At 41.6% G+C, this 57,671-nt stretch carries 58 protein-coding genes, 1 rRNA gene and 1 pseudogene (1 of these 60 running past the window's edge); 24 read left to right on the forward strand and 36 right to left on the reverse strand.

Annotation, left to right across the window (positions count from 1 at the left end):
• Window positions 1–170: ribosomal RNA gene (locus ACIQYG_RS22125) — 16S ribosomal RNA — on the reverse strand; the annotation flags it as partial.
• A gap of 271 nt (window positions 171–441) precedes the next feature.
• Window positions 442–1,317 (reverse strand): nucleotidyltransferase-like protein, encoded by an 876-nt coding sequence (locus ACIQYG_RS22130; RefSeq protein ID WP_402842714.1) that lies wholly within the window; start codon window positions 1,315–1,317, stop codon window positions 442–444.
• A gap of 174 nt (window positions 1,318–1,491) precedes the next feature.
• Here ACIQYG_RS22130 and ACIQYG_RS22135 point away from each other — a divergent pair, with 174 nt between their 5' ends.
• On the forward strand, window positions 1,492–1,845 hold the full coding sequence (locus tag ACIQYG_RS22135) for a YgzB family protein (RefSeq protein ID WP_034305326.1): 354 nt from the start codon (window positions 1,492–1,494) through the stop codon (window positions 1,843–1,845).
• Window positions 1,846–1,940: 95 nt separating this feature from the next.
• Here ACIQYG_RS22135 and perR read toward each other — a convergent pair whose 3' ends face one another.
• From perR to ACIQYG_RS22160, 5 genes are all read right to left on the reverse strand, one after another.
• Window positions 1,941–2,384 (reverse strand): peroxide-responsive transcriptional repressor PerR, encoded by a 444-nt coding sequence (perR, locus tag ACIQYG_RS22140; RefSeq protein ID WP_076371177.1) that lies wholly within the window; start codon window positions 2,382–2,384, stop codon window positions 1,941–1,943.
• Between the two features lie 156 nt (window positions 2,385–2,540).
• Complete coding sequence (locus ACIQYG_RS22145) at window positions 2,541–3,485, reverse strand: D-2-hydroxyacid dehydrogenase (RefSeq protein WP_402842556.1); 945 nt, start codon at window positions 3,483–3,485, stop codon at window positions 2,541–2,543.
• Window positions 3,486–3,633: 148 nt separating this feature from the next.
• On the reverse strand, window positions 3,634–4,743 hold the full coding sequence (locus tag ACIQYG_RS22150; RefSeq protein WP_402842559.1) for an aminopeptidase: 1,110 nt from the start codon (window positions 4,741–4,743) through the stop codon (window positions 3,634–3,636).
• Between the two features lie 11 nt (window positions 4,744–4,754).
• Entirely contained in the window at window positions 4,755–5,225 is a 471-nt protein-coding gene (gene bcp / locus ACIQYG_RS22155; RefSeq protein ID WP_402842562.1) for a thioredoxin-dependent thiol peroxidase, read from the reverse strand.
• Between the two features lie 62 nt (window positions 5,226–5,287).
• Complete coding sequence (locus ACIQYG_RS22160) at window positions 5,288–5,707, reverse strand: potassium channel family protein (RefSeq protein WP_098370627.1); 420 nt, start codon at window positions 5,705–5,707, stop codon at window positions 5,288–5,290.
• A 103-nt stretch (window positions 5,708–5,810) separates the two neighbouring features.
• On the opposite strand from ACIQYG_RS22160, the pseudogene ACIQYG_RS22165 reads away from it, so the two are divergent.
• A pseudogene (locus tag ACIQYG_RS22165) lies at window positions 5,811–6,203 on the forward strand (acyl-CoA thioesterase); the annotation flags it as partial.
• A 41-nt stretch (window positions 6,204–6,244) separates the two neighbouring features.
• On the opposite strand, the gene ACIQYG_RS22170 reads toward ACIQYG_RS22165, so the two are convergent.
• From ACIQYG_RS22170 to ACIQYG_RS22180, 3 genes are read right to left on the reverse strand one after another with little or no spacing between them, the layout of a single operon-like run.
• On the reverse strand, window positions 6,245–7,030 hold the full coding sequence (locus tag ACIQYG_RS22170; protein ID WP_402842566.1) for an ABC transporter permease: 786 nt from the start codon (window positions 7,028–7,030) through the stop codon (window positions 6,245–6,247).
• 4 nt (window positions 7,031–7,034) lie between these two features.
• Window positions 7,035–7,826 (reverse strand): ABC transporter permease, encoded by a 792-nt coding sequence (locus ACIQYG_RS22175; protein ID WP_127777302.1) that lies wholly within the window; start codon window positions 7,824–7,826, stop codon window positions 7,035–7,037.
• 48 nt (window positions 7,827–7,874) lie between these two features.
• On the reverse strand, window positions 7,875–8,882 hold the full coding sequence (locus tag ACIQYG_RS22180; protein WP_063234835.1) for an ABC transporter ATP-binding protein: 1,008 nt from the start codon (window positions 8,880–8,882) through the stop codon (window positions 7,875–7,877).
• Between the two features lie 150 nt (window positions 8,883–9,032).
• On the opposite strand from ACIQYG_RS22180, the gene ACIQYG_RS22185 reads away from it, so the two are divergent.
• From ACIQYG_RS22185 to ACIQYG_RS22200, 4 genes are all read left to right on the forward strand, one after another.
• Window positions 9,033–9,353, forward strand: a complete 321-nt coding sequence (locus ACIQYG_RS22185; protein WP_402842569.1) for a hypothetical protein — start codon at window positions 9,033–9,035, stop codon at window positions 9,351–9,353.
• Between the two features lie 143 nt (window positions 9,354–9,496).
• Window positions 9,497–10,786: a glutamate-1-semialdehyde 2,1-aminomutase gene (locus tag ACIQYG_RS22190; protein WP_402842572.1), complete on the forward strand. Its 1,290-nt coding sequence runs from the start codon at window positions 9,497–9,499 to the stop codon at window positions 10,784–10,786.
• A gap of 339 nt (window positions 10,787–11,125) precedes the next feature.
• Window positions 11,126–15,598, forward strand: coding sequence for a glutamate synthase-related protein (locus tag ACIQYG_RS22195; protein WP_402842575.1), 4,473 nt, complete (start codon window positions 11,126–11,128; stop codon window positions 15,596–15,598).
• Between the two features lie 329 nt (window positions 15,599–15,927).
• Window positions 15,928–17,019, forward strand: a complete 1,092-nt coding sequence (locus tag ACIQYG_RS22200) for an FUSC family protein (RefSeq protein WP_402842577.1) — start codon at window positions 15,928–15,930, stop codon at window positions 17,017–17,019.
• Between the two features lie 57 nt (window positions 17,020–17,076).
• On the opposite strand, the gene ACIQYG_RS22205 is transcribed toward ACIQYG_RS22200, so the two are convergent.
• Window positions 17,077–17,535 (reverse strand): MarR family winged helix-turn-helix transcriptional regulator, encoded by a 459-nt coding sequence (locus ACIQYG_RS22205; RefSeq protein ID WP_402842580.1) that lies wholly within the window; start codon window positions 17,533–17,535, stop codon window positions 17,077–17,079.
• Window positions 17,536–17,863: 328 nt separating this feature from the next.
• Between ACIQYG_RS22205 and ACIQYG_RS22210 the strand changes: the two genes are divergently transcribed.
• The 5 genes from ACIQYG_RS22210 (at window position 17,864) to ACIQYG_RS22230 (ending at window position 22,284) form a co-directional block, all read left to right on the forward strand.
• Window positions 17,864–18,502 carry a biotin/lipoyl-containing protein gene (locus ACIQYG_RS22210; RefSeq protein WP_402842582.1) on the forward strand — a complete coding sequence of 213 codons (639 nt, stop codon included), beginning with the start codon at window positions 17,864–17,866 and terminating at the stop codon, window positions 18,500–18,502.
• Window positions 18,503–18,557: 55 nt separating this feature from the next.
• Complete coding sequence (locus ACIQYG_RS22215; protein WP_402842717.1) at window positions 18,558–20,162, forward strand: DHA2 family efflux MFS transporter permease subunit; 1,605 nt, start codon at window positions 18,558–18,560, stop codon at window positions 20,160–20,162.
• Window positions 20,163–20,180: 18 nt separating this feature from the next.
• Entirely contained in the window at window positions 20,181–20,711 is a 531-nt protein-coding gene (locus tag ACIQYG_RS22220) for an NAD(P)H-dependent oxidoreductase (protein WP_402842585.1), read from the forward strand.
• Between the two features lie 13 nt (window positions 20,712–20,724).
• Window positions 20,725–21,072, forward strand: a complete 348-nt coding sequence (locus ACIQYG_RS22225; RefSeq protein ID WP_402842588.1) for a hypothetical protein — start codon at window positions 20,725–20,727, stop codon at window positions 21,070–21,072.
• A 291-nt stretch (window positions 21,073–21,363) separates the two neighbouring features.
• Window positions 21,364–22,284, forward strand: coding sequence for an EamA family transporter (locus ACIQYG_RS22230; RefSeq protein WP_402842591.1), 921 nt, complete (start codon window positions 21,364–21,366; stop codon window positions 22,282–22,284).
• 87 nt (window positions 22,285–22,371) lie between these two features.
• On the opposite strand, the gene ACIQYG_RS22235 is transcribed toward ACIQYG_RS22230, so the two are convergent.
• From ACIQYG_RS22235 to fabL, 5 genes are all read right to left on the reverse strand, one after another.
• Window positions 22,372–24,120: an ABC transporter ATP-binding protein gene (locus tag ACIQYG_RS22235; RefSeq protein WP_402842594.1), complete on the reverse strand. Its 1,749-nt coding sequence runs from the start codon at window positions 24,118–24,120 to the stop codon at window positions 22,372–22,374.
• A gap of 243 nt (window positions 24,121–24,363) precedes the next feature.
• Window positions 24,364–24,894 carry a nucleoside tri-diphosphate phosphatase gene (gene ntdP, locus ACIQYG_RS22240; protein ID WP_048685440.1) on the reverse strand — a complete coding sequence of 177 codons (531 nt, stop codon included), beginning with the start codon at window positions 24,892–24,894 and terminating at the stop codon, window positions 24,364–24,366.
• Between the two features lie 233 nt (window positions 24,895–25,127).
• Window positions 25,128–25,382 carry a YgaB family protein gene (locus ACIQYG_RS22245; protein WP_063577340.1) on the reverse strand — a complete coding sequence of 85 codons (255 nt, stop codon included), beginning with the start codon at window positions 25,380–25,382 and terminating at the stop codon, window positions 25,128–25,130.
• A gap of 160 nt (window positions 25,383–25,542) precedes the next feature.
• Window positions 25,543–25,818: a gamma-type small acid-soluble spore protein gene (locus ACIQYG_RS22250; protein WP_402842599.1), complete on the reverse strand. Its 276-nt coding sequence runs from the start codon at window positions 25,816–25,818 to the stop codon at window positions 25,543–25,545.
• Window positions 25,819–25,899: 81 nt separating this feature from the next.
• Window positions 25,900–26,649, reverse strand: coding sequence for an enoyl-[acyl-carrier-protein] reductase FabL (fabL, locus tag ACIQYG_RS22255; protein WP_402842602.1), 750 nt, complete (start codon window positions 26,647–26,649; stop codon window positions 25,900–25,902).
• Window positions 26,650–26,717: 68 nt separating this feature from the next.
• On the opposite strand from fabL, the gene ACIQYG_RS22260 reads away from it, so the two are divergent.
• Window positions 26,718–26,942: a hypothetical protein gene (locus tag ACIQYG_RS22260; RefSeq protein WP_402842605.1), complete on the forward strand. Its 225-nt coding sequence runs from the start codon at window positions 26,718–26,720 to the stop codon at window positions 26,940–26,942.
• 247 nt (window positions 26,943–27,189) lie between these two features.
• Here the strand turns inward: ACIQYG_RS22260 and mutY are convergent, their stop codons facing one another.
• A complete protein-coding gene (mutY, locus tag ACIQYG_RS22265) occupies window positions 27,190–28,308 on the reverse strand; it encodes an A/G-specific adenine glycosylase (RefSeq protein ID WP_402842607.1) in 1,119 nt (372 codons plus the stop codon).
• Window positions 28,309–28,516: 208 nt separating this feature from the next.
• Between mutY and ACIQYG_RS22270 the strand changes: the two genes are divergently transcribed.
• On the forward strand, window positions 28,517–29,494 hold the full coding sequence (locus tag ACIQYG_RS22270) for a metal-dependent hydrolase (protein WP_402842610.1): 978 nt from the start codon (window positions 28,517–28,519) through the stop codon (window positions 29,492–29,494).
• Between the two features lie 50 nt (window positions 29,495–29,544).
• Here the strand turns inward: ACIQYG_RS22270 and ACIQYG_RS22275 are convergent, their stop codons facing one another.
• Entirely contained in the window at window positions 29,545–29,811 is a 267-nt protein-coding gene (locus ACIQYG_RS22275) for a YfhJ family protein (RefSeq protein WP_096339008.1), read from the reverse strand.
• 113 nt (window positions 29,812–29,924) lie between these two features.
• Here ACIQYG_RS22275 and ACIQYG_RS22280 point away from each other — a divergent pair, with 113 nt between their 5' ends.
• Entirely contained in the window at window positions 29,925–30,080 is a 156-nt protein-coding gene (locus ACIQYG_RS22280; RefSeq protein ID WP_034305387.1) for a small, acid-soluble spore protein K, read from the forward strand.
• 41 nt (window positions 30,081–30,121) lie between these two features.
• Here the strand turns inward: ACIQYG_RS22280 and ACIQYG_RS22285 are convergent, their stop codons facing one another.
• Window positions 30,122–30,433 carry a YfhH family protein gene (locus ACIQYG_RS22285; RefSeq protein WP_402842615.1) on the reverse strand — a complete coding sequence of 104 codons (312 nt, stop codon included), beginning with the start codon at window positions 30,431–30,433 and terminating at the stop codon, window positions 30,122–30,124.
• A 74-nt stretch (window positions 30,434–30,507) separates the two neighbouring features.
• Entirely contained in the window at window positions 30,508–31,305 is a 798-nt protein-coding gene (gene recX, locus ACIQYG_RS22290) for a recombination regulator RecX (RefSeq protein ID WP_402842617.1), read from the reverse strand.
• A gap of 125 nt (window positions 31,306–31,430) precedes the next feature.
• Here recX and ACIQYG_RS22295 point away from each other — a divergent pair, with 125 nt between their 5' ends.
• The 3 genes from ACIQYG_RS22295 to ACIQYG_RS22305 all read left to right on the forward strand — a co-directional run bounded on the left by ACIQYG_RS22295 (window position 31,431) and on the right by ACIQYG_RS22305 (window position 32,817).
• Entirely contained in the window at window positions 31,431–32,351 is a 921-nt protein-coding gene (locus ACIQYG_RS22295; RefSeq protein WP_402842720.1) for a TIGR01777 family oxidoreductase, read from the forward strand.
• A gap of 52 nt (window positions 32,352–32,403) precedes the next feature.
• Window positions 32,404–32,526, forward strand: coding sequence for a YfhE family protein (locus ACIQYG_RS22300; RefSeq protein WP_252279825.1), 123 nt, complete (start codon window positions 32,404–32,406; stop codon window positions 32,524–32,526).
• A gap of 108 nt (window positions 32,527–32,634) precedes the next feature.
• Window positions 32,635–32,817: a YfhD family protein gene (locus ACIQYG_RS22305; RefSeq protein WP_034306455.1), complete on the forward strand. Its 183-nt coding sequence runs from the start codon at window positions 32,635–32,637 to the stop codon at window positions 32,815–32,817.
• Between the two features lie 369 nt (window positions 32,818–33,186).
• Here ACIQYG_RS22305 and ACIQYG_RS22310 read toward each other — a convergent pair whose 3' ends face one another.
• The 5 genes from ACIQYG_RS22310 to ACIQYG_RS22330 form a co-directional block, all read right to left on the reverse strand.
• A complete protein-coding gene (locus ACIQYG_RS22310; protein ID WP_402842621.1) occupies window positions 33,187–34,767 on the reverse strand; it encodes a fatty acid--CoA ligase in 1,581 nt (526 codons plus the stop codon).
• 130 nt (window positions 34,768–34,897) lie between these two features.
• Window positions 34,898–36,049: a thiolase family protein gene (locus ACIQYG_RS22315; RefSeq protein WP_402842624.1), complete on the reverse strand. Its 1,152-nt coding sequence runs from the start codon at window positions 36,047–36,049 to the stop codon at window positions 34,898–34,900.
• Window positions 36,050–36,076: 27 nt separating this feature from the next.
• Complete coding sequence (locus ACIQYG_RS22320) at window positions 36,077–37,222, reverse strand: acyl-CoA dehydrogenase family protein (RefSeq protein WP_402842627.1); 1,146 nt, start codon at window positions 37,220–37,222, stop codon at window positions 36,077–36,079.
• A 79-nt stretch (window positions 37,223–37,301) separates the two neighbouring features.
• Window positions 37,302–38,069 (reverse strand): 3-hydroxyacyl-CoA dehydrogenase, encoded by a 768-nt coding sequence (locus ACIQYG_RS22325; RefSeq protein ID WP_402842629.1) that lies wholly within the window; start codon window positions 38,067–38,069, stop codon window positions 37,302–37,304.
• A 73-nt stretch (window positions 38,070–38,142) separates the two neighbouring features.
• Window positions 38,143–38,538, reverse strand: a complete 396-nt coding sequence (locus tag ACIQYG_RS22330; protein WP_402842632.1) for a MerR family transcriptional regulator — start codon at window positions 38,536–38,538, stop codon at window positions 38,143–38,145.
• A gap of 165 nt (window positions 38,539–38,703) precedes the next feature.
• Between ACIQYG_RS22330 and ACIQYG_RS22335 the strand changes: the two genes are divergently transcribed.
• From ACIQYG_RS22335 to ACIQYG_RS22345, 3 genes are all read left to right on the forward strand, one after another.
• Window positions 38,704–39,129: a universal stress protein gene (locus ACIQYG_RS22335; protein ID WP_402842722.1), complete on the forward strand. Its 426-nt coding sequence runs from the start codon at window positions 38,704–38,706 to the stop codon at window positions 39,127–39,129.
• 166 nt (window positions 39,130–39,295) lie between these two features.
• Window positions 39,296–40,180: a cidABC operon transcriptional activator CidR gene (gene cidR, locus ACIQYG_RS22340; protein WP_402842635.1), complete on the forward strand. Its 885-nt coding sequence runs from the start codon at window positions 39,296–39,298 to the stop codon at window positions 40,178–40,180.
• A gap of 159 nt (window positions 40,181–40,339) precedes the next feature.
• Complete coding sequence (locus ACIQYG_RS22345) at window positions 40,340–40,711, forward strand: hypothetical protein (protein ID WP_214747490.1); 372 nt, start codon at window positions 40,340–40,342, stop codon at window positions 40,709–40,711.
• A gap of 63 nt (window positions 40,712–40,774) precedes the next feature.
• Here the strand turns inward: ACIQYG_RS22345 and ACIQYG_RS22350 are convergent, their stop codons facing one another.
• From ACIQYG_RS22350 to ACIQYG_RS22370, 5 genes are all read right to left on the reverse strand, one after another.
• Window positions 40,775–41,497, reverse strand: a complete 723-nt coding sequence (locus tag ACIQYG_RS22350; RefSeq protein ID WP_048685484.1) for an amino acid ABC transporter ATP-binding protein — start codon at window positions 41,495–41,497, stop codon at window positions 40,775–40,777.
• A complete protein-coding gene (locus tag ACIQYG_RS22355; protein ID WP_402842639.1) occupies window positions 41,494–42,150 on the reverse strand; it encodes an amino acid ABC transporter permease in 657 nt (218 codons plus the stop codon). The genes ACIQYG_RS22350 and ACIQYG_RS22355 overlap by 4 nt, the downstream gene beginning before the upstream one ends.
• Window positions 42,151–42,228: 78 nt before the next feature.
• Window positions 42,229–43,050 carry a basic amino acid ABC transporter substrate-binding protein gene (locus ACIQYG_RS22360; protein WP_402842642.1) on the reverse strand — a complete coding sequence of 274 codons (822 nt, stop codon included), beginning with the start codon at window positions 43,048–43,050 and terminating at the stop codon, window positions 42,229–42,231.
• A gap of 350 nt (window positions 43,051–43,400) precedes the next feature.
• The gene (locus ACIQYG_RS22365; protein WP_402842644.1) at window positions 43,401–44,420 is read right to left on the reverse strand and encodes an AI-2E family transporter; all 1,020 of its coding nucleotides are present in this window, start codon (window positions 44,418–44,420) and stop codon (window positions 43,401–43,403) included.
• A 446-nt stretch (window positions 44,421–44,866) separates the two neighbouring features.
• Window positions 44,867–45,097 (reverse strand): excisionase family DNA-binding protein, encoded by a 231-nt coding sequence (locus tag ACIQYG_RS22370; protein ID WP_402842647.1) that lies wholly within the window; start codon window positions 45,095–45,097, stop codon window positions 44,867–44,869.
• Between the two features lie 261 nt (window positions 45,098–45,358).
• Here ACIQYG_RS22370 and ACIQYG_RS22375 point away from each other — a divergent pair, with 261 nt between their 5' ends.
• Window positions 45,359–46,285, forward strand: coding sequence for a glycine-rich domain-containing protein (locus ACIQYG_RS22375; protein ID WP_402842649.1), 927 nt, complete (start codon window positions 45,359–45,361; stop codon window positions 46,283–46,285).
• Between the two features lie 202 nt (window positions 46,286–46,487).
• On the forward strand, window positions 46,488–46,640 hold the full coding sequence (locus ACIQYG_RS22380) for a hypothetical protein (RefSeq protein ID WP_402842652.1): 153 nt from the start codon (window positions 46,488–46,490) through the stop codon (window positions 46,638–46,640).
• 214 nt (window positions 46,641–46,854) lie between these two features.
• On the opposite strand, the gene ACIQYG_RS22385 is transcribed toward ACIQYG_RS22380, so the two are convergent.
• The 6 genes from ACIQYG_RS22385 to ACIQYG_RS22410 all read right to left on the reverse strand — a co-directional run bounded on the left by ACIQYG_RS22385 (window position 46,855) and on the right by ACIQYG_RS22410 (window position 56,143).
• Window positions 46,855–51,525: a hypothetical protein gene (locus ACIQYG_RS22385; protein ID WP_402842654.1), complete on the reverse strand. Its 4,671-nt coding sequence runs from the start codon at window positions 51,523–51,525 to the stop codon at window positions 46,855–46,857.
• A 182-nt stretch (window positions 51,526–51,707) separates the two neighbouring features.
• On the reverse strand, window positions 51,708–52,904 hold the full coding sequence (locus ACIQYG_RS22390) for an MFS transporter (protein WP_402842657.1): 1,197 nt from the start codon (window positions 52,902–52,904) through the stop codon (window positions 51,708–51,710).
• A gap of 379 nt (window positions 52,905–53,283) precedes the next feature.
• The gene (locus ACIQYG_RS22395) at window positions 53,284–54,246 is read right to left on the reverse strand and encodes a sensor domain-containing diguanylate cyclase (RefSeq protein WP_402842659.1); all 963 of its coding nucleotides are present in this window, start codon (window positions 54,244–54,246) and stop codon (window positions 53,284–53,286) included.
• 238 nt (window positions 54,247–54,484) lie between these two features.
• Window positions 54,485–55,279: a DUF4097 family beta strand repeat-containing protein gene (locus ACIQYG_RS22400; protein WP_402842662.1), complete on the reverse strand. Its 795-nt coding sequence runs from the start codon at window positions 55,277–55,279 to the stop codon at window positions 54,485–54,487.
• Window positions 55,272–55,826 carry a DUF1700 domain-containing protein gene (locus ACIQYG_RS22405; RefSeq protein WP_402842664.1) on the reverse strand — a complete coding sequence of 185 codons (555 nt, stop codon included), beginning with the start codon at window positions 55,824–55,826 and terminating at the stop codon, window positions 55,272–55,274. Before ACIQYG_RS22405 ends, ACIQYG_RS22400 begins: the two co-directional genes overlap by 8 nt.
• Window positions 55,823–56,143 carry a PadR family transcriptional regulator gene (locus ACIQYG_RS22410; RefSeq protein WP_402842667.1) on the reverse strand — a complete coding sequence of 107 codons (321 nt, stop codon included), beginning with the start codon at window positions 56,141–56,143 and terminating at the stop codon, window positions 55,823–55,825. Before ACIQYG_RS22410 ends, ACIQYG_RS22405 begins: the two co-directional genes overlap by 4 nt.
• Before the next feature lie 232 nt (window positions 56,144–56,375).
• Between ACIQYG_RS22410 and ACIQYG_RS22415 the strand changes: the two genes are divergently transcribed.
• On the forward strand, window positions 56,376–57,434 hold the full coding sequence (locus ACIQYG_RS22415; protein ID WP_402842670.1) for a DUF2157 domain-containing protein: 1,059 nt from the start codon (window positions 56,376–56,378) through the stop codon (window positions 57,432–57,434).
• A protein-coding gene (locus ACIQYG_RS22420) for a GDYXXLXY domain-containing protein (protein ID WP_402842673.1) crosses the window boundary here: on the forward strand, window positions 57,427–57,671 show its beginning. Its footprint extends 292 nt past the window's final position; only the first 245 of its 537 coding nucleotides appear in the window; it begins with the start codon at window positions 57,427–57,429; its stop codon lies off the right edge, out of view. The genes ACIQYG_RS22415 and ACIQYG_RS22420 overlap by 8 nt, the downstream gene beginning before the upstream one ends.

The raw sequence follows: 57,671 nt of genomic DNA on the forward strand, positions 1-57,671 counted from the left end.
ATTAGCTCCGGTTTCCCGAAGTTATCCCAGTCTTATAGGCAGGTTGCCCACGTGTTACTCACCCGTCCGCCGCTAATCTCAGGGAGCAAGCTCCCATCGATTCGCTCGACTTGCATGTATTAGGCACGCCGCCAGCGTTCGTCCTGAGCCAGGATCAAACTCTCCGAAGAAATGTCTGACTTGCTCATTTGCTTTTTTTGATAGTGTGTGCTCACTTAAAATTTAACGTTGGCGCTTTGTTTTGTTCAGTTTTCAAAGAGCAATTTCGATGCCGTCTACTTCGTAAGCGACTTTTACATCTTATCATGTTTTCAACTAAGTTGTCAACATGTTTTTTTATTTTTCTTTGTTTTGATGAAGCTGCGAAAGCTGATGTCCCGCAGCGACATGTATTAATATAACACCTATATTATCATTGGTCAACAATAAAAATGCATTTTTTTAAAAGTTTTTTGATACCCGATAAAACCGATGATATACCTCGTGCCCTTTTGTCTCCGCTTTGATGACGTCGATTACCTTCTTCTCTATCAAATATTCCAATAAAACGCCTAGGTCGACTGAATAAAACTTAACTTCCGGATGCTCCATTAGCTCCGCAATCGTCCACGGATCTTCTTTCATCCCCATTATTTCGAGCAAATGCTGTGAACCTGCATTCGTCCTCGAATAAATAAGAAATTCGCTTGCAAGGAATAAAAGCTCCAATCTTTTTTCGAGCGTTTCCTCACTGCTGATCAATTCTTTATACAACTTGTAAATTTCAGGTTCCATATGCTTCACTTGGTTCCAGACAGTAACCTCCGGATAAAAGCCTTGTTCTATTATCTCCAAACGGGCCAAGTGATGCAGGGAATGAACAATATGGTTGTATGCCTCAAGATGATGGCCCTTTTCAAAGAAGCTTTTCCCATCCATGTACCTGCGAATTAGCTTCGCGAACTCCATCCCCATCTTTAACTTCCTTCCATAGAAGGGGAACTCCCGGATTTCGGTTTTCAAACGGTCCAAATATTCATTCCGGTCAAAAAGGACCTTCCCGTTATATATCCAGTCAACGACTTTGCGGTTCGTGCCTAATAGGAGCCATTCTTTTAACTGGTCTTCCTTTACGATATGCAGGGCTGCCTTTTTATCCTGGTAAGTGTAATGTTTTAAAAACACGGCCTCTTCGGCTTCATCTGCAATTACAAAAAGGATGTAGTCAAATGTATCAGTAATCGGGCTATTATCATCTCTTTTTTCTACTAACAAGATTCCAAGTGTAGATTTTAAACTTGCTCGCTCTTGATAAATCGGGCGAAGGATATCTTCCATCATAAATTCCTCCAAAACCTTTTTTTTAGATTTTCGACAAAACTCTTCAAATTCCTGCTTAGTTCCCTTACCCCAAACCATTTCAATTCAAAAGTAATATGTATCCTTTATTTCTTTTTTGTTCCATCCATTGTTTATGTTATAGTTAAAGTTATATTTTAGGAGGGACAATCCATGGCTAAATATTCTAGCAAAATCAATAAAATACGCACTTTTGCTTTGAGTTTGATTTTCATTGGCTTTATCGTAATGTACCTTGGGCTTTTCTTCAAAACACACCCTGTTGTCATGACGATTTTCATGGGGCTGGGCCTTTTATTCATAATCGCAAGCACAGGGGTTTATTTTTGGATTGGAATGCTTTCCACAAAATCGATCCAGGTTGTCTGCCCTAACTGCAGCAAACCTACAAAAATACTAGGGCGTGTAGATATTTGCATGCATTGCGAAGAACCATTGACACTTGACAAAAAGTTGGAAGGCGAAGAATTCAACGAGAAATATAACCGGAAAAGCCTGCATGACTAGGTCGGCTAGCTGAATTCCCTTTCCAGAAGTCTTTAACAATTGTATCATTTCTTCATAACATGAAAAAAAGTTCCAACCAAGTGGAGGAACTTTTTTTAATGCGATTCTTTTTTCGCACAATCCGTACAGTCGCCGTAGATTTCCATCCGATGGTGACTAACATTGAAACCAGTGACTTGTGCTGCGAAATGCTCGACTTCATCCAATGCAGGATAATCGAAATCCACAATTTTCCCGCAAGTTTGGCAAATTACATGATAATGATTCGTCGTCACAAAATCAAACCTTGCTGAAGAATCACCATACGTAAGTTCTTTTACCAATCCTACCTCACGGAACACACGCAGGTTGTTATAAACCGTTGCCACACTCATATTCGGAAACTTGCCTTCCAGCGCTTTATATATATCATCAGCGGTAGGGTGGGACATGGAGCTTATCAAATACTCAAGTATCGCATGGCGTTGAGGAGTTATTCTTACACCGGTATCTTTTAAGGAATCCAACGCTTCTTTTAACTGAACTTCAGACACCGTCATCCACCTCTTTTTCTCATTAAGTATGCATTCTTAAATTATAATGTTTATAAATAGTGTACCTTTTATGCGTTGAATTTGTCAATAATTCAATGGCTTAACCATTCTTTTTTAGTTTATTCATGAACACTTTGAATCTTTCCCATTTTTGCATTGAGTTTAGTATCCCCTTGATAAGTCGATTACGTTGGTGAAGTCTTTTCCAGCTTTCAGGTATTCACGCATGTTTTTTTCGAATATGGCAAAGGTTCTTGGTAAATATTCTCCGCTTTTACTTGAAAGATGCGGTGTGACTGTAACATTCTCCATCCTCCAAAACGGATGCCCTTTTCCTAAAGGTTCCGGATCAAATACATCCAAGATGGCATGAGACAATTCCCCGGCATCCAGGGCTTCGATCAACACTTCATCGTTAATCAGGTCGCCGCGGCCAATATTCACGAATACTGCAGATTCTTTCATTGCTTTAAAGTGTTCTTTTTCCAGAAGGCCCTTCGTTTCATCCGTACTTGGCAGGACGGATACAATATAATCGGCTCCCGGTATGGCTCCCAATAAATTATCCAAGGTAAAGAGGTGATCGATGGATTCCACTGGTTTCCCGCTCCGGTTCACTCCTATTGTCGTCATCCCAAAGGCTTTCCCAAGACGAGCCACTTCCCCTCCAATTGCACCCACACCAATAACGAGCATGGTCTTGCCATTCAATTCTCCTACTTCAATCTTTCTATCCCACAATTCTTCCTTTTCATTCTTCATAAGCAGTTTCAATTTCTTTTCATTTTGCAAAAGCATCCCTATCGTATACTCGGCCATCGGGATTTTATGAATGCCTCTTGCGTTGGTTACCAGAATGCCCCGTTCCTCGATGGCTTTAAATGGCATTAGTTCCATCCCTGCACTCATGACCATGATCCATTTCAAGTTCACAGCTTTCCCAATGATCTCTTCAGTTAAGTCTTCACCATATGTAATTAAGATTTCCGCTTCACGAAGCGGCCCATCCGTCCATCCTTTATGATAAATGAAGTTCAGATCAGGAAATGCTTCCATCATCTTCGTTTGGATGCCTTCATTCGGGATGACAGTCGAAAGTATTAACATGTTTATCTCTCCCTTTTAATTAACATAAAAAAACACGGGCTCTATGTGTCCCGCGCAACTTTCTCTGAGGAGGTATTCCCTTAATAAAGCATATTCATGTGTCCCCTTTTTGAGTTGGACAAAAGCCTTACCCTTATTAAAAAAGGCTTTATTTTAAAGAATTTGGGTTTAATGCATCTAATTCCGGCAAAATGAAAACGCCATCCCTTCTGATCAGGACGTCGTCAAAATAGATGTCACCACCTCCATATTCCGGACGCTGGATCAAGACCATATCCCAATGTATCGATGAACGGTTTCCATTATCCGCTTCTTCATAGGCAAGTCCAAGAGCCAAGTGCAGACTCCCGCTTATTTTCTCATCGAACAAAATATCGTCCATAGGTTCCAATATGTATGGATTGATTCCAATAGCGAACTCCCCGATAAACCGGGAACCTTCATCAATATTCAGGATTTGGTTCATTTCAGAGTCACGATTGGAAGTCGCTTTAATGATTTTCCCCTTTTTCAAGTTTAATTCTATGTCACTAAAGGTGATTCCTTCATAGGTTGTAGGTGTGTTGAATGATATCCTTCCATTGAGACTTTCTTTTATGGGTGCCGTAAACACTTCCCCATCCGGTAAATTCTTTTTTCCGGCACATATGACGGCCGGCATGCCTTTGATGGAAAAGGTCAAATCTGTCCTTGGTGAAACGATCCTGACTTTGTCAGTACGTTCCATCAATTGTTTTAACGGTTTCAAGGCCGCCTCCATTTTCCCGTAATCCATTGTGCATACGCTCAAAAGAAAGTCTTCGTACCTGTTGAAGGTCATGCCGGCTTTTTGCGCTGATGCCTTTGTGGGATAATTAAGCAAGACCCAACGTCGGTTGTTTACATAAAAAAGTGTAGGGGAATTCATAGCCTCCCCTTGAAGACGGTGCCTCTCGATGGGAACATCAGTCATTTCAGCATCGTTTTCTTCACCTGCGATGATGATGACCGCATCGATATCCGTATATTTCTTCAAGGCCCATTGCGAAGCTGTGTCAAGTTGTTCCTTCACATTCCCTTGTAACAAGTGGCGGCTTATCTCATCGTCTTCGAGTTCTACATATGGATAAGCGCCCACTCTGTATATTTCATCAATCAGCTCTTTCAATAATGGTTTTGTGTTGATATGCCCCCGCATGAGGATTCTCTCTTTTGGCTGTAATTGTATCGAATGATGAATCAGCCTGGCCGCAAGCTTCGTTATTCGCTCATCCTTCATTTGCCTGTCCCTTATTTTTCGAGGTCGCGAAGAGTTTCAAGCGCTTCTTCGACGTGGCCTTTGACTTTTACTTTACGCCATTCTTTGACTACGTTTCCAGCCTTATCAATCAAGAAAGTTGAACGTTCAATGCCCATATACTCCTTGCCGAAGTTCTTTTTCAATTGCCAAACATCAAATGATTCAGCCGCTTCATGATTTTCGTCAGCCAACAGCAAAAAAGGCAATCCATGTTTTTCGATGAATTTTTCATGACGTGCAACTGGATCTGGGCTGATACCAATGATGACCGCGTTCAATTCCTCGAATTGCTCATTATGGTCCCGGAAATCACAGGCCTCCGTCGTGCAACCTGGCGTCATGTCTTTTGGATAAAAATATAAAACAATGTTTTTCCCCTTAAAATCCGATAGGGAAACCGTTTCTCCATTGTTTGCAGGGAGTTTGAAATCAGGTGCTTTTTCTCCAATTTTAACAGTCATATTGAACCCTCCATTTCTTTCATTATGGTAAGAGTACCCAATAATCGAAAGAAACACAACTTTCATTTACCCTTCCTATCTTTCTGCTCCAAATCGATCACCGTCCGAATCACGAACGCTGCCGGCAGTGTATACCCAATGAAAGCCTGAATGGTAGCTATCATCCTGCCCATGCCAATCGGGGCTATATCTCCATACCCTACAGAAAACATCGTCATCGCACTAAAATAAAAAGAAGTCTTCAATTGTTCATAGAAAGTCCCATCCAATCGATTGCCCATATCAAGAATCACCGAATGATTCTGAAGCTCGTATAATAAATAAATCAGTGCAAATCCAACTAATATCGTCGCATATAAATTGCCAAGCCACAGCATATCCTCCAGAGAAAACTTCTTTCCTCCCGACTCAACAAGAAATAACGTCCGAATGCTCATCACCATGCAAAAAATGATTCCTGCAATCAAGATGTAGAAAGTCATCCCCCACGCCCCATTTCAAAACGCCACTTCCTCTATACATACTCCCTGTCCAAACAATATATTCTTTTTTAGGAATCATCCTTATCACCTACACACCTAATAACCGGATACAAATCATCACAATACCATCTTTAGCGAGAAAGTAGTGGCCTATGTTGATAAAACAGCCTGCATTTGAGGTGTACGCCATTGTCGAAAACCCGTTGTGACTGCTTCAAGCGACTCTTTTGATTGTTTGGTTCCCATCTAGACGGGGGTTGCGATCAACCTTGAAGCTTATGCACCTGTGCCCATCATCAATGGAAGTATTCGTGAAAGTGGAGCGCGATAACCTATTGACAGGTGAGAAACAGCTTACGGCCGTGCTTTTTTAACGATGCTGGCCATTGGTAAGCGGACAAACGTACCTCAAGTCATACCGGAAACGGAAGAGGAAAAACAGCAATATGTTCAAGCGCAAGCAAGATATATTGAAAGAAAGAAAATACGGAACTAAACAAAAACCCCTTCAACATGAATGCTGTTGAAGGGGTTCTTTTAGTTCCCTGCCCCGCGGTACCTCTTCACTCCCTGATTCCATATGAAAACGGATATCACGAAAAAGGCAACCCCAATTACAGGTGTGGCAAATGCATATGCATACCACTCTTCTTTTCTTAGGAAATAAGATGCCGGATAGACACCGACAAACGCGAATGGCAGCACCCATGTAAGGACAAAACGGATGACCTTATTATAAATATCAACAGGATAGCGCCCATAGTTCCCGATATTGTACATCATTGGCATGATGGATGTTTTCGCATCCGACCAAAACCCAATGCTTGCTATCGCAACGAATATGGCTGCATAAGCAAGTGCCCCGCCTATTGCAAAAATGAAGAAAAGAATCGGGTCATACCACGCAAGCTGCAGATCCAATGAAATCGCCGAATAGAATATAATGATCAAACCGGTCACAACACCAAATAACGCTTCAAGTTCGATTCTTTCTAAAATGACTTGAAACAGGCTATGTATCGGTCTTGTTAATATCCGGTCCATTTCACCTTTGACGATATAGCGGTCATTAAAATCCCAGATGTTGAAAAAGGCAGAAAAAAGGGCAAATGGGATAAGGAAGAATCCATAAATGAATATGATTTCTTCACGGCTCCAGCCGCTTAAAAATTGGGTATGCCCGAAAACGACTAAGATAAATACCAGATTCACGACCTGATTCAGCAGATCTGATAGGATTTCCATAAAGAAATCGGCTCTATATTGCAATCTTGTTTTCATATACTGACTCACATATTGAAAAAACATCGATACATAAAACATCCCGTCAACCTCCTTGAATAATCAGCTGTTTTTTTGCGACTATCCATAAAAGCTGAATCGGTATTAAGAGAATGATGCACCAAATTAACTGCTGTAAAAGCGCCATGCCAATTTCGCCTGAACTGTACCCATTCGTAAAAATCATGCTTGGTACATAGCTGATTCCTTGAAACGGTAAATATTTCATCACTTCCTGCGCCCATATCGGGTAGAAACTGATGGGCAGCAGCAGACCGGAAAATAGATCAATGATAACCCTTTTAGCCCGGATCAATCCGGCATTATTGTATAAGAAAAAGGTAGTGATTCCCGTCAATAAGTTAATTTGTGTATTGATGATGAAACTGAACAGCAAGGAAATGCCGAATATCCCCCAAGTAGCCGGCTCGTGCGGCAATTCAATAGGAAAAATGAAAGCTACCAGCAGCATTCCTGGAATCGAGAAGAAGAAGAAACGGAATATCCCTTCCCCAAGTCCTTGCATCGTTTTCATGCCTAAATAGTTATAAGGCCGGATCATTTCAATGGCGACCTTACCGTCTTTAATTTCAGTGGCGATTTCGCGGTCAATATTATTGAAATAAAAAGCGCGCGCCATCCATGCAACCGCGACATAGGTTGTCATCTGCATACCTGAAAGTCCTTCGATGGAGCTTTTTTCTCCATATATCGCATTCCATAAGAAATAATAAGCACCGATATTAATGCTATAAATTAAAATGCCGGTATAATAATCCGTTCGATACGCAAGCATCATCAAAAAACGCATGCGGATCATTGCAAGATACTTCCCCATGGCCCTCCCCCTTCTTGATAGACACGTTGTTTCTTAATGATAAGAGAGTCAGACAGTGCCTTCTTCGTAAATGTTGCGAACAATCTCTTCAATGGACGTTTCATGAATTTTGATGTCCTTTATTTTAAAGTGAGATACGACAGCCGAAACAAGCTGTGAAATATGATCACTTTCTTCTTTCAACAAGGCAATGTATGTTTGATTTTTTTCATCATAAACCCAGTTAGCGGTAAATGGGAGCGCTAATGATTGCAATTCCTTCAATGCGATCGGCTCGATGAATTGAAAATGGATCTGTTTTTCCTCAGCCCAGTTATCTTTTAAACTCTGCAATTCCCCATCATAAATGATCTGTCCTTCATCAAGCATGATTACGCGCTCACATAATGCTTCAATGTCTCCTAAATCATGGGTAGTCAAAAGGATTGTCGTATTATATTTTTCATTGATTTCTTTCAGGAACTCACGGATCTTCATTTTCACGAGTACATCAAGTCCAATCGTCGGCTCATCCAGGAACAGCAAAGGCGGATTATGGATCAATGCTGCGGCAAGCTCGCAGCGCATTCGCTGACCAAGTGAGAGTTTACGCACTGGTTTGTCCAGCAAAGGTCCGATATCGAGCGTCTTGATGACATGTTCCATATGATCGTTATATTGTTCATCCGTTACCTTATAGACCTTTTTTAACAGCCTAAAGGATTCTTGAACCGCAATATCCCACCAAAGCTGTGAGCGCTGACCGAATACGACTCCGATTGTCTGAGTGAACTTTTCCCTCTCTTTATGTGGATTCATGCCATTTACCGTGATTTCGCCTGCTGTCGGTTCCAAAATACCTGTCAGCATTTTGATCGTGGTCGATTTCCCTGCACCATTTTCCCCGATATAAGCTACCATCTCACCCTTTTTTACAGTAAAATTGATATCATTGACGGCAGGGACGATCTTATAATTTCTAGTAAGTAAATCCCGGAAGGCACCCTTTAGCCCTGTACGGCTTGATGCCGACTTAAATTCCTTCCGAAGCTGTTTCACTTGAATTGCATCACTCATCCTGTTACATCCTCCGTAATCTCTTGTCCTAATGAATTAGTTTATCCAACCTAACCTTTTTAGACAATAAAAATGCTTGGATGCCATATACCATTTTCAGGGTGAAATGAACGTTGTACCAGTTACATAGATAAAGGAGGCGAGAATACTTTGGATATCAAAAAATTATTACTATCCCAAATCGAAAAGGTCGTTATCGGCCTCCGATATGACTTTCTTTATGAAGATGAATACGGGGAATTATTATGCCAAGTCATCCAAAGGGATTCCAGCGGGTCGATCGAAAGCACCCCCTTAAGTTTCCACATTCGCATTAATGAAGAAAAAGGAACCGGTCATCTAATCTATTACCAAGCCCAAGGTGAAATGAACCGCCAATCCTTTGACATCGAAAACCCTGCCACCATCTTGGCCATTCTTACTTTCATATCCGGAGTTTTGGGCTCCAACCACATTTCCGAAATAAAATGATGGCCCGGAATCCTGATTCTTCTTGGGTACAGCGTATCCGCCAGGGGAAGAATCACATTTCCTAGCCTTCCACCCCAGATTTACGGACGGAAAAGTGCTATGATTAAGGGGAAATATGTTTATATTTATAGGAGGTTTTAAGATTGGATTTTAGTAATTCGGAGCTTTTACATAAAGAGGCATTGGAACATATCGTTGGCGGGGTTAACAGCCCATCCCGTTCTTACAAAGCTGTAGGCGGCGGTTCGCCAGTTGCGATGGATCATGCCAAAGGGGCTTATTTCTGGGATGTTGATGGCAATAAATATATCGATTATTTAGCTGCATATGGCCCGATCATCACAGGGCATGCGCATCCACATATTACGGAGGCTATCGTTAAAGCAGCAGAAACCGGCGTATTATACGGCACTCCGACAAAACATGAAGTCAAATTTGCCAAAATGTTGAAAGAAGCCATACCATCCATGGATAAAGTCCGCTTCACCAATTCAGGCACCGAATCAGTCATGTCCACCATCCGTGTTGCCCGTGCATACACAGGGCGCGATAAGATCATCAAGTTTGCAGGCTGTTACCATGGACACTCCGACCTTGTTCTCGTCGCTGCAGGTTCCGGCCCGTCCACTCTAGGAACACCGGACTCTGCCGGCGTTCCAAAAAGCATTGCACAAGAAGTCATCACGGTACCTTTCAATGATATCGATTCGTTTAAAGAAGCACTTGATAAATGGGGCAATGAAATTGCAGGCGTGCTGGTCGAACCGATCGTCGGCAACTTTGGAATCGTGGAACCAAGTCCTGGCTTCTTGGAAGAAGTCATTTCATTGTCTCACGAAGCCGGATCACTTGTCATTTTCGACGAGGTCATCACAGCGTTCCGCTTCATGTATGGAGGGGCACAGGACTACTTGGGAATTCAACCCGATTTGACCGCGCTTGGAAAAATCATCGGGGGCGGGCTTCCCATTGGTGCCTATGGCGGTAAAAAAGAGATCATGGATTCTGTCGCACCTCTGGGACCAGCCTATCAAGCTGGTACGATGGCAGGAAATCCGGCTTCCATGCTTTCCGGGATTGCTTGCTTAGAAGTACTTAAAGAAGAGGGGCTGTACGATGAGCTTGACCGGCTGGGGAAAACCCTTGAAGAAGGTATCCTGAAAGCGGCTCGCCAATATAATGTACCGATCACCATCAACCGCCTTAAAGGGGCATTGACGATTTATTTCACGACAGAAAAAATTGAAAACTATGAGCAGGCGGAAAATACGGATGGCGAAATGTTCGCCAAGTTCTTCAAACTCATGCTCAATCAGGGAATCAATTTGGCACCATCCAAATACGAAGCCTGGTTCTTGACAATTGCTCACACGGATGATGATATCGCTTATACTCTAAAAGCGGTTGAACATGCATTCAAAAACCTAATATAATAAATTGTGTCAGCATAATTATGCATTTTCTATACACCCTCAGGATGTACATCAATCTTGAGGGTTTCTTATTTCCCTGTAATAAATCTTTAATATTAGCATTTTAAGCCACTCCTCACAAAAATCCCTTTTAATCACAGCATCCATACCATTGTATAAAAAATTGATTTCTGAATATTTAAATGATATGATATGAATACATTTATATACATTTATACACTTCTTTCAATCTATCAAAACTTGGACTATTGTTCGGGTTTACTAATATTTCCCCCATTAAACACATGCTACAGGAGGTGAAAGGCAGAGAATAAGGGAAACCTTATTCAAGCCACAAATATGGCCCAACAATGGACACCTGCTACATTCAAAGAATTTCACAAGGTAGAACATGACGCCTGCGGAATCGTTTCCTGCATCGAAAAAAAGAAGATCCCTACTAACGAAAACATCTTTGCCTGTATCGACGCCCTGGTTAAAATGAACCATCGCTGCGGCTTCATCAATGGTGAGGGCGATGGCGCCGGCATCCATATCGATATTCCCCGGGCTCTTTGGAAAAAGAAGCTTGAAGCGGTAAATGTCGATTCAGGCATCGTCGATCAAGATACCTTCATAGTCGGCCACTTATTTTTAAGCAAAAAAACAGAAGCTAACGACTTAAAGATCGAAGTTAAGGAGAAACTGCTCCAACATGGTCTCTCATTGATATTCGAAACGGATAAAGCCTACCGTTCCGAGGCATTGGGACCGATTGCCATTCAAGAAGACCCAGTGTTCTGGCAATTTGCCTGTTCCTCCACCATCAATGACAACCAGGAGCTTTCAAATGTTCTTTTTGAGCTGACTTCCGACATCGAAAAAAGTGATTTCATCCATGTTGCCTCTTTAAGCCAGCATCATGCGGTATACAAAGTGATGGGTGCGGGGGATACGCTCCCTGCCTATTATCTTGATCTTGCCGATCCTTTGGCTGCCTCCACCATGACACTGGGACATAATCGCTTTTCAACTAATACCCTATCAAGCTTCTTCCGGGTCCAGCCTTTCAGTGTACTTGGCCATAATGGCGAAATCAATACCATCGCCAAATTGCGTGATGAAGCGAAAATGATCGGAGTTCCCATCGCTAAAGATGGAAGCGACTCTCAAGATTTAAACAAGACGATCGAAACTTTCATCTGCCGTCATGGCTACTCTTTATTTGAAGCTGTCGACCTTATGTTCCCGCCAATCATCAATGAAATCAAGGAATATCCCGAGCACCTACAAGATTTATATACGTATTTAAGGGAAGCATGGGGGCATTTTGCACAAGGTCCGGCAGGCATCATCTCCCGTTTCGGCGATGAAGCCGTGTTCTCTGTCGACTCTTTAGGCTTGCGCCCGTTATGGAATATTGAAACGGAGTCATCCTATATGTTCACTTCCGAACCAGGAATCATCCCTTCCAGTGAATATACCGGAGATCCGAAACCGATGGGTCCAGGGGAAAAAATCGGTTTGAAATGGAACGGCGACCGTATTGAATTGTACACATACAAGGATTACCAGGATAAAGTGTTTGAACTCTTCAATGATCGTTTCGTCCTTTCCAATGACCGAGTCCGCTTACAGCCCCAAGTTTTTGAAAAGGTTGTCTCCATGACAAACACGCAAGCCATTCATAATGGTCAGTATAAAGCCTTTGGGTGGGAAAAGGAGCATGTCCAATTAGTGGAACAGATGGCCGAAAAAGGCGCTGAGCCAATTCGTTCACTTGGTCATGATGCGCCACTGGCAGCACTTAATCCCCAACGGACCAACATTGCTGATTTCATCAAGGAAAGTGTGGCCGTTGTAACCAACCCAGCGATCGACCGGGACCGGGAAACCGAGCACTTCTCAACAAGAACGATCATCGGAAAGCGCCCTTCCCTTTTCGAAGCGAATAAGGCAGGAAAGGTAACGGAGCTGCTGACTCCCTTATTGATTGAAGGATCTACGGGTTATGAGTGCTCATCTATCATATCGCAGCCAAGCTACGACCAGTTCATTAAATTTAATCAAGATCAAAAACTGGTACACTTCATTTCAAGCACGTTCAAAGAGGATGAAAACATCACGGATGCCCTGACCAGGATTACGGCTGAAAGTGTCAATGCTGTGGATGAAGGAAAAACGCTGCTCGTTCTGGATGATGCCCTTGCCCATCAAAACGGCAACCTTTGGCTTGATCCACACCTCGTCACTTCAGCCGTCGACCAAGCGTTGGTCCGAACAGGCAAGCGTCGTGATTGTTCCATCCTTTTACGTTCAGCGTCGCTAAGGTCACTGCATGATATCATCGTTTCTTATGGTCTTGGGGCTAACTTAATCAGCCCCTATTATATGTTCCTTTCCTTATCTTCAGATGACCATAAGGGGGTTACCAATCTATATAACTCCTTGACGAAAGGGCTTGAGAAAGTCATCTCCACCATTGGCATACATGAACTGCGCGGCTATGGAAGACTATTCTCAAGCATCGGTTTACATGAGGAAATCGCGAAATATTTAAATGTGGCTAATTTCTTCGGATCCAATGATCTGGACTATAATTTTGATAAAATCAAGGCAGATGCCATCCAGCGTGCAGAGGATTACGGCAATGAAAAAGAACGGATGGGCAAGACCTTCCATCTATTCCCTAGAATTTGGAAATCCATTGGGGAAGTTGCTTCAACCGGGGACTATGATGCTTATCGCGAAAAGATAACTGAACAGGAAGAATCCAATCCGACGACGATCCGCCACTTGACATCATTAAAAACTTCAGATGCTTCCATCCCTTCTGAAGAAGTCAGTCTTTCGGTCGGTGAACAGGAATTGCCATTCGTCATAGCCTCCATGTCCTTTGGATCACAAAATGAGATTGCTTTCCGGGCCTATGCAGAAGCTGCCGAGAGGTTAGGCATGATCAGCATGAATGGTGAAGGCGGGGAAATAAAGGATATGCTGGGCAAGTACCCGAAATCCCGCGGACAGCAAATCGCTTCCGGACGTTTCGGTGTCAATGCAGAACTCCTGAACTCTTCAAATCTATTGGAAATTAAAATTGGGCAAGGGGCAAAACCCGGTGAAGGCGGTCACCTTCCCGGTTCCAAGGTCACAGCGAAAATCGCAGAAGCCCGAAATGCAACAATCGGTTCCGATTTGATCTCCCCTTCCAATAACCATGATATATACTCAATTGAAGATTTGGCCCAAATGATCCATGAGCTAAAAACGGCAAACGACAAGGCAAAAGTTGCCGTCAAAGTACCAGTTGTTCCAAATATTGGTACGATTGCTGTCGGCGTCGCAAAAGCGGGGGCCGATATCATAACGCTTTCCGGTTTTGATGGCGGAACGGGTGCTGCCAGGATCCATGCACTCGCTCATGTCGGTCTACCAGTTGAGATAGGTGTGAAAGCGGCCCATAATGCATTGCTTGAGTCAGGTATCCGACAGAACGTTGAAATTTGGGCTGACGGTGGGTTAAAAAGCTCGATGGATGTATTGAAGGTAATGCTGCTTGGTGCAAACCGGGTAGGCTTTGGGACCCTTTCTATGATTGCCGTCGGCTGTACAACGTGCCGTGGATGTCACCTTGATACTTGCCATGTGGGCATCGCCACCCAAATTGAATCGGAAGCCCAGGCGAAAGAACATGGGCTGCGCCGTTTTGTTCCACGAAAATTTGATTTAGCCGTTCAAGGGTTAACGAATATGTTCAGTGCATTTGCAAAAGAACTCAAATCTTTGACCGGATCACTTGGAGTGAAGAATCTTCAGGATATCGTCGGACGTTCTGATTTGCTGCAGCAAGTTAAAGGTCAGCAATCATTGGATTTAACCTATTTATTAAAAAACCTGGATATAACACCGTTCTCGCATAAGGAAACGGCGGCATATTTGAATGAAGGCTCCATGCAGGTAGCCGTTGGCGCTGAATATCTTGATTCGCATGTAAATGACCTGCAGCAATCCCGTAGCTATAGCTCGATCACTTCCGAGCAGCGTGTACTCGGCAGCAGGGTGTCCTGTCACCGAGTTAGGGGCAGATTGGATGGATCATACAAAAAACTTCCTCCCGTTCACCTATCCTACCAGGATGGTTCCATTCCGGGTAATGGACTTGGGGCGTACAATACGGAGGGAATTTCAATCAGCGTGAATGGCGGTGCCCAGGATGGTATCGGCAAAACATCGATTGGCGGTAATATTGCCATCTTTAAATCTCCAGGAAAAGATGGGAAGTTCTACAACGGCTCTGTCGGCAAGGGCTTTGGTTACGGTGCACAGCATGGGCTCCTCATTGCCCAGGGTGATGCCGATGCCAGGGCGGGAATCCGCCTTTCCGGAGCGGATATGATCATTGGCGGATTATTGAAACAACCGCTTCCTAAAAAGGAAAACGGTAATATTGCGGTTACTTCCAATATTAAGGGATTCGCTTTTGAATACATGACAAATGGAAGAGGTTTAGTTCTGGGTGATCCCGGTCCATGGATTTGCGCAGGGATGACAGGCGGTGTCGTTTATTTACGGCAGCAGCCTGAATCTGGATTAACCAAAGAGGTCATTAAGAAACGGGTTGCTAAAGGGGCAAAGATTTCCATTGAGCCCCTATCTGCAAAAGGCCTGCAGGATGTGGCCGAACTTCTTGGCAAATACACGGCCCTCCTGAAAGATCATGGCCAAACCGAGGAGGCGGCCTCTTTAGAGACACTGCTTCAAAATCCTGGAGAGCACTTCCTTCAGGTCGTTCCAGTTAAAGAACAGGCGGATCCTGCTGTATCCACGGAGTGATGCCGAAAATAAAAAAAAAAAGGCTGATGCTCTTCAATTCGAGCATCAGCCTTTTCCAGTCATATTCCTCTGGGATAGTCTTCAAACGATTGAAAAACAATGCTGAAAGCAATCAAGAAATTGCCTATCCTTTCTTTATATATTAAACTTGATTTTAACTATTGTAACTCTTAGGAAAATCCTGTATATTACTTTTTGTTTACATCATCTTATTTTAGTGTAAAGTACTAACAAATAAGTTAGAATACAACTTTAAGCAAAAGCCTATATATTAATAGAGCCTTTTCTTACCAGATCCATTACAACACAAAGAAAGGATTAACCCATATATGAAGTTTGGTGCCCGCATTCTCAAAACAGGAATAGCAATTGTTTTAGCGCTTTATCTATCGGAACTGCTTAACCTTCCTGCTCCTGTCCTTTCTGGGATTGCTGCAATTTTTGCAATACAGCCGACCATTTACCGTTCATATCAAACGGTATTGGAGCAAATTCAAGGAAATATCATTGGCGCATTGGTTGCTGTCTCCTTCGTTTTGTTGTTCGGAAATGATATTTTTATGATCGGTCTTGCCGTAATGGTTGTCATAACCATCAATTTAAAACTGAAAATGGATAAAACGATTGTCCTTTCCATAGTGACGGTCATTGCCATCATGGAAAGCCAGGACGGGGACTTCCTTAATTTTGCCTTTATTCGTCTTTCATCCGTTTTGCTTGGAATCGTTTCTTCGTTTATCGTGAATCTTGTTTTCATTCCTCCAAAGTACGAAGCAAAGCTTTATACACGCATTACAGATGTAACGGAAGACATCTTGAAATGGATCAGAATCAGCACAAGACATGCTACAGAACACACTTTATTGAAAAAAGACATCAGCCGACTGAAGGCAGAGTTACTCGATCTGGAACATATCTATTCCATGTACAAAGAGGAACGGGAATATTTCAAAAAGAACAGTGTAGCTAAAGCAAGAAAGCTTGTCGTTTATCGGCAAATGACCATAACGACAAAAAAAGCGTTTGAAACCTTGAAAAGAGTCCATAAATTCGAGAATGAAGTATATCAAATGCCTGAAGGTTTCCAACGGAGCATCTTACAGCAGCTTGATTCCTTGATTCGCAAGCATGAACAGTTGATATTACTGCATATCGAAAAAATCAAGTCAATTGAAGAGATTGAAGATTGGGACCAGGATTGTTTAAGTCGTAAAGAGCTGCTCGCCCACTTTTTCGAACAGCAAAATCAAGTGGACGAAATGCATGATAACCTGGGCCACCTCTCTGCCCGACTTGTACCATTGATTTCTGCAGTCATAGAATATGACGAACAATTGGAACACCTTGAAAAGCTGATCGTCAGCTTCCAGTCCTTCCATAAGGAAGACAACGAAATATCTGTCCAATATGAAGAAGATTAAAAAAAGACGGTTCCCGGGAACCGTCTTTTTTCGTCTCTATTTAGAGCATGCACTCATTCAATCATCCAAAAGGTTCTTATCAGCAGCCTTTTCAATCGTATCCAATTTCTTTAAAAGATCCTGCAGCTCATCTTCCGAGAATGAATTGAAGTTCTTGCCCATCAATTCGTTATGTTCAGCAAGGACTCTCCCCAAAATGGCTTCCCCAGCCTCTTTCAATTCCAGATTGATGACCCTGCGATCCTTATCAGAGGGCTGCCGTTTCACATAATCCATTTCGACCAACTTATCTACAAATACGGTAATCGCACTTGGCTTTACGGTTAAGAAGTCAGCCAGCTGGGTCGATTTAATCGACCCCTCTTTTTTCAATATCAATAAAATGAAAAACTGAGGCGATGTTAATCCATAAGGCTGAAGATTTTTTGCTACGATGGCCCTAAGCTTCTTCCTGATCCGAAAAATCTGCATTTCTATACTATTAGTTACTTCCCATTTAAATTCCAGCCTTCTCACTCCTTATATAGGACAATCCTACCTCTTAAATTTAATTAAATGACATTCCAATGTCAACTTTACTTTCCATATATCCTTAAAACTAAAAAAAATTCAAATTTTTACTATTTCACTGTATTTATTTCCTACCATTATTCCGAATAAATTACATGACAAAAAATAATTAAACTGGTAAACTCTTTACTTAATAATATTAATACTTATAAAAATTAATATTTATTAAAATTAATAAATAAACATTAGAATAGGAGGCGGTGTCATTTCTAGCTAATGACCGTTAAACAAAAAAAAGGAATACATCATCAATATTTTTTTGGAGGCGAAACAAGTGAATAGAGGACGTTTAGTTTTAATCAATGTCATTGGTTTGGTTATTATAATAGCGGTATTGGCCGGTGGGGCTTATTACTATTATGAAAGCACGAATTTCATTAAAACGGATGAAGCGAAAGTGTCGGGAGAGCTATATACCATCGTTGCCCCTGCTGCCGGTAAACTTGCAGATTGGGACTTACACGAAGGAGACAGCGTAAGTAAGAATGACAAAGTTGCCAATGTAACCACCTTAGACGGAAAAGAAGCGGTAAAAACCGCAGCACAAGGTACTATCGTTAAAACACAAGTTCATGATGAACAGCTTGTTCAAGCGGGTCAAACGCTAGCTCAGACCATCAATATGGATGATCTGTCCATAACGGCTAATATTGAAGAAAATAAATTAAAGGATATTGAAAAAGGCGACAGCGTCGATATTATCATCGATGGAGATCCCGATACTGTCTTCGAAGGTACATTGGAACAGATAGGTTATGCTACAACGTCTGTCTTTTCAGTGATGGGCAATCAAAACAGCAGCGGAAACTATACGAAAGTCACTCAAAAGGTGCCAGTGAAAATTTCCATCAAAGCACCATCCGATAAAGTTCTGCCTGGAATGAACGCAGAAGTGAAAATTTCGACTAAATAAACCAGCTATACAGTTATACAGAAAGGAGGCTTTTCTTTAAATGGCTTCTCAAACCATCACAGTAAATGAAAACAAGGGAATGAAACAGTTTGCCCCCATGTTAATTATCTTAATGCTAGGTTTGTTCATGGTCATTTTGAATCAAACCCTGCTTAGTGTCGCCATGCCTAGGATGATGGCAGAATTCAATGTAACTGCGACTACGATTCAATGGTTATCAACAGGATTCATGCTCGTGAACGGAGCCTTGATTCCACTGTCCGCTTTTTTAATAGAACGGTTTGGCACGCGCATTTTATTCCTTGCTGCCATGTTTCTATTCACAGTCGGGACATTCATCTGCGGCATCGCACCAAATTTCCCCGTCATCCTTACAGGCCGGCTGATTCAAGCGGCTGGCGGCGGGATCCTGCAGCCATTGGTCATGACGATCATTCTTTTCATCTTCCCTCCGGAAATGCGCGGGAAAGGAATGGGAATCTTTGGACTTGCCATTATGTTTGCCCCTGCAATCGGCCCGACTTTATCAGGTTGGGTCATTCAGGAATATAGCTGGCGGGTCATGTTCTACGCAATGGTGCCATTAGGCATGATAGTCATGACGCTCGCCTTTTTAAGTATGCGTAATGTAGCTGAACCAAAGAAAATCAAATTGGATTTGTTGGGTGCGTCTCTATCCTTGATAGGCGTTGCATCATTACTATACGGTGTCAGTGAAGCAGGTTCCAAAAGCTGGACGGATCCCGTCGTTCTGGGAACGATCATCATTGGGCTGATCCTTTTGACGCTATTTGTGGTTCAACAGTTAAAATCGGAAACGCCTATGCTCGACTTCCGTGTATTTAAGTATGACATGTTCGTATTATCCAATATCATTTCTGCAATCGTAACAGTGGCCATGTTTACCGGGATATTCTTATTGCCTATATATTTGCAGACTTTAAGAGGCTTTACACCAGTTCAATCCGGCCTATTGATGTTACCCGGAGCCCTTGTGATGATGGTGATGTCACCCATTTCAGGAGCATTATTTGACAAAATCGGCCCTCGTCCATTAGCACTTCTTGGTTTAGCTATCACTGCTGTCACAACCTTCGAATTCGCTAAATTGACTACGGAAACTACCTATTCGACTTTGGTCATCATCTATGCAATCCGCGCACTTGGAATGTCTTTACTGATGATGCCGATCATGACTGCTGGGATGAATCAGCTTCCTAAGCATTTGAATACACATGGTACGGCTATGAGCAATACGTTGAAACAAGTGACTGGAGCCATTGGTACGAGCTTCGTTACGACCATTTATACAACCCGTGCTTCTTTCCATGGATCTGCTTTAGGAACGGAAATGAGTACGAGTGATCCCGGTTTCGTTCAGAATTTCCAAACAATCGTTCAATCCATCATGACTTCGATGAATCAAACAAGTGAACAGGCACAGGAAACTGCCATGTCACTGATTTCTTCCCAAATCCAGGGTCAAGCAAATGTGATGGGAATCAATGATGCATTCTTTTGGGCAACAGGCTTCGCAATTGCCGGTATCGTTCTTTCACTGTTTTTGCGTGACGTTCGGAAGGACAAAGCAATGAAAAAAGCTAAACATGAACATTTGGATGTACCTTTGCTCCCTTCACCAGTAAAAAAATCGGTTTAATTAAATGGGGGAATAAAAATGAAGATTTATGTTGTTTACGACAGTGAAGGTAACCATACGAAAGCACTTGCCGAATCAATTGCCCAGGGAGCCGCTGCGGTCCCTGGCGCTGAGGTTCTCATTGACCATGTAAACGAGGCGGATGTTTATAAGCTTCAGGAAATGGATGCCATCATTTGGGGCTGTCCCGGTCATTTCGGCACCATCAGTTCGAGTTTGAAAACATGGATTGATAAACTTGGTTATCTATGGGCGGAAGGTGCCCTGATCAATAAAGTGGGTGCTGTGTTCTGTACAACGGCCACCGTACATGGCGGACTCGAGGCTACCATGCTGAACTTAATCACCCCTATGCTTCATCAAGGCATGATCATTGTCGGTTTGCCCGGCACTGTCCCGGAAAACGCCTTATATGGTTCCTACTATGGAGTGGGGATAAGCTGTCCGCCCGGTGTGGATGACAACATCACCCAAAATGACTTGCAGCTTGGAGAAGCATTAGGAAAACGGGTAGCCCATGTCACCCGTTCATTCATAAACGAGCTCTAGGAGGCTTGATTCAATGGGCATAATTCTAATTATCATCGTTGCCATATTAGCGGTTACGGGCTTGATCACATACAATATCAAAGCCTTATCACCTGAAGGTAAGCCGCGGGCTGTCGAGGAAGAGGACCCGCATGAGGAGTCCGCTTTCTCTTCGGCTGATGATTCCGTTACCGAGATCATCTCCCCAACAGACAATGATGAATTGAAAATGAAAGATCAGGATTATCGTATGGCACTTTCCAAGCTTCACAAACAAAAGCCAAATGATGAGCCAGCTTCAGAAAAAAAGCCTAATCTTCGCAAAATGAAAGACGCGGAATACCGTGGTACATTGGAAGACTTCCAGCAAAATGGCGATTGAAGCCCATCCCCCAATTGGCATATTCGCCTCTTTGGGGGTTTTCAATTACTATGCAGAAAGGAATATTTCCGACCTCTCCCACTGCCTCGGCTTAAAGTTAGACCCCCAACCTTAACTTATTTTTCTGGTTGACAAATATTCACAAAGACCTTAAGCTAAGATAATGCAACACATACATTTTTTTAAACTCAGCTTTTGTTGAGAGACGGAATTTTAAAAGGATTTCCTTTTTTCGTTCGTCACTTGCCGTTTTGGCAGGTGGCGATTTTTATTTTTATAGGGGGGAAAAACATGCAACTTTTGAAGTATTCCATAATGGTCTTAATCGGTTCGATCTCATACGGCACTTTATCCACCATGATGAAGTTTGGATTCATGGATGGCCATTCTTCTGGAGAACTGGTCGGCAGTCAATATCTTGTCGGTTGGCTGATTGTCTCCGTTTTATTTCTTTTTTCGTTTAAATATAAAGTTTCATGGAAGAGTGCCGGATTACTTTTAATCACGGGAATGATGTCCACTTTCGTCGGAAAGGCATATGCCGTTTCCGTATCCGAGCTTCCCGCTTCGATTGCCGTTGTCTTTTTATTTCAATTTACCTGGATAGGCGTCCTTATAGAAAGCTTCTTAAATAAAAGACGCCCGGATAAAAATAAACTCATTGCCATTTTCGTTCTTTTCATCGGTACATTATTGGCAGGGGCGATCTTTGGTCAGCCTCTATCTGGTCTAAGCCTAAAAGGCGTATCGTTCGGACTACTGTCTGCGTTGCTTTTTGCGCTGTATATGTATTGCAACTCTCAATTCGCAGTTGGGGAATCTTCAATGAAACGGCTATTTTTCATTGCAACGGGTGGTATGCTGACTGCTGTATTCACGACTAACCCCGTCACGCTTGTGACGGACCTTGTCCAAACGAACCTATGGTACTACGGTCTGCTCCTCGGCACTTTGGGTGTTTTAGTTCCTTTCTTTTTCTTTGCTGTCAGTTTGCCGAAAGTGGGGGTCGGGCTTGGAACGATTCTTTGTGCTGCGGAACTGCCTTCAGCGATGGTCGTTTCCGTCATCTTCTTGAATGAACAGGTTACGTCACTGCAATGGATCGGGATGTGCTTGATCATCGTCGGCATCGCCTTGCCTGAGGGAATAAAGCATCTGCCGCAATTCCTTCCTGACAGAAAAAAAACGCTGCATGAAAAAAGGATTTCATAACGTTCATGCACCGTATCAGAATAAAAAAGAAGACCATTCCCGTTAGCGGAATGGTCTTCTTTTTTTAACTTGTATTGCCTTTTCTCCTTAAGAATCCAATTGTTGTACTTGAAATAGGTTGTAATAATGCCCTTGCTTTTTCATAAGTTCTTCGTGTGTTCCCATTTCCGTAATTTCCCCATTATCGATATGAATGATCCGATCGGCATGCGTGATGGTTGATAACCGATGGGCCACGATGATCGTGGTCCGGTTTTTCGCCAAAATGTCCAGCGCCTCCTGGATATAGTGTTCACTTTCCAAATCCAATGCGGAGGTGGCTTCGTCGAGAACGAGGATTGGAGGGTTTTTCAAAAATACCCTCGCAATGGCCACCCGTTGCTTTTGGCCACCGGATAATTTTACTCCCCGCTCCCCGACTTTCGTTTCATATCCTTCTTTTAGACTCATGATGAAGTCATGAGCATTCGCCGCCTTTGCCGCTTCAAATACTTCTTCATCACTTGCATCAGGTCGTCCCATAAGAATGTTGGCCTTAACCGATTCACTAAATAAGATATTATCCTGTAGAACCATTCCTATTTTATCTCTTAGGCTGCGGACTTGATATTTACGGATATCCATCCCATCCAATAATACCCTTCCCTCCGTAACATCATAGAAACGGGAAATCAAACTGACGATCGAGGATTTCCCGCCGCCGCTCATCCCGACAAGTGCAATGGTTTCCCCTGGTTTAACATCCAAGTTTATATGTTTTAAAACGGGTGCCTCTTTCTCGTCGTAAGCAAACGATACATCCTGAAACGTTATTCGGCCATCCACATGCTTCAGCTCTTTCGCCCCTGGTTCGTCATCGATATCATACTTCTCATCCACAAACTCAAAAACCCTGTCCATGGACGCCAATGTCTGGGTCATTGTCGTCGAAGAGTTAACTAAACGTCTGAGGGGATTATATAGCCGATCAATGAAACCGACGAAAGCAACCATGGTGCCCAGTGACAATTGTTCATGAATGACCTGATAACCGGCAAATCCTATCACGAGCAGGGGGGCAATATCCGTGATTGTATTCACGACAGCAAATGACTTGGCATTCCAGCTCGTATGCTTTAGGGCCTTATCGAGGAAATTCTTGTTCTGCTTTGCAAACAATACCTGTTCCCTGTCTTCAATCGCAAAGCTTTTGATGACTGACATCCCTGAAACCCGTTCATGAAGGTGACTCTGTACATCCGCTAACGCTTGGGACCGAATCCTTGTATAGGTTCTCAGCTTGCCAAAGAAATGCTTAATCGAAAATGCGTAAAATGGAAGCATGATGATGGATACAATGGTTAACTTAACGTCCATTGTAAACATGATGACTATCACTATGATGATCGTTGCGATATCGAGCCAAAGGTTCATCAGACCCGTGATGACAAAGTTCTTCGTTTGTTCCACATCCGTGATCATCCTCGAAATGACTTCGCCCACCCTTGTATTGGAATAATATTTAAAACTCAGTTTCTGTATATGAGTGAATAAATCATTACGAATATCATATAAGATTTTCGTTCCGGTCCATTGAGCGAAATATTGACGGTAATACTCAATCGGCGGCCTGACTGCAACGAAAATGAATATCATGATGGCCATTGCCCATAAAAGGCGTTCGGACTTTACGGCTTTGGACAGGTCACCGTTTCCGATGATGTCATCCACTATATACTTACTGAGCAATGGAAGCAAAAGCGGAATCGCGAACTTTAGCAATCCAATCAGTACCGTCCCGATTATCTGCCATTTATATGGTTTGACGAATTGCAAATATCTCTTAATGCTCCCCACGGAATTCCTCCTTTTCTTAATCAATAATTCCAAATGCTAAAAAAAGTCCATAGCAGTCAATTGGGAATCTTATATGCACTATTCAATTATATTTTCTTTTTCGATAATTAACTATCAAAAGGATTACTTTCATAAACATTTGTAGGAGGTTTAATGGTTCCTGCATTCTTGAAAGATTGAATCAGTTGTGTAGTTACGATACACAATGAAAAAGCCTGCCAATTATGCAGCAGGCCTTTTCTATCATCGATAGGTTAAAAAGCGTTCATACCAACTATCAATAAACTCTGCGGAGAATGGTCCTTTTCGCTGGCGTATCATATAAATCAAATAGTCTACGTTCTGTTTCAATATTGAATCGATGGCATCCGGGTAATTCATTTCTTTCCGATGCCTTTCATATTCATCCTCATCCAGCAAATTAAACGTCATATCTGGGAATACTTTAATGTCCAGGTCATAATCAATGTATTTCAATGCTCCCGAATCGTATGTGAACGGCGAACTGATATTGCAATAATAATAAACCCCGTCCTCTCTCAACATACCAATAACATTAAACCAATACTTTGAATGAAAATAGCAAATCGCCGGCTCTCTCGTAATCCAGGTCCTTCCATCTGATTCCGTTACCATAGTACGGTCATTCGCTGCTATCACCAGATTTTGGGTCCCTTTTAAAACGGTTGTCTCTTCCCAGATACGATGGATATGTCCATTATGTTTATAGCTATGGATTTGGATTTTTCCTCCTTCGGCAGGAACAATCCCCATTAATCTCTCCCTACTTTCTATAGACACCCTGACAGCGTACTGTGCCCTATTCCGTTTGCAGTTGTTGTGTGTATTTAAAATATATACTTTTTTCCATTTACCCTATATTCCTATATTATAGCGATTTATTCATAAATTTAAAACAAAAGTGGCTAATCTCCCAGTGAAAATGTGTAAATAAGTCGAAAAAGTCTGACCATCCACCCATTTCATCTAAGAAATTAGCCGGTTATTTATCGTATGGCTGCCTGTCCTTGCTGAAAATAACGGATGACTTCTTCCGTTTGCTTTTCGAACATATCATGGATACTTTTCAATTCCTGCTTTTTAAGTTGAATCTCTTCCTGAATGGTGACCGCTTCACTCTCCTCTTCAAGGGCAAGGAGCTGCTTCTCTATATCTTGGCATCTTTCGATTTCGGATTGTAAAAGTAAAAGCTTATCCATCGTTTTCAACTGGTTGTTTATAAGCCGGTTAAATTCCTCCATGAATGCACCTTCCTAATCTGTATTTTTTCTATAGTATGTATATTCTATTTTTATCAGCTTTCTCCTTTGACATAAAATGTAAACACAACGAAACATTTGTCGAATCCAATGAAATGCAAAAAAAAGCACCCTTCATAAGAAGGATGCTTTTCATCGGCAATTAGCCTTGGTTTTTATTGCTTTGAGATTTTTGGTTTTGTTGTTTCACTTCTTGAACGTTAGTTTCAGAAGCAAACTCTGTACCGAATTGGCCTTGTGCTTGACCTTGGCCTTTTCTTTGTTGAGATTGCGCGTTTTGTTGTCTCACTTCCTGAACGTTAGTTTCAGAAGCGAATTCTGTACCGAATTGGCCTTGACCTTGCTGAGATTGCGCGTTTTGTTGTCTTACTTGTTGAACGTCAGTACCTGCTTGTGATTTATTCATGTTTTTAGCCATTGATATCACCTCCACGATAATAAGATAACCATTATCCAGGAGTGCTATCCAACAAAAATCATTTAAATTTTTCCAGTTACATTAAACAAGCAATGAAATGCCTCCATCAACTATTACGGTTTGTCCACGAATCATCCCGGCTCCATCGGAAATTAAAAACAGGATGGTATTCACCATATCTTCCACCTCGACCATCCGTCCAGCGGGAGTCTGTTCTGCCGCCTCAGCAAGCATTTCATCCCGATTCGGGAAAGACTTCAGGGCATCCGTATCGATCACACCGCCTGAAACGGCATTGACACAAATATTTTTAGCAGCCAGTTCGACCGCTAAATATCTTGTCAGGGCTTCAAGCGCAGCTTTGGAAACTCCAACAGCTGTATAATTTTTCAAATAGCGAATGGATCCTAGTGAACTGATGCTGACGATTTTCCCTCCGCCGTTCCTCTCCATTAATTTCGCCGCTTCCTGTGCGCAGAAAAGGAGTGCTTTTGTATTGATGTCCATGGTCCAGTTCCAATGGGATTCCTCCAGCTCCATCAATGGACGCTGCACTCCTGAGGCCGCATTATTGATGAAGATATCCAAACGTCCGTAATAAGCATCGATTTCCTCGAACATGCTTTTCACTTTCGCAACATCACCGACATTTGCCTTAACTACAAGGGCTTTTCGCCCCAACGCTTCAATTTCGGCTGCCACTTCTAATGCTTTCGACTTGCTCCGGGCATAATTAATAACGAGGTCGTAACCTTCCTCTGCAAGCCTTATTGCCGTGCTTCTGCCTAAACCTTTACTGCTACCTGTAACGAGTGCCACTTTTTGTTCCATTCGTTTATTCATCCTTTCTGAGTAAACACCGAGTAATAAAAATCATTTTTTTAAGGAGTGTTACTGTTATGTATGTTGGACGTGATATGACTGAGTTGTCGATGATGAAAAAATCGGATTGGGAAAATGGTGAACTTGCCTATTTTCATCACTCCCTTCAACAAATGGTACCTTATTTAAACCAAGAAGGACAGACTATCCATAGCGAAATCATCAAAGAAATTGAAAATAGAGGCGGACTTAATAGGCAGGAAGCCGATTATACCCACGGAACGCAAACCAGTTACGATTGATTTTATACGGATATGGCTTCGAAAATCAACAAAAGGAAGAGGATATCTTAGCGGATATCCTCTTTTAGCATAATACCACTAGCGCGTTTTTTATTTATTATCAGACGTTATGGACATTGGGCAAATCAGGGCTGCCCCTAAGAATTACATTACCGAATTCTTTTTTCATTCTGAAATGCCCCTGCCTGTTCCTAAGGATTTACAATACGCACCCCATGTATGAGTATGATGATTGAACCCACAATCGTTATTCAATACACTCTTTTTCTTTATACGCCTTCATCATTTTTTGATGGGAAACCGGAAATGCTAACTGCTCCATCTCTGCTTCACTCACCCACTTAAGTTGCTGTTCACTTAATGTCTCTTCACTGATGGCTTCTTTGACCACTCCGATATACGTGTCCACTTTCCAAACGAGATGTGAGAAAACATGTTCAATTCTCACAAGTGATTCAGTGATTTCCGGTTTGACGCCATACATTTCCTGAAACCGGCTCGCGAAGAATTCCCTCTTATGCAAAAGGGTTGAATGGTTTTCGAAATTCGGGTACTCCCAAAGATTTGCAAGCAATCCTTCTGAAGATCGCTTGTGAATTAAAAATTCACCTTTTTCATTCGTTAAAACGGCAGCTACAATTGGTACATCCCGCGTTTTTTTCTTTTGGATTTTTACCGGTAATTCCGACTGGACCCCAGCTTCAAATGCTAGACAATGACTTTGAACGGGGCATAATAGGCAGGCAGGCTTACCTGGTGTGCAGATTAATGCTCCAAGTTCCATCAAGGCTTGATTGAAGGCTGAAGTATGTTCATGATCGATCAGCTTTCTGACGGCAGCTTCGAATGTTTTTCTTGTCTTCGGCTTTGCTATGTCTTCATATATCATTAATATCCTTGATAAAACACGCATGACGTTTCCATCAACGGCTGGCTCCGGCTTGCCGTATGCGATACTAAGAATCGCACCAGCAGTATAAGGTCCGACACCTTTCAATTTGGAGATTTCCTCGGGATCATCCGGTACGATCCCATTGTAGGATGCCTTCACTTCCTGAACGGCACTATGCAGATTTCTTACACGCGAGTAATATCCCAGCCCTTCCCAAGCTTTTAGGATTTTCTCTTCATCGGCATTGGCAAAATCCTCGAGTGTCGGGAACCATTCCACAAACCGGTTGAAATAAGGAATCACCGTGTCCACTCTCGTTTGCTGCAGCATTATTTCAGAAACCCAAACGCGGTACGGGTCCTTATTTTCCCTCCATGGCAATTCTCTTTGTTCTTCGAGAAACCAGGAAACCAAATCTTTTTGAAATTCATCGATTTTTATTTTTTCTATTGTCGGGATCGTTATTTCTTTCACATCAGTTCCTCCAAAGATGTTACACTCTTATCAAAATTGGGAATACCTATAGTAGGCCATTCTTTTTTTAATATCATGTTCATATCCATTTATTTGTAACGGGTCACTTGAAATAAGTCAAAATTATATTCATTTGATGGTTAATATATAAATACGGTATGATGAAAGAAGACCATTTTTTTCAAATTGTGGCAGGGAGGTTAGTTTTTTGGATACAGGTACTCACTTTGTCATGGGAATTGCTCTTGGAGGTCTTGCCACATTAGATCCCGTCATTGCGCAGAGCCCAGTTACTGCAAGTGCAGTCATAGCAGGTACGATATTGGGATCACAAGCTCCGGACATTGACACCGTTTTAAAATTAAGGAATAACGCTGTATATATACGTAACCACCGTGGAATCACGCATTCCATACCCGCTGTTTTACTTTGGCCCTTGATTATCAGCGGAGCAATTTTCGCCATCATACCTGAAGCAAATTACCTTCATCTTTGGCTTTGGACCTTTTTAGCCGTATTCCTTCACGTATTCGTGGATATATTCAATGCTTATGGGACCCAGGCTCTTAGGCCGATTTCATCAAAATGGGTAGCTTTAGGGGTCATCAATACATTCGATCCGTTCATTTTTGGAATACATGTTGCCGGACTGATATTATGGGGCTTTGGATTTCCTCCAGGCTATTTATTTCTTTCCATTTATGGAATACTCGTCATTTATTACATTTCAAGGTTCAGGGAACAAGCTTTTATAAAAAAAGTGGTCAAAAAGCAAATTCCTGGAGCAAGGAAAATTCTATTATCACCGACCATGCGTTTTCACCGCTGGAAAATTGCAGTGATTACCGAAAAGAATTATTATGTGGCACGGGCCGATAATGGATATGTGAAGATTCTTGATACGTTCGATCGAGTGCCATTGCCTGAAAGTGAAATTATCGAAGCCGCCAAGAAGGATATCAACTTGGCAGCCTTTCTGTCCTTTTCTCCGGTTTACCGCTTCGAAATCGAACAGATAAAAGAATATTATGAAGTCCGTTTCATCGATTTAAGATACCGCAGCAATGGATATTACCCGTTTGTGGCCGTGGTCCATTTAGACAGCGAATTGAATATCTTGAATTCTTATACCGGCTGGATCTTTAGCGAAGCGAAACTGCAGAAGAAATTGAATATTATTTTGTAGTATATTGAAAAAGAGCTGATTCCAGGGACCCCCTCTGGAATCAGCTTTTTTTAATGCAGTCGATTCTGCTGATTTAATAACTGTTTATATTTAGGGTTTTTTGCAATGAATTCGTGGAATTGCTCTCCGTAATTATCAATCCAGGTCCTTACAACGCGTGATGTCATTTCTTCTCCGGCATATTCATGCCCGGCCTTTGCATAGGTCGCCTCGAAATCTTCCCATAATAATTCCACCCAAGTCAAAGCTTGCTCATACGTGATGTGTTCATTTTTCTCAAGCAGTATCTTGGTTAATCTTTCATGGTAATCATTCATTAGAACCACCTCATTGCCAATATTTTTACAGAATGAACTATACTGTTCCATACCCATACTAGTGGTAAGCGGAAACGCTTCTTTCTTTAATCTGATGCTTGGAGGAGAAAAATTTGCGAAATAAACAAAAAGGATTCCCCAACCAAAACAATAATAAATTCCAAGGCGAGCCTCGTGCAAAGGCAAGATATGCTTCAAAGCGTGCAGATGGAAGTATTAATACACACCCTCAAGAAAGAATGAAAGCTTCAAACGAGCGATCGAATTAAAAGGTACATCAGAAGGAATCGGGTACTTCCCCGGTTCCTTTTTATTTCAGCATTGAAATCGGGAGTGCTTCTTCCTTACCGCTTCCACTCAAGCGGTAACCCCAGGCGAATACGCCATTCATATAATCAATTTTGAAATAGACACCCGGATCTCCGTCAATTTGATATATTTCACCTTTTTTGAAATCATCCGGATTTAACAAATAAGCCTTGGCCATCGTCACTTTTCGTTCCAATACTGAAAATTCATTAACCATTCCCAATTGCTCTGCTTTTCTCGCTTTTTCAGTCAACGCTGCAATTTCCTGTTGTAGTTCATAGGCAGACATCTTGCTATATCTTACGTCGCTCATATATATGACTCCTCAATGAAATAATAATTTACTTCTATATTAAACAAAATTTTGTGATTTGGCTATTGATGCACTTAATCATCATCTGGATTGGAAAGATAACGCTCAATCAATTCTATTGGAAAACCTTTTCGGTATAATGCCTGCTTCATTTTTTGTTCATATTCAAAGCCTTCATGGTTTTTATATCGGCGTTGCATTTTTTCGGCATGGTGGCAAAGGGAATCCCATTGTTCATCCTCATCCTTTTCAACCGTCACACCTTCAAGTGCTTCATGGATGACATCTCTAGGGAAACCTTTCCGTAACAAGGTTTGTTCAACTTTCAGCCTTAAAGCTCGCTCGGAAATGTTTTTTTCCTTTTTGACCGCTTTTCCAGCGAGATTCCTGGCATGTTCAATTTGAATATCATAGGGGTACTCCTTCAATGCCTCGACAATCAACTTATCTTGCACCCCTTTTTCCTTAAGCTCAAGCTTAAGGGTGGTGGGCCCTTTATTCCCTCCATTTACATGGGTCCGTACGTAAGCCTTGGAAAATTCAAGGTCGTCTAAATAGTTAAAACTGTATAGTTTATGTATCGCTTCCTTAATGATCGGCTCTTCCGTTTCCTTCTTTTTTAAATAAAGGCGAATTTCCGATTCCGAGCGCATCCGGTATGATAAATAATTAAGAGCATCGGTAAATGCTTTTTGGATTTCATCATGGAATTGTATTTCGGCCAAAAGCAGGTCATCAAGTTCCATACCCTTTTTCAAATGAAATTTCAATAGCACTTCTTCGTCTACACTGAAGGAATATTTTTCGTCAACGAAGATGTTATAACGATCTTTACGTTTCTTTTGGGTTGTTATTTTTGTTATGTTTGGCATAAATTCACCCCCACACCTACTTTACCCCTTTACGTTTACCATTTCTATATATAGCATGTCTAAAAATGAAAAAAGAACAAGGGCATGTTAAAGTGAAGGAAAGACAGGGAAAGGAATTGGTTTTCATGAAAATAGCCATTGCTGGTGGAAGCGGTTTTGTCGGCAAAGCCCTTATTGATGAATTATCAAAAGAAAATCATGATATATATATTTTGACCCGTCATCCCGAAAAATTTAAAAAACAGATTAATTTGACATATATCGGCTGGCTGACCGAGGAGGCAAAGCCAGAAAAGTACTTGGAGGGGCTCGATGTGTTCATTAACCTTGCTGGTGAATCTCTGAACAACGGCCGTTGGACACCTGAACGAAAGCGCCGGATTGTCGAAAGCAGGATCGAAGCTTCCAAAGAGATGAACCGGATCATTTCCATACTGCCCGATAAATTGTCCGTCATCATTAATGCAAGTGCAATCGGGTATTATGGTATTTCGGACGATGAAACCTTTACTGAAACCTCTGAATCCATTGGTGATGATTTCTTGGCCCGTACTGTTCAACTATGGGAAAAGGAAGCAGCTAAAGCACGCTCTTACAGTAATAGGTTAATCTTAACAAGATTCGGGGTGATTCTTGGGGAAAAAGACGGCGCATTGCCAATGATGGCCCTCCCCTATAAACTATTTGGCGGAGGAAAGGTTGGCAAAGGGAATCAGTGGCTTTCCTGGATTCATATCCATGACGCGGTCCGTGCAATCATCTTTTGCATGAAAGATGCTCGGATAGAAGGTCCAGTCAATTTTACGGCACCGAACCCCGTTCAGATGGATACATTCGGGAAAACGATAGGAGCTGCCTTGCACCGGCCCCATTGGTTAACCGTCCCCCCCTTCTTCCTCAAGAAACTGTTGGGGGAAATGAGCATACTTGTACTTGAGGGGCAAAATGTCCTTCCCACTAAACTTAAAGAGGAAGGATTCACCTTCTCCTTTCCAACCCTTAAAGAAGCTTTACAAAATATCTTAAAAGAAGATTCCCACGTATGAATGGGTCATTTTAGGAAAAAATAGGGATATTAAGTGAATGGAGATGATTTAATTGCTCAAAAAACACGATAAAGAGAAAAGTAACTTAACTAGTACACAAGCGATTCTTTATGCTCGCGAATTTAAAAAAGCAGATAAAGCTGGTGGATATACCGAGAAGAAATCCCGTCGTTAAGTTTGGAGTTTTTTCCCGTACATTTTGAACAGCCACTCTACACAAAATAAGCTGGAGATGATCAGTGAATTCATCTCCAGCTTATTCTTTATTCCAGGGGGCGATAACATGGGACGAAATAACATACACCATAATCGAGATAAGAACAAACAGAAACTTCCTCAGGTTCCCAAAAACCTGAAAAGTGACGGACTTGACGTTGAATATTCTTCAGAACTGGCTGACCAGGAAGATATCGAGGCACAAGCCCGTGCAAATGCGGCTGACCGCCGTGCTCATAATCGCCGCTAATAAGCAGAATAAACCAAACGAAGGGGCTGTAATTCAGCCCCTTGTTTTTTCATTATTCACACAACTTATCCACACCCCTGTGTATATTGTGGATATATTCTGAAAATACTGATAAAAAATAAGTACAATAAACCACCTTATTAACATGAAAATAATGTTATTTCTGGATAACCCTGTGGATTATGTGGATAAAGGAGATATTGCGCTAACCACCCTGCATTTTTGTTGTGGATAACTATTCTCTCTCCTTCATTTGTTCCACAGGATTATTATTTATTTAATAATTCATCCATCTCTATTACATTCCCAGCAATTCTAAATGACTTTTCCAATCATAACGTGGTGTTGTATCGGCTGCCGACCCCTGCATTAAAGAGGGTTCCCCAAACCTTTGCCATCAACATTTTCTTCCAACTGTTTACGAAGCAAGAACTTTTGTATCTTCCCACTTGCATTCCGAGGCAGTTCATTACAGAAGATATATCTCCTTGGACGTTTATAGTTCGCCAGAGTATTACTGTTCTTACACCAAGTTTCTAAATCGGTTTCCGCTAGCGAAGGGTCTTTGGCTACGATGAAAGCCGTTACCGTTTCTCCCCATTGATCATCTCGCTGACCAAGTACTGCACAGTCAAGAATTCCTTGATGCTCATATAGTGTATCCTCCACTTCGCGTGGATAAATATTTTCCCCTCCAGAAATAATCATGTCGTCCACACGGTCCTTGACCCACAGATATCCATCTTCATCCAGGAATCCGATGTCACCGGAATGGTACCAGCCTTTGTAGAGCGCCTTTTCGGTCTCTCTTTCTTTTTGAAAGTAACCCTGCATGATGCACGGACCCTTTACGAGGATTTCCCCTGTTTCCCCAGGTTCCAGCATATCCCCGGGATCCGATGGCCCTTCGTCATTCGGACGGGCAATGATGATTTCATGACCGGAACATGCCTTGCCGGCAGAACCCGCTTTCCTAATTTGATCTTCCTCCATTAGGAGAGTGATGGCGGGACCCATTTCAGTCATTCCATAAGCTTGGATGAACTGGATGCCAAGTTTCTCCTGACAGGCACGTACAAGTGATGGAGCCATCGGGGCTGCTCCATAAAGCCCTAGCTTCAAACTCTGGAATTTATACTTCTCCAAGTTTTCCTGAATGAGCATGTTCCACATCGTTGGTGCAGCAAAAAACTTGGTGATCCCCTCGGATTCAATCAGTTCCATGACCGTTTTGGGATTAAACTGATGTAATATGACATTAGCGGCACCGACCTGTACGCGAGGTAAAAAAGAGCAGTGCAATTCAGCACAATGAAACATCGGGGCAGTAATCAAACCGATATCAGAGCGTTCATACTTCATGGCCTCTATTAAAATCTCGGCTTGTTTGACCATGTCTTTATGAAGGTGAATGACCCCTTTGGGACGTCCGGTTGTCCCGCTCGTATACATGATGGCATAAATGTCATTTTCGTGAACTTCCACTTCATCTGGCTTTGATGAGATACTGGCCAATTTCTGGCGGTAACCTTTGGCATACCCAGGCACATCCTCATCAATATACCAGAAGGCCGTTTCCGGAAATCGCTTTTCAACCGCGGCAACGTTCGTTTCCAATTCATGTTCGAATAAAACGACCTTTGGAGCAGCGTCGTTCAAGATGAAGGCCAACTCTTCCGGCATTAAACGGAAGTTGATCGGATTAAAGATTGCACCTATTTTTGCACAGGCAAAGAACGCTGTTGCAAGCTCTTCATTGTTGTAAAGGTACGTAGAGACCCTGTCCCCTTTTCGCACCCCTTCCGCTTGAAGGGCCGCCGCCAACCTATTCACCTGTTCATTCCATTGAATGTACGTATAGCGGATATTCCTTCTCACGTCGTAGATAGCGTCTTTAATGGGGAATTCCTGAACCGTCTGATCAAAGATATTTTTAATCGTTACTGACATATAATTTTCCTCCTCAAGTAACCACCATCAACAGGAAGAATTCAGTAAAGCCTGCCGATGGTCGGCTTCATCCCTTTTTCAGCTTTTACTTTCGTGCGAATTACGAATATTCATAAATGGAAGTCCAGATTCAGTCCAATCTTTCAATGATGGTCGCATTCGCCATGCCGTGGCCTTCACACATTGTTTGCAGCCCATAACGGCCGCCCGTCCTTTCTAACTCATGAATCATGGACACCATCAATCGGGCCCCGCTGCCGCCAAGAGGATGCCCCAGGGCAATCGCCCCGCCATTTGGATTCAGCTTCTTGGGGTCTGCCCCCGTTTCTTTTAGCCAGGCAATCGGTACAGGAGCGAAAGCCTCATTCACTTCAAAGATATCGATATCATCAATTGTAAGACCTGCTTTTTCCAAAGCTTTTTTGGTGGCGGGAATCGGTCCCGTTAGCATCAGGGTGGGATCTGACCCGACAACAACCCGTGTATGCACTTTAAAGCGCGGCTTCAATCCAAGTTCTTCGGCTTTACTGCGTTCCATCAATAATAAAGCGGCAGCACCGTCACTGATCTGACTTGAGTTCCCTGCATGGATTAAACCGTCTTCTTGAAAAACCGGTTTCAACCCAGCAAGCACTTCAAGCGTAGTTCCGCCCCTTGGTCCTTGATCTTCCGTAACTTCGATTTGATTTCCTTCTTTATCAGTACCCGTTACTGATATCATTTCACGGTTAAAATGCCCTTCTTTTTGTGCACGTATTGCCTTGGCATGACTGTCAACGGAAAACTGATCACAATCTTTTCGTGTTATTCCCCACTTATCGGCGATTCTTTCAGCTGATAACCCTTGGTTGATCACCTCATATAAGTCCATATACTTTTGGCTTGTTACAGCACCTTGATAATTAGACCCCATGGGAACTCTTGACATGTTTTCCACTCCACCGGCCACTACCACATCCATATCACCCGACAAGATGGCCTGGGAAGCGAAATGTACTGCCTGCTGACTTGATCCGCATTGACGGTCAATCGTCGTTCCCGGCACTTCAATCGGAAATCCGGCAATAAGTGCAGCAACCCTTGCTATATCACCGGCCTGTTCACCCGACTGTGAAACACAGCCTAAAATTACATCATCGACAATAGCCGGATCGATGCCCGCCTTTTCAATCAGACTCTTCAATACTTCACCTGCCAGATCATCAGGGCGAACGTCTTTCAAGACACCGTTCCTTCTGCCTACCGGCGTGCGAATCCCTTCAACGATAACCACTTCCCGCATATACTCTCTTCCCCTCTCATCCTTTTATTATAGGCCCAGGTTCTTAGCGATGATTTTCTTCATGATTTCATTTGTCCCGGCATAGATGCTTGCTACCGGAACATCCCGATACCTTCTCGCAATCTTGTATTCCTCCATATATCCATAGCCGCCATGGAGCTGCATGCATTCAATGGATATTTTTCTGGCAGTCTCCGTCAAACGCCATTTTGCCATCGAAACTTCCGTTACAACCTGTTCACCAGCCATATGTTTGGCGATCAATTGATCTAGGAAGGCACGCCCCATTTTGATCTCCGTTGCCATTTCCGCGATTTTGAATTGAGTATTTTGAAACTGACTTACTGATTTTCCGAACGCTTCCCTGCCCTTCACGTACTCAATCGTATCGGCCAGCATATCCTCAGACGCGGTTTGTGCACAAATTGCCACCACAAGTCGTTCCTGCTGCAGTTTTTCCATTAAGTAAGTAAACCCCTTGCCTTCTTCTCCAAGCAGGTTTTCCTTTGGAACACGACAATCCTCGAAGATGAGTTCTGCTGTATCCTGACTGTGCAAGCCAAGTTTCTTCAGTTTTCTCCCCCTCGAAAACCCGGGTGTATCCCTTTCGACCACGACTAAGCTTACGCCTTTATGTTTCGGAACGGCACTGGGATCCGTTTTACAGGCAACAATTACCAAATCAGAATGAATGCCATTTGTGATGAATGTCTTTTGGCCATTTAATATGTAATGATCTCCATCCAAAATGGCAGTCGTTTTTATATTGGCCAAATCCGAACCTGTACCAGGCTCTGTCATGGCAATGGCTGTAATGATTTCCCCTGTCGTGCATTTAGGAAGCCAGCGCTGTTTCTGCGACTCGGTTCCGTATGCGGAAATATACGGAACGGTGATGTCACTGTGAAGTCCGAAACCAATGAACCCCGAACCAACCCTTTCCAATTCCTCATTAATTATAACGGCAAAGCCCCAATCTACCCCGGAACCCCCATAATCTTCTTCAAGATCCGGACATATAAAACCCTGTTCCCCCATTTTAACCCAAAAAGACCGGGGAATGATCTTCTCTTCTTCCCATCGTTCATAGTGGGGAACTGCTTCTTTCTCTAAAAATTTTCGGAAGGACTTACGGAAAATTTCATGTTCTTCACTTAGATATGGATGCTTCATCTGTTTTATCTCCTTTCCATTCCTTTGTCGAGCTTCTTTTTCTAGATTTACAATGGATTACCCTGAAGGGATTAACAACTTACCTTGGTGACATTCTAATGGCCCCATCCAGTCTAATGGTTTCCCCATTCAGCATTGGATTGGTTATGATGCTTTCCGTTAGTTTAGCGTACTCTTCTGGATACCCGAGCCTTGATGGGAATGGCACGGTTTTCCCTAATGACATCCTAGCTACTTCAGGTAATGAATCGAACATCGGAGTATGGAATAGACCCGGTGCAATCGATACGACACGTATCCCTTTGGTGGCAAGCTCCCTTGCGATCGGCAGAGTCATACCGACAATTCCACCCTTGGAGGCACTATATGCGGCTTGTCCGATTTGTCCTTCAAAAGCAGCTACCGAAGCTGTATTGATAATGACCCCACGCTCCCCCTCTTGGTTCGGTTCATTATCGACCATTTTTTCGGCCGCAAGCCGTATTACATTAAACGTACCGACCAAATTGATTTGCACGACATTTGAGAACGCTTTCAATTGATGTGCACCTTTTCTGCCTATGACCTTCTCTGCAATCGCAATGCCTGCACAGTTGATGACCGTATTGATGCTCCCGAATTTTTTCATTCCTTCACCCAACGCTGCCGCTACGCTTTCTTCACTGGTAACATCCGTTTTAATGAACAGGACTGAATCTCCCAATTCCTGAGCCATTTTAGCGCCATTTTCTTCCGAGAGGTCAAATATGACCGCTTTTCCTCCTTTATTAATGATGTTTCTTACTGTCGCGGCTCCCAGACCTGAAGCTCCGCCTGTCACAACTGCAATGGTTTCTTGAATTTCCAAATCCTCACCCCATTTGTTTCTAGAATGTATATTCATCTTTCACTATCATCAAAACCTATTTTCAAGATTAATTTCACCTCTTGCCTGTTTTATCGGTCATTTTCAAGTCATGAAGGGTTTCGGTAAAGCCTTTGATTACCTGTTCAAAATCCTGCTTCAACCCGTCCAGCTCTTTAATTCGTTCATTAATATCGTTTAACTTCTGTCCTGCAGTTTCAATCGTTTTTTCCAATTGCTTAATGCCTGTCCTATCCTTATCGAATAAAAGGACTATTTCCTTAATTTCCACTAACGAAAAACCATATTTCTTCCCGCGCATTATGATTTTGAGCTGTGCATATTCTTTCTTTCCATAAACTCTTTTTCCCGTTTCGGTACGCATTGGCCTAAGCATACCCAGTTCCTCATAATATCGGAGGGTCCTTGTCGTCAATCCGAATTCTTTTGCTAATTCAGAAATGGTGTACATGTTAAAACCACACTTTGCAAAGGGATTATTTACCTTTATTTTAACATTGACGTTAACGTAAACTTCAATGAAATATTCACAAAATTTATAATATATGAAACTGCATGAAAGATTCAAATTGATATACTATGGGTATATTCTTTTAATGAAGGGAATGATCGATTGATGCTATGTTCAAAAATACTAGTTGCTTATGATGAATCTGAATTGGCACTTAAGTCTTTAGAAAAAGCGATTGAATTAGCGAAGCTGGATCCCGCTATCGAAATCCAAGTGCTTCACGCCGTAACGCTGCCAATCAAGCCAAATATATATGGCAATGCTTTTCAGGAAATTGAAGAAACCATGCTCAAGTACGGCAATGAAGTGATTAAAAAAGCGGAAGCGCTTTTATCCGAAATCCCGAATGCATCCCAAACATTTGTCGTAGAGGGTTCAGCCATCACGACTTTATTGGAACATGCAAAATCCCAGGATTGTGACCTTATCATCATGGGCAGCCGCGGGTTGAGCGGCTTCAAGGAATTCCTAGGCAGCGTAAGCCACTATATCGTCCAGCATTCCCCAGTGCCCGTCTTGTTGGTCAAATGAAATTTACGGCAGGTACTCTTTATAGCCAGCCTTTCATAAGCTGGGTTCCCTCTTGGAATCCAGCTTATTTATGCGTGCAGGGAACTCCAAACTTATCATGTTTTACAAACACTTCCGTTTACGGGTAAAATGAAACTAATTTTAAACGAGGATAACAGGTGACGCAATGGATATTAAACATTTGCAATACTTTATAGAGGTAACCAATTTCAATAGCTTCACTCGGGCTGCCGACCATTTATTCATTACCCAGCCGACCATCAGCAAGATGATTAAAAACCTGGAAACCGAGCTAGGTGTTGAGCTTTTTGATCGTTCACGCAAGCAACTGATCTTGACCGATGCAGGCAGGGTCGTCTTAGAACAGGCAAAATTGATCGATAAGGCCTTTCACAATTTAGAAACGGAAATGGACAATTTATTAGGTTTGAAAAAGGGACATATACGCATCGGGCTGCCGCCGATCATCGACGCTTCTTTCTTCCCCCGAATTCTTAGCCGTTTTCACGAGGACTATCCCAATATCACCTTTCAATTAGTAGAGGATGGTTCAAAGAAGATAGAAGAATCCGTCCAAAATGATTTAATCGATATAGGCGTAATAGTCCTGCCAACCAACACCGCACTTTTTCATCATTTTGCTTTTTTGGAAGAGGACATCAACTTAATTGTTCATCCCTCCCATCCCCATGCTTGTGTGGAAGAAATTGATTTGGCCGACTTGGAAAACGAATCTTTCATCTTATTCAATAAAGATTACGTCCTACGAGATCTTATCATTTCATCCTGTAATGAAGCTGGTTTTTCTCCACATATTGTCACGGAAAGCTCTCGCTGGGATTTTATTGAGGAAATGGTTTACTGTAAACTTGGCGTTGCTCTATTACCTGAAAGTTTGTGCCGTCATGATGAGCGCGTAAAGACAATCAAGGTTAAAAATCCCTCAATTAATTGGAATTTAGGATTCATTTGGAGTAAGGACCATTACCTTTCATACGCTGCAAAAGAATGGCTGAAATATACGAGGGAAGCATTGTCTCATAAGGAGTGAATTATCCAGCATGATTGATGTAAGCAGTATCATAGATTTGGGTTATGCACATGATAACAACTAACCATTTTACAATGCATTTCGGCAGGGTTAGACTAGTATAAGTAAAAAGCACGGTAAATGCTGATGGATGCCATATATTCTAAAAAGGAGATAATCATGATCACTTTATCTAGTGTCGATGAGTTACAGGCAACAGAAGCAGCTCTGGAGAAAATTAAATATTCTTACCCCGAACTATTTAAAAAACTGCTCCATGTCATTGCCTTAACACGGGCTCTTCAATTTAAATATCAATTTATGGGCACGTTACTCATGGATGAAAACCCTAACGAATACACCCCTGAATTCGTTATGCCCTCCGTTATCGGATTATATATAGAGGAAGTTCAAAAGTTAAAGGATGACCCGAATATCCAGGTATTACTTCAGACCTTCTCCCAAAATAAAAATATTGGATATGCCAAAATCAGTATGCTTGTGCTCGGTAAAAGCCCTGAATCGCTTTTAGGCGCTTCATGCATCAAATGAAGCCCCCTGATATACTCCGAAAAAAAACCTCCCTTTATGGAAGGTTTTTTTCTTTACGTGCCATTAAAGCACTTTACTCAAAAAGGCTTTCGTTCTTTCCTGCTGGGGATTATTAAAAATCTCACTAGGAATATTTTCTTCAATAATATAACCTTCGTCCATGAAAATCACGCGATCTCCAACTTCTTTTGCAAACCCCATCTCATGGGTCACAACTACCATGGTCATGCCTTCCTTAGCCAGTTGCTTCATAACCTCAAGGACTTCACCGACCATTTCCGGGTCCAGGGCGGAAGTCGGCTCGTCGAATAGCATGATTTTGGGTTCCATCGCCAAAGCCCTGGCAATTGCGACACGTTGCTTTTGTCCCCCCGATAATGAATCCGGATATGCGTTCGCTTTCTCTGCAAGTCCCACTTTCTTAAGCAGTTCCATTCCTCTTTGGGATGCCTGTTCTTTGGATATCTTACGGACCTTTATAGGCGCAAGCATTATATTCTCAAGAACAGTCTTATGTGGAAATAAGTTAAAATGCTGAAATACCATGCCAACTTCGGTCCGGACTTTATTGATATTGACCTTCTTGTCTGTCGTATCAAGCCCTTCAATGAAAATATGGCCTCCCGTTATCGTTTCAAGTTGATTGATGCACCTGAGGAAAGTGGATTTACCCGACCCAGAAGGACCAATTACCACGACTACTTCCCGAGGGGAAACGATTGCATTGATATTTTTCAATACATCATTTTCGCCAAATGACTTCTTTAGATTCTCCACCTTTATCATTCTGTTTTCAACCTTCTTTCGAGTCTATTTAATACGAAACTTAAAATGAGGGTCAGGAATAGATAGATGAAGGCACACGCCAAGTATGGCTCCCACACTTTGAAGTACTGACTCCCCATCGCTTTCCCCCAATACATTAATTCCGGGGCAGCAATGACACAAAGCAGGGATGAATCCTTCAATAATACGATGAATTCATTTCCTAACGGAGGAATCATCCGTTTGAAAGCTTGAGGCAATACAACATGTACCATTGTTTGGATATGGGTCATTCCCAATGAACGCGCCCCTTCCATTTGCCCTTTATCGATGGATTGAATGCCCGCCCGGAAAATTTCGGCAATATATGCGGCTGCATTTAAAGATAAAGCAATGACACCGGCAGCTACTGCATTCGTTTCCCCGGTAAAAAAGGGTACAATTCCAAAATGGATTAAAAAGATTTGAACTAAAAGCGGTGTTCCGCGAAAAACCGTGACATAACAGTAAAATGGAAAGGCAAGCACTTTGTTTCTCATGAGTTTCCCTAAACCGATCAATAACCCCAAAAAAGTTCCGATGAGGATGGAGGAAACCGACAGCCCTATAGTAAGCAATGTTCCTTTTAATAGGAAAGGTGCATATTCAAAAATAATATCCCAGCGAAAGCTCATTTTGTTTCCCTCCTAAGGCCAAAAAAACTGCGTAACTTCACACGTAAAGTTACGCAATCTTTTTCTATCCATTTGATTTTATTGTTGTGCTTTCAATGCTTCTATATCTGGATCAGTACCAAACCATTCTTTGTAAATTTCTGCATATTTCCCATTTTCATAAATGGCATTCACGGCTTTATCGAACTCCGATTTCAATTCACTGCCTTTTGGGAACATGAGACCATAAAATTCCTCATTGAAACTTTTGCTATCTTCAACTACTTTCAGTTTTTGATCGGGGTTATTTTTCACATATTCTTCAACAACTGTATTATCAGCTACGACAGCCGAAGCCCCGCCTTTTAGTAATTCCTGAATGGCCAGGTTATTATTTTCGAATTTTTTGATATCCTTGTGATTCTTTCCAAGGAGTTTCTCTACCGCTTCCTGTCCGGTTGTACCAGTCTGAACGGCAACGACGTTTCCTTTCAATTCATCTCCTGATTTTATATCACTATTCTCCGGAACGAGAATCTTGTTTGTGGATAAGAAATACGGAACAGAGAAGTCATAAGATTGTTTTCTTTCATCATTCACTGTAATCGCAGATATGGCGACATCCGCTCTCTTACCTTCGATTTCAACAAAAATCGGATCCCAACCAACACTTTCCAATTTAACTTCATAACCCGCTTCTTTTGCAACGGCATTGATGAAATCAACATCGAATCCTACAATCTTATCGCCTTCAAGATATTCAAATGGAGCATAGTTGGCGTCCGTCACGATCCTGAGTGTCTTTCCATTGGACTCTTCTTCTTTACCAGTTGTCGAGACTTCCTTACCCTTCCCGCATCCTGTCATGACTAGTAACAAAGAAGCTACCATGGCAAACACTAAAAAAGAAACCTTTTTCAAAATAATCCCCTCTTCTCTCTCGTAAACTCTCTTTTTTTTAAAAAAACAGATAAATCTAACTTTAGAGAACTTTCAGTATATTCTTTTAAGAATATTATACGTTTATTTGTTTTTTTATGCAATAAAAAGTCGATAAATAACTTTAGTAAAATAAAATTTTAATCCATTAACTCGGTAAATCAAAAACGCAATTAAGCTCTAATAGGGAAAGATGCACCCTTTTCCCCTTTACTCGAACTAATGGATATTATATTGAAAACAGTTAGCGTCACCTTTCAAAGGATTTAATAGAACAAAAATAAGCAGCGGCCATATTAGCGTGGCCGCTGCTCAAAAGATTATAAAGATTATTATGGGGCTTCCATATTCCCCTCTTCGATATCTAACATATCCAACAGGAAGATGAAGATCGGTATTCCGATGATCAATCCCCATATCCCAAGGAAATGCTCGGAAAACAATAGGATGATGAAGGTGAAAAATGTTGGAAGATTTGTTTTTGCCGACATGAATTTCGGATTTAAAATATAGCTTTCAATTGCATGGATCACAACAATCATGATTAATACAGCAATCACTTTGGGCATGCCGCCGATGCTATAGGCAATCATGCTAAGCGGGATGAGGGAGATGATGACCCCTGCAACCGGAATCAAACCAAGGAAGAAAATCATGATCCCTAGACCGAGCAACTGCGGGAAGCCAAGAATCCATAAGAAAGTTACGGATAGGACGGCATTCGTAATGGCTATCAAGAACTGGACCTCAATCACCTTTCCGAATGAATTGATGAATTTGACGCCAAAGTGGCTTAAGTTTATAAAGAAAGATTTAAATTTGGCCCGCTTGAATTTAGAGGTGAATCGAATGATTTTATCTTTTTCCAATAAGAAAAATAGACTAAGCAACATGGAAATGAAAATTTGAAATGCCAGTTTACCGAAATCGGATATATAAAGATAGAGTGTATTCATCTGTTTTTGAAGATCGAGCGGCGATTCCAGCTCGTTCATTATATTAATGGCATATTGAATGACCCTACTATCTGGTGGATGTTGAAAGAAGAAAACGATCTGTGTCACTAATTCCGTGAATTGTAGCGTAATGACCGGTAGATATTTATAAAGTACGATGGCTAAACAAGAAATGACGACTGCATATAAAAAGCTTATAACAACCTTGGAGTTGATATGCATCACTTTATTCAGCCGAATCATGATGAATTGCTCCAGCCTTCCCATCAGGAAAGTGAAAACAAATGTGAATAACACGATATTAACCATACTGCCGATGCTTATTAAAAAGAGGACTAACACAATTAATGTAATTAACCTTGAAAAACCTTCGCTTTGCAAATACTCTTTTACCACTTACCTATCTCCTAACTACCATTCTGCCGTGATAATTCCATCTACCTTTCATTTTACACGGAATTGAGGAATTCTACTACAATTACCTTGCATTGACAACAAAATTATTTGAATGATCAGTAAGACCCGGGATGGAGACGTAGTTAAGACCATTTACGAAAATTCGAAAATTGATTTCACAGCCATTTCTGCATGAAAAAACATCTGCCAAATCGGCAGATGCCAGACCGTAGACAAACTCAATGAAAATCTAGTATATCTAAGGTTTTTATTATGTTTTAGAATTTGGACGTTGATTTCCGCTTCAGGCACTCGCTTTCCGCGGGCGATCGTGGAGCCTCCTCGGTTTGCGCCTGCGGGATCTCCCCTAGACGCGCTTTTCCCGCATGAGTCTCGCACCTTCCCCCTTTTGTCAACAAACTCAACATCTGCCAAATGGAAAGATGCTAATCTTCATCCTTCACATCGATATCTTCAGGGATAGGTTCATTATAATAATCCGCTAATTGCTTCTTATATTTCTCCATCTGTTCAAGATGCATATTAAACTGCTCTTTAAAAATCAAATGCTGCTCACCATCATGAACGGTGCGAATTTTATTTTGAATGATCAAATTTTCTATATAAGTTTCCGGCATCGATAGATATTCCGCAGTCTCTTTTACTGTCAAGTACATGCCTTCACCCCTTTTCCCCTCTAACTATACTAGATATGAGGCATTATTTGAAGTGCTTGATTTAATGATTGAAAGTCCCTTACATGCCATGGAAAGGACGAAACAGTTTCAGGGTTTTGGCATACAACCTCCACAGCTTAATCGATTTTTGCCAAGGGAACATTTTGCAAGCAAATCCAAACAAAAACTTACAATCCCTTCCAAGAACATGTAAGATAATGTTAAAGTATTATATCCATAGATTAAGAGGAGTGGACAAAAATGACCTTCTTTTATGTCATTCTTGCGGCAATTTTTGCTGTTTTACTGGTCAATTTCGTTAAAAGGCTAAGTGAGCCAGCTAAATTGGAACGCTATCAAAATGAATTCCATAAATACCGTGAGGAAACTTTAGATCTGCATGCAACGGAAATCGTTTCAGAAACATTGATAGAAAAGCTTAATACAGCACTTGATTTTAATTATATGGAAAAGGTCAATACTGAATTCCGACTGAAGTACCCTCGGGACTCACAGGTAAAAGTCAATCAGGCTTGGCGTGAATTGAAACGCTATTTGATTATGGCTGCAGTGTTTGGAAAAGTTGAAATGTTTAATTCAGTCATCGATGAGTTGTGGCATATCATGCTGAATTATAGACAGGAATATGATCAGTTTTGCCAGGCTTTCATCGGTAGGACCATTAAGCACCATCCTCATTCAGAACCCGTTTTTAAACCCGAAGAGCGCACTCTTTTTGACTTTTACTATGTACAGCTATTTACGGTGGACTCCCATTCCATTCAAAGGTGGGGAAAATTTTTCAAACATGATAAAGGGCAAACGCTTCTCCGCGATTTTGAAACGTTGGAGCTGGAGCAGTTAAAAGAGAAATATATGCGGAAACCGACAAGTATTCAAGCGGAGCGGACCTTTGAAGCCTTCACTTCCCAATTTAAAGGAAATCGCCCCATGAAAGAATTGAATTGGCGGAAAACGTACGACCAGACGGACTACGCAGCTCCTGCTTATTTCACTTATGCAAGCACCGATGATTTTGACAGCGAATTTAAAGATATATTCGGGAATGAATCGAACACAGTTTCCTCCGGATCCGGCCATGTCGATCATGGTGGCCATACCGGTTCCCATGACAGCAGCTCTGATTCCTCTTCCAGCTGTTCTTCATGCAGTTCTTGTTCGTCTTGAGCTTCTCGCTTGGAGAAATCCAAGCGTTTTTGTATACACAAGCATTAGATGAACTGGATTGATCAAGCTTAGTTTTTTACTCAATTTTAAAGGAGTTACAACTGATATGGATGATAATGAGTTACGAAAATCCAGACCAGTTTTTGTCTATGCAAATTTGGAAAACTAGAAAAAATCAGTACAAGGTTTAACTGAAGATCGAGTGAAATTGATTCAAGAACTAAAAAAATATAGAAATGTCCTTTCACCATTTTTAATGAATGTTTTGCAAACTAATATAGATCAGTGGGAGATAGAAATTCATGATTGGCAAGAAGAAATTAATAAAATAGAAGAAGGAAAAGAATACTTTTAAATGCTCTCGGTTTGTAGACAAAAGTGGTTCGGAATTTATAAATTCCGAACCACTTTGAATTTTCGTCCAAGGTTTTGAGATTGAGGCTCTGGAAGCCCACTCTCTTAGGCCATTATTAGACATGTGCATTGAGCTCTCTTCTCCAAGTTAAAGGTAAGCATCGCTTCCATCGGAAATTTTTCCAGTCGTCTGATGCATTCCTTTTCCTTCTTCATTAATTCCACCGATTGAGCCAATTCTTGATCCTTTGTTTATTTTTCTCGAGAACCTCCTTAGAGGTCCTGTTGTCTTTTTGTTTTTTCCATTCAAAGAAAGATGCAATTCCGATAAGCAGGCCTCCGCCAATGATTAAATACAGCCACCATGGCATCTCGCCCCACATCGAATTGGTATTCATATAGACATTGAATAAAATGGTCCCCGTTCCAGCGATGAAATAGGATTTGTATTTCATCATGAATCCAAAAAGCATTGCCGCCAATGACACCGTGCCGATAATGAGGGCATCATATAAGGTGTTTCCTGCCATTGCATCAATGATTAAGGCTAAAAACAAGAGGATAACAATACCACTCTCGATATATTGTGTGATTTTTCCTTTAGCAAAGATTTTCCTCAGCAGAGTGGTGCTGACAATGAACAATGGCAGAATATTCACCTCCTCCGCAAGTAAAGGATGTATCGTGAGCTGATCGACAATGACCCAATACGGATATAGACTGAACAAAAGCGCTGCAGCCAATTGGGATTTTCTTTCCCTCTTGCCTGTCGTTGTGCTTCTCATCAAAATGAAATAGGCCGGAATCAGAAGTGCCACGAAGATTTCCAAAATGAAATGTGCTGGTCCCCCCGTCAAAACATCCATGTTCATGGCAAGAAGAAACAGCAGACCATAGACTCTGTAAAAATCCAATTGAAAACCTGCCCCGCCTTTATCAAGCAACCCTTTAAAGAATTTCCTGCTTAGCAGTACCATTATAGCCATACACCCCAAAAGGACTGCCGCTCCAACGAAAGGCTGTAATGTGTCCGCGTACATGATGATGGTCCAATACGGATACAAACTGAGAATTCCCGCCAGCCAAACGTAGATGCCTTTTTCTTTTACATCCTTTGTGAAACTTCCAATCAAGATGAAGTAAACCGTGATCAAGAGCGAGACGAAAACCTGGAGTAACTGGCTTGAGGTTTCAGTTACTGGGATTCCCCTATTCATGGCAAGTAAAAACAGCAGGCCATATATCCTGTATGCATCAATGGTAATACCTGTGTCTTCCTTTTTGATTAAACCATCGAAATAACGCCGGCTTAAAAGCAGCATCCCTGACATAAAGCCGAAAAGGAACAGCAAGCCCATTACAACCGATTGGCTGTTGGCATAGCCGACGATGATCAGGAAGGGATACAGACTGACTAGTGCAGCAATATTGGAATAGATTTTCTTTTCAAGCTTTTCCGCTGTCAGACCCCTCAGGAAGATGAAGTAGGCGGTTAACAGAAGTGAGACAAAGACTTTGAGTAACTGATGTTTAGTATCGTTAAAAACCTCCGCATTCATATCGATCAAAAAGAATAAACCATAGATCCTGAAAGGATCAAAGCTGATGATGCCTGATCCGTTTTTCTTGAGTGACCCGCTGGAATACAGTCTGCTCAGCAACAACATCCCTGCCATACAGCCAAAAAGAACAGCCAAACTCGTGACGTTTGGAAGTGTATGGGCATAATCTATGATATTGATGAACGGGAAAAGGCCGATGATGGCCGCTATACCCGAGTAAATGCTTTTTTCTTTCTTATAGATCGTGAATTTCCCCATAAGAATGAAGTAGGTAGGCAACAGCAGGGAAACAAAAATCCCCAAAATCGCAGAACCTGTATCGCTCAAAAACACTTCCAGGTTCAGAGTACACAGATATAACAAACCAAAAATCCGATAATGATCAATGACTCTCTCCGTTGCCTCTTGGTTGACCAATCCTTTGAAATGGCGTCTGCTAGCCAGCACCATCACAGCCATACATACAAGCAATACGATAATCGCCATAACCAGAGGTAATGTATTTACATACATATTATAGAAAATGAACGCCAAGCTTAGAGGAGCCGCAACATAGTTCCGCCAATTCCTTTTCATGAGCAGATACCAGGCAAACAAGAACTGTACAGTCATCACTCCTACCCAGACCAATTCCCTGTTAAGCGGAAAATCCCGGATTGCCGTTTCCAATATGGATATGCTTATTGCTAAATGAATGAATGGAATAAGATAATACTCCATGATGCCTTTCCAATTCTTTTTGGAAACCGACCACAGAATGGTTATGAGTCCTGCTGTTATCATCATGCATATTGATGTAATGAATGCCATTCTCCCCACGTTTGCAAAAAATAAATGGACCTGCAGGAAAAGTGTCGAAAACCCCAGGTACGTAAAAACGTATTTTTCCCATTTCACATTTGCCCTTAAAGCACTCAAAATATAAATCAACAGTTGTGAAACATATAGGAACGGTGAACTTTCCGTATGGATGATGAGCAAATATCCAACGGGAATCGCCAGTAAATTGGCAAGGTGACTCGTATATTGGAAGTACAATTTCCCATTTCCCGAATATTTCCCAAGCCATCCTCCTAGAAGGAAAAAGACGATAGGACCTAGGAGCACAAACGCAATCTTCAGCACCATTGAACCAAAATCAAAAACATCGTAGAGTGAGGCATATAGGCCGGCACTTGTGATCACGACAGGCACCCAGAAAATTTGCTTCCGATGTATATGGACGGACCAGCCGTTCATTGCAGTAGCTATGGCAATGACTCCGCTTGCCTCCAAAGGATTCAATGAATCGAAGGGAATCGATATCAAGGAAAGGAAGGAAAGAATCTGTCCGCTATATGCAAAAACAGGAAAGTATTTATGGTATCCCTTTTTAAATGAGTAGGCTGAACAGATGGAAATCAGTGAAACCCCCATTAAATAGACGCTGAGCGGTATATTTGATCGGACCCACCCTAAACTCTCCAACAAATATGGATAGAAAGCAACCAAAGCCAGTACGAAAGTGATTGGAAACCCGTATATGGCGTTATCCTTCATATGCTTTGATTCGTCTTTTATATATGTGATGAAGAAAAGCCCAGAAATCATGGCGAGCTCTGCACTAACTGCAAGCCAATCCATTTCGCTGAATTTACTGGCCAGTATCACTAACATGATCATTGGGGAGATGAGTAAGATACTCTTCTTAAACAGGCTGTACCTTGGATGACGATTATATAAATATACTCCAAGATATTGAATGACCTGAACAACAAAAATCAGATTTAAAATGATAGAAAAAGAGACTGGCAAGGCAAAGAAAAGATATAGGAACGCTAAGTCGAAAACAATAACAGCCGGGTACGTGAAGCTGGAATTTCTCGAATGAAGGGAAACATGGACAAGCTGAGCGGATATTATCATGAGCGCAATGAATATTTGCGCATAGATCTCCTGGTACACCATCGCGTTACTATATAAGAAAACGATCCCGCTCTCAATCAAACTGGCGAACATGAAGTTCTTCGAAAGCTTAGTCATTTTGGATTTAGCCAGATATTTCGATAGCATAGTAAAAATGATTGGAACAAGTGCAAATGCAATGATCATGTACTCACTTAAAAACGAGTTATAAACTAGATGGATATAGCCATACGTGAAAACGGCGCTAAAAGCCATTTCATAATATTTTTTTTGGAATTTGACCGAAAAAATCAAAAACAAAACAGAAAAGACCATCAACGTTAGCGAATACACCAAGTTACTTGAAAATAACGTCAGGATCACAAAGGCTTCCACAATGATCTTAAACTGGATGAATTGAAAAATGACTGGTTTGAATAACGATAATGCTTTTTGATTTTTCAATTGCTCCCTATTCCATAATAGTATTAAATTAAGAATGCCAATCGCCAAAAACATCCACTCGATAGTGGGTGTCACAAAAGCCAATCCGAAATAGCAGGTTATGCCAAACGTGAATATTGAAATGAAAATGAATATTTTCGACTTGAAGTAGTCAGCAATCTTACAATAAATGGCTAAGCAAAGTAATCCCCCAAGAAACCCCAGAAGCCCCCGCCCATCACCATTAAGTGAAAGGTACTCTCCAAAAATCCGATAATATGAAGCTGATAAAATAGTAATCGGAACGAATAACCCGGCTAGCGTCAGGAATGCAAAAGCGGTTTGTTTAATTTTCAGCTTCGACGCGATGAAGGCCATCCCTGCAAAAATGACGGAAACCATTCCAATGAAGAAAACTTTCAGGACCGCATTCAGATCCCCCCATGAAGTGGTTGCTAAAATCAACCCGCCAAACAGAAGCAATATGACCCCAGTGAGCAGGATGACAGAGATATTCCGTTCCCTGATTTGCTCAGGTGTTTTCTTCGGCTTTACCGGTTTTACCGGTTTCTCCCGCTTGATGGACTGCTGTAGAATAACCGGTTTCCTATCAGTGATCTCCTTGACAGGTTCCAGACTATCCTCCAAAACGGATTCAATAGGATCATACCCGGCCTTCTCATTTTTCATTATCGATTCTTTCCATTTACCAGATTCCCGTAATCCAAATGGAAATTCTTCCCTCAGGCTATCTTGAACCTTCATCTCGGCACTTTCACCGATAATCGTTTCCTGTTCTTGGATGGATTTCTTTTTTTCATCCTCTAAGCGCCTTTCTTTATGGAGGGCAAGTTGGAAATGGCGATTATATGCCCTGCTAATCCGGATATATTCTGATTTAGGGATGAGCCGCCTTTCCCATAAAACATCCAGCTCTTCTTGGAAAATACGCTTCCTTCTTTCTAATGTCATTTCTTCGTTTGAAGAATCATTCATCCCAAGATTCCCCTTCCTTCAAATAGACCTTCTATCATCTTATGTATATTCTCTTTTTGATAATAACAAAGTTCTTCCATTTTTTTAAATATTTAGGGTGATATACTGATAGAACAACGAATCCAGTAATGTTCCTCATGACTCAAAAAAAAATGACTTCCATTTGAAGCCATTCAACGTCTTTACATTGATTTTACTTTATCCTCGCTCCTGATAATGCATAAATAAACGATCATCGAAATGAAAATCGAGGCGGCTGCCGTGATATAGATGCTCCTATAGCCGAAGAGGAAGCCTATCTGCCCGAACACGATGGCACCTATGCCCACTCCAAGATCAAAAAATGAAAAGTATGTTGCATTTGCCATCGCCTTCCGATTGGGTGCCGTCTTTTCAATCGACCATGCCTGCAGCGCCGGCTGGACAGAACCGAATCCAAATCCATAAAGCACTGCCGCAATGTAAAGGACCGCTTCACTCGGCATCCATGCAAGCAGCAGCATCCCAGCCATGATGAGTACTGTTGAAGGCACGAATACGGCTCGATGTCCCCTTCTGTCATATAATCGGCCCGCGAATAATCTCGTGACCATGAGGGCCATTGCATATACTAAAAAGTACCACTGAATTCCATCTACACCTTTTTCCGCTGTATACAGGGGAAGGAATGTTGCAATTCCACCAAATGTAACGGAGATGAAGAAAATGAGCAAAGATGGCTGAAGGGCACTTTTTTCATATATATCAAACCTTTTGGCTCTGACAGCGGCCGAAGGATCACTTTCCACTTTTTGATACCGAATAAGTGATGCCGCAATGATGGCAAGCAATCCTAACAAAGAGCAGATCAAAAACAACTCTTGAAACGGAAGGACCGTAACTAGGAAAAGACCCAATGATGGCCCGAATGCCAGTGCTAAGTTACCCGATAATCCGTAATACCCCATCCCCTCACCACGCCGTTTCGCAGGGATTATATCGGAAGCAATCGTTCCTGAAGCCGTTGAAGAAAATCCCCAGCCGACGCCCTGTACAATCCGCATCATGAATAACAAGCCGATGCTCCCCATGAAACCGAAGGAACCCACTGACAATGCAAAAATGGCTAACCCGGCAAGAAAAACGATGCGCCTTCCTTTCGTCTCCAATAACCTTCCGGCAATTGGCCGGACAAGCAAGGCCGAAAAAGTGAAGATTCCAAGGACAGCCCCCACAAGACGGTCATCACCGCCAAGCTGTTCTACAAACAACGGGAGGGTCGGCATCGTCATTTGAAAACCCATGAAGATGCACATATTTGCCAAACAGATCATGATGAAATCACGTGTCCAGATTTTATCAGTCCCTCTTACCCGTTCATCCACTAAGGTTTCCCTCATATCCCTTCACCTTCTAATTATAATAGTCATTGCCAGTTTACTAAAATTGCTTAAAATAAGCGAATGATTTATTTCGTGTACCTAAATATATATATATAAATAAAAGCCCAATATGACATCGGGCTCCCCCTATAACATTCATGATCATTTCCGTCCACTTACCCTCCGTTATGCAAACTAATAATTTAGGTTCGCCATGCTTTTAATGCATATCATCCCTTCATACAGCGGAACGGCTCCAAATCCTTTTGGCTGAAACGAAACCCGCCAATATAATGGAATTCCCTTAAATTCTAAATTTCATAAAACATCCTATGAAACAACCATTCTGTAAGTGAAGAATGGTTGTACCGCCCTATCTTATTGTATGCCATTTCTTTCATCTGCCCGCCCGAACGAGTTTCTGTTCTTTTCTTCGCCGTATATCCTGAAACATTTTTTGATCCGCTTCCATGAATAAGCTATCCATATTCCCTTTGGAATGCGAACGGTAAGCATGCCCGAATGACATACTGATGTGAGGGCCTTTTTTTAGGGAGTTTTGCAAAAGGATTTCTTCCATTAATAATTCACAAAGAGATTCTACCTCTCGCTTGCTTCTGTCAATCAGAAGAATGGCAAACTCATCGCCTCCCACTCTCGCTACAACAGCGATGTCCGAGAAAATCCGTTTCAATAGATTTGCCGCTGCTTTAATCAATTCATCTCCTTTCTTATGGCCATACGTATCATTCATAAATTTCAGCTCATCTAAATCACACAATATCATGGCAACCGGAGTATCGAAATCAAGATTGGATTTGGCAGATATATTATCGAAAAACTGTCGATTATGGATGTTCGTTAATGGGTCATGGGACATTTGATACTCAATATCCTGTATGAACCTCACTCTTTCATCGATATTGCGAATGATTCCTTGAACGGCTACCAATTGCTCTTTTTCATATATAGGTGTGGCATATTCCTCGAACCACAAAAAATCCCCCTCGATATTTCTCCAGCGTTGAATGACCGGCTTAGTATAATCAATCCCAATATATACCTTTTCATTTAGGAGTTCAAAGTCATCAGGATGAATCCTTTCGAAAGGGGAGGAAGGGTCATTGTATGCTTCTTCCAAGACACCTTGACCTAAAAGTGTATTGATGGATGGACTTAGATACCTGAACTTGGAACTTGGATTTGATTCGTAGCAGTAGATAATATCCTTAGAACTTTCCACTATATTAAAAACCTTTTTTTGCACTTCGAACCCTTTCTTCAGATAGTCCACCTCCCTTTTCTTGCGAGTGAAGATCATACGTTTAAATATATCCAATGACAATTTATTGAATTTCATTCTACAGCCCCCATGCTTTTGAAGTCGTTTCATTAAAACTTTTCCTTAGATTTGATGGCGGACTTACACTCATTACTTTTAACATAATTATCCTTCATATATTATAATTCCAAAAACATCTAAAAGGAAAAACTTTAAATCTTTTTCAATATTTCCTTAGAAGGGGGCCGCTTATAGCAATGGCAGCATAACTGAAAAAAGCCGACCCCAATTGGATCCGCTTTTTCATGCTTCACGACTATTTCGTTATCTCGATTTTCCCATTATTCGTTTCCAATTTAACTAGATTTTCACCTTTGCCAATGACAGTATTGCCTTCGTACTTACCAAGGATATCTACTCTCCCATTGTCAACATGAACATCGAATGTTGTATTTGTCGGTTCATTCTCCGTTTTGATCATGATTTTACCATTATTACTTTCGAGTTCGATCTCCCTATCCAAGTCTTTCGTGACTAATGTGATTTTACCGTTATTCGATGAACCAACCAGTTTTCCCTCCACATTATTAAGCTCTACTTTTCCATTAGCAGATTTCACTTCAACTTTTTCGGTTATTATATCATTTAATTCTACCCGGCCATTTTGAGATTTCACATTTAGATTTTCACTTTTCAATCCTGATATTTGCAATTTTCCATTATCGGATTCGGCGACAAAGGATTTATAAGATTCTTCAGGCACATATACCTTTAAATGTAAGGATTGAATATGAAAACCAAAGCTAAAGGTGCGTCGATCTTTTAATTGTACCGAAAGCTTCTTCCCTTCCACATCTGCAGTGAAATCCAACTTGGAAACATCCATCCCTTTTGAAACCAACTCTATCCTGGTCTCCGTATCCTTCGTTGGAACGATTTCTACAGCTGCATTATCAGTGTCGATCCGAATGTCCGTCACGATTTCCGAAATCGTTTTTTCCTCTGTAGTCGTTTCCTTATTCGTCACTTGGGAAAACGTAAACAGACTTCCTATTACTCCGATCAATAACAATACAAGTGCAATGATCGATAATTTTTTTACATTAATCATTTTTCAAACCGCCTTTCACAAGGGAAGCGTTAAATTTTAAATAGCGAATGAATCCTTTAGTTAAAGCATTCGTGGCAACAAACATTCCCATGGCAATGAAAATGCCAATCCCGCATAGTCCCAATGCGAAGAAAAGATCGAATAATTGAAAGTTACCTATCGCAAGGTTAAAAAGAACGCCAAACGGAGCAAGAATGAACGCTATCGCCGAAGCCCATCCTGCAATGACAACTCCGATCAATGCTATAAATGGCCCCAAAACGATTACTAAATTAAAGAATCCCAAGCCAATGACTGCCCAAACTGCCCGCATGACATTACTTGCAGAAGTCGTTTGTTCGACCTGACCCAGATGATAGGATGCCATCAGTTCCTTGGAAATCTGTTTAGGATTCCCAAGGGATTTGGAGATTTCCTGCTCTGACTTCCCTTCTTCCATTCCAATTTCGAAATACTCTTCGTAATCTTGAAGGATATCTTCCCGTTCCTCTAAAGAAAGTCTGGTTAAAGAGGCATTCAATTGTTTTAAAAATTGTTCTTTATTCATTGGTTCACACCTTCCTTGATTAATTGGTTGACACCATGGGAAAATTCATTCCATTCCGTCAGCAGCTCTTGAAGGTATCTCCGGCCTTTTTCGGTTAATGTATAATACTTGCGCGGAGGCCCTTCTGTTGATTCTTGCAAATATGTCGTAAAATACTCTTCCTTCGTCAATCGCCTTAAAAGTGGATATACCGACCCTTCCGATATTTCAATTTGATCCGAAATCTTCTGTACAAGTTCATACCCATAGCGATCCTGCTTATCCAGTAAAACCAGGACACACAGTTCCAGGACACCTTTCTTAAATTGTACATTCATAGCACCTTCACTCCTTCCGAAAGTTTTTCAGTATAGTTCAATAAACAGTACTGAACACCGAATAATACATCTTATGTAAATAATTTACCACATGGTACTGTTCATTGCAAGGTACTATAAATAATTTTTGCTCTTACATGCATTCTAATAAGGGTAGAAGAAAATTAGCATTATATTCAAAGCTGCAAGAGAATACGATGTATAATAGTAAAATGTGGAAGGAGGAGTTACTTTGGCCAACAAAGCAATAACAAAAAAACAATTCGATTTTCTTGAACATGAATTTAATTACCTTGAAAAGGAAGGAGTCATCTCCCAGCAAGAGAAAGTGAGGATGTTAGGTTCCTATGATATCAAAGGTAATTTGAACTTCATCACTATTTTATTATCCATTGGGGCGCTTCTTTTAGGTTTAGGCGTATTGACCTTCGTAGCCAGCAACTGGATCTATTTAAGTAAAGCGGTTAAATTCCTGCTTATCATTGCATGCCTCATCGGAGTGAATTTTGCTGGCATGAAGGTGCATGTACGCTTTCCCAAAACGTCACGAAGTCTGCATTATGCAGGTATTCTGATCTTTGGTGCAGGGATTTTTCTAGTCGAGCAGATGTTTAACATTAGCATCAATTTCAACAGTTCCTTTTTATTATGGGCGATTGGAACGGTATTCATTGGATACTATTTGAAGGATGTTTTCATCCTCCTTTTTACAACCTTTCTGCTTTTCATTTATATTAATGGAAGTATATTCGTTGATGAAACATCTTATCCGCTTGCCATTCTTGTATTTCTACCGGCTTTATACTTTCTGTTAAAGAAATTCGATTACCCTAAATATCTGACCTTTTTCATTAACGCTTTAGCCATCAATACAATTGCCTTATTTCTTATGGAATTCGTGCCGAAACAAGGGTTTGAAAATTCGAATACGATAGTCCTTTCCATTTTGTTTGTACTGGGAATCGTGCTTGCCTATATTCCGGTAAGAGCCAAATTACAAAACATCACACACATACAAGGGCATATCTTACATGGTATAACTGCACTCTTCCTTACCTTTGATTTTTCAATCTGGTTTCCTTTAGCTTATTTCGTTTTTCTGCTTTATCTGATTCTAAAAGGCAGTTTGACCAGCATCGTGATAATATGTGCACTGATTTTCAGATATTACATTTACTCCTTTGACTTCCTGCCAAAATCACTTACATTCATCATCGGTGGAATCATGCTTATCGGTTTTGGCTTCTTCTTTGAAAATCAACGAAAAAAAGGAGGGGAACTCAATGAGTAATCAATCATTCAGGCCACTCATCGTATTTTCCATTCCAGTCTTGATTCTGTTAATCTTGGCGTTTCCTCCGGTCTGGACAACAATGACAGGAGATGTAATCAAGATCAAAACAGCCCCGGTCGACCCGACTGACTTATTTAGGGGAAGCTATGTGGCATTGAAATACGAAATTGAATCAGTTAGGTCATCACAAGTCGATGACTCGATTAAAACCGAGTTCAATACAAGAAATATGGG

The sequence above is a fragment of the Peribacillus sp. NPDC096622 genome, assembly GCF_044762665.1.
GTDB lineage: Bacteria > Bacillota > Bacilli > Bacillales > DSM-1321 > Peribacillus > Peribacillus frigoritolerans_B.

Bases quoted from the DNA above. Each gene is read 5' to 3' on its own strand.
- ACIQYG_RS22130 (WP_402842714.1), bottom strand. From the start codon at position 1,317: ATGGAAGATATCCTTCGCCCGATTTATCAAGAGCGAGCAAGTTTAAAA.
- ACIQYG_RS22135 (WP_034305326.1), top strand. From the start codon at position 1,492: ATGGCTAAATATTCTAGCAAAATCAATAAAATACGCACTTTTGCTTTG.
- perR (WP_076371177.1), bottom strand. From the start codon at position 2,384: ATGACGGTGTCTGAAGTTCAGTTAAAAGAAGCGTTGGATTCCTTAAAA.
- ACIQYG_RS22145 (WP_402842556.1), bottom strand. From the start codon at position 3,485: ATGTTAATACTTTCGACTGTCATCCCGAATGAAGGCATCCAAACGAAG.
- ACIQYG_RS22150 (WP_402842559.1), bottom strand. From the start codon at position 4,743: ATGAAGGATGAGCGAATAACGAAGCTTGCGGCCAGGCTGATTCATCAT.
- bcp (WP_402842562.1), bottom strand. From the start codon at position 5,225: ATGACTGTTAAAATTGGAGAAAAAGCACCTGATTTCAAACTCCCTGCA.
- ACIQYG_RS22160 (WP_098370627.1), bottom strand. From the start codon at position 5,707: ATGACTTTCTACATCTTGATTGCAGGAATCATTTTTTGCATGGTGATG.
- ACIQYG_RS22170 (WP_402842566.1), bottom strand. From the start codon at position 7,030: ATGTTTTATGTATCGATGTTTTTTCAATATGTGAGTCAGTATATGAAA.
- ACIQYG_RS22175 (WP_127777302.1), bottom strand. From the start codon at position 7,826: ATGGGGAAGTATCTTGCAATGATCCGCATGCGTTTTTTGATGATGCTT.
- ACIQYG_RS22180 (WP_063234835.1), bottom strand. From the start codon at position 8,882: ATGAGTGATGCAATTCAAGTGAAACAGCTTCGGAAGGAATTTAAGTCG.
- ACIQYG_RS22195 (WP_402842575.1), top strand. From the start codon at position 11,126: ATGGCCCAACAATGGACACCTGCTACATTCAAAGAATTTCACAAGGTA.
- ACIQYG_RS22200 (WP_402842577.1), top strand. From the start codon at position 15,928: ATGAAGTTTGGTGCCCGCATTCTCAAAACAGGAATAGCAATTGTTTTA.
- ACIQYG_RS22220 (WP_402842585.1), top strand. From the start codon at position 20,181: ATGAAGATTTATGTTGTTTACGACAGTGAAGGTAACCATACGAAAGCA.
- ACIQYG_RS22225 (WP_402842588.1), top strand. From the start codon at position 20,725: ATGGGCATAATTCTAATTATCATCGTTGCCATATTAGCGGTTACGGGC.
- ACIQYG_RS22230 (WP_402842591.1), top strand. From the start codon at position 21,364: ATGCAACTTTTGAAGTATTCCATAATGGTCTTAATCGGTTCGATCTCA.
- ntdP (WP_048685440.1), bottom strand. From the start codon at position 24,894: ATGGGGATTGTTCCTGCCGAAGGAGGAAAAATCCAAATCCATAGCTAT.
- ACIQYG_RS22245 (WP_063577340.1), bottom strand. From the start codon at position 25,382: ATGGAGGAATTTAACCGGCTTATAAACAACCAGTTGAAAACGATGGAT.
- ACIQYG_RS22250 (WP_402842599.1), bottom strand. From the start codon at position 25,818: ATGGCTAAAAACATGAATAAATCACAAGCAGGTACTGACGTTCAACAA.
- fabL (WP_402842602.1), bottom strand. From the start codon at position 26,649: ATGGAACAAAAAGTGGCACTCGTTACAGGTAGCAGTAAAGGTTTAGGC.
- ACIQYG_RS22260 (WP_402842605.1), top strand. From the start codon at position 26,718: ATGTATGTTGGACGTGATATGACTGAGTTGTCGATGATGAAAAAATCG.
- ACIQYG_RS22275 (WP_096339008.1), bottom strand. From the start codon at position 29,811: ATGAATGATTACCATGAAAGATTAACCAAGATACTGCTTGAGAAAAAT.
- ACIQYG_RS22285 (WP_402842615.1), bottom strand. From the start codon at position 30,433: ATGAGCGACGTAAGATATAGCAAGATGTCTGCCTATGAACTACAACAG.
- recX (WP_402842617.1), bottom strand. From the start codon at position 31,305: ATGCCAAACATAACAAAAATAACAACCCAAAAGAAACGTAAAGATCGT.
- ACIQYG_RS22295 (WP_402842720.1), top strand. From the start codon at position 31,431: ATGAAAATAGCCATTGCTGGTGGAAGCGGTTTTGTCGGCAAAGCCCTT.
- ACIQYG_RS22305 (WP_034306455.1), top strand. From the start codon at position 32,635: ATGGGACGAAATAACATACACCATAATCGAGATAAGAACAAACAGAAA.
- ACIQYG_RS22310 (WP_402842621.1), bottom strand. From the start codon at position 34,767: ATGTCAGTAACGATTAAAAATATCTTTGATCAGACGGTTCAGGAATTC.
- ACIQYG_RS22315 (WP_402842624.1), bottom strand. From the start codon at position 36,049: ATGCGGGAAGTGGTTATCGTTGAAGGGATTCGCACGCCGGTAGGCAGA.
- ACIQYG_RS22320 (WP_402842627.1), bottom strand. From the start codon at position 37,222: ATGAAGCATCCATATCTAAGTGAAGAACATGAAATTTTCCGTAAGTCC.
- ACIQYG_RS22330 (WP_402842632.1), bottom strand. From the start codon at position 38,538: ATGTACACCATTTCTGAATTAGCAAAAGAATTCGGATTGACGACAAGG.
- ACIQYG_RS22335 (WP_402842722.1), top strand. From the start codon at position 38,704: ATGCTATGTTCAAAAATACTAGTTGCTTATGATGAATCTGAATTGGCA.
- cidR (WP_402842635.1), top strand. From the start codon at position 39,296: ATGGATATTAAACATTTGCAATACTTTATAGAGGTAACCAATTTCAAT.
- ACIQYG_RS22345 (WP_214747490.1), top strand. From the start codon at position 40,340: ATGATCACTTTATCTAGTGTCGATGAGTTACAGGCAACAGAAGCAGCT.
- ACIQYG_RS22350 (WP_048685484.1), bottom strand. From the start codon at position 41,497: ATGATAAAGGTGGAGAATCTAAAGAAGTCATTTGGCGAAAATGATGTA.
- ACIQYG_RS22355 (WP_402842639.1), bottom strand. From the start codon at position 42,150: ATGAGCTTTCGCTGGGATATTATTTTTGAATATGCACCTTTCCTATTA.
- ACIQYG_RS22370 (WP_402842647.1), bottom strand. From the start codon at position 45,097: ATGTACTTGACAGTAAAAGAGACTGCGGAATATCTATCGATGCCGGAA.
- ACIQYG_RS22375 (WP_402842649.1), top strand. From the start codon at position 45,359: ATGACCTTCTTTTATGTCATTCTTGCGGCAATTTTTGCTGTTTTACTG.
- ACIQYG_RS22385 (WP_402842654.1), bottom strand. From the start codon at position 51,525: ATGAATGATTCTTCAAACGAAGAAATGACATTAGAAAGAAGGAAGCGT.
- ACIQYG_RS22390 (WP_402842657.1), bottom strand. From the start codon at position 52,904: ATGAGGGAAACCTTAGTGGATGAACGGGTAAGAGGGACTGATAAAATC.
- ACIQYG_RS22395 (WP_402842659.1), bottom strand. From the start codon at position 54,246: ATGAAATTCAATAAATTGTCATTGGATATATTTAAACGTATGATCTTC.
- ACIQYG_RS22400 (WP_402842662.1), bottom strand. From the start codon at position 55,279: ATGATTAATGTAAAAAAATTATCGATCATTGCACTTGTATTGTTATTG.
- ACIQYG_RS22405 (WP_402842664.1), bottom strand. From the start codon at position 55,826: ATGAATAAAGAACAATTTTTAAAACAATTGAATGCCTCTTTAACCAGA.
- ACIQYG_RS22410 (WP_402842667.1), bottom strand. From the start codon at position 56,143: ATGAATGTACAATTTAAGAAAGGTGTCCTGGAACTGTGTGTCCTGGTT.